Here is a 56,486-nt window from a genome sequence, read left to right as displayed (position 1 = left end):
CGAGCCAGGTGTCGTGGCCGATGGTGACCCGCCTCGCGCGGCGCTGAGCGAAGAACTCGCTTTCGTGCTCGGCATCGTCCCAATAATCCGACGCGCGATAGGTGAAGTGATGCAGCGTCGGCCGCGAGACCGGGTGGTTCGTGGCGTTGATGCGCACGCTCGCCGCGATATTGGAGAACTTGCCGATGGTGGCGCACCAGACGGCGCAATCCTGCATCATGTAGGAATAGTCGCCAAGCTCGCATTCGGCGACGCGGCTGCGCTCGGCGATTTCGGTCCAGCGGCCGAGGGTCGAGTTTTCAACCTGCGCCGTCGGATGGATCAGCGGCGCCTCCGAAAGTTTTTTGCTCATGCGGCGATCTTTCCGGCGGCGAAGGCGGTGACATCGATGACGCGATCGGCGACCGCGTCGCGTACGTCGAGGTCATGGAAGATGCCGAGCAGGGCGACGCCCGCCGCCTTCTTCGCTGCGATGAGCTCGACCACGACGTCGCGGTTCCTGGCGTCAAGCGAAGCGGTCGGCTCGTCGAGCAGCAGGATCGGATGCTCGGTGATGAAGCCGCGCGCGATGTTGACGCGCTGCTGCTCGCCGCCCGAGAAGGTCGCCGGCGGCAGCGCCCAGAGCTTTTCCGGCAGGTTCAGTTGCGCAAGCAAGGCGCGCGCTTTCTCACGCGCCGCATCCTTGTCCTCGCCGCGCTCGACGAGCGGTTCGGCGACGACGTCGAGCGCCGAGACGCGCGGCACGGTACGCAGGAACTGGCTGACATAGCCGATCGTGTGGCGGCGCACGGAAAGCACGGTGCGCGGGCTGGCGGAGGCGAGGTCGATCAACCCGCCGCCATGCTGGACGATGATCTGGCCTTCATCGACGGCATAGTTGCCGTAGAGCATCTTCAGGATCGAGCTTTTTCCCGCACCCGACGGGCCGCCGAGCACGGCGCATTCGCCGGCGCGGATCGAGAAGGAGACGCCCGCCACCACCGGCAGCGTGACGCCGTCGCGCAGATGCATGGTGAAGCTTTTGGCGACATCGGAGACAACGAGCGGCGTAGCCATCATCACACCTGCAAAATCGAAGACACGAGCAACTGCGTATACGGCGCGCGCGGATCGTCGAGCACGCGGTCGGTGAGGCCGCTTTCGACGACGCGGCCGTCCTTCATCACCATCATGCGCTGCGACAAAAGCCGCGCCACGGCGAGGTCGTGGGTGACGACAACCGCGGCCAGCCCGAGATCGGTGACCAGCCCGCGCAACAGATCGAGCAGACGCGCCTGCACCGAGACGTCGAGGCCGCCGGTAGGCTCGTCCATGAAGACGAGCCGCGGTCCTGTCACCAGGTTGCGGGCGATCTGCAGGCGCTGGCGCATGCCGCCGGAAAAGGCGCGGGGCTCGTCGTCGATCCGGTCCTCGTCGATCTCGACGCGCGACAGCCAGTCGACGGCGGTGGCGCGGATCCTGCCATAGTGGCGGTCGCCCACCGCCATCAGCCGCTCGCCGACATTGGCGCCGGCCGACACCGTCATGCGCAACCCGTCGGCCGGGTTCTGATGGACAAAACCCCAGTCGGTGCGCATCAGGAAGCGGCGCTCGGCCTCGCTCATGCGGTAGAGCTCGCGCCACTGGCCATCGCGCATGCGATAGCTGGCGGTGCCGGAGGAGGGCAGCAGCCTGGTCGACAGGCAGTTGAGCAGCGTCGTCTTGCCGGAACCGGATTCGCCGACAACAGCCAGCACCTCGCCCGGCCAGAGATCGAAGGTGACGTTCTCGCAGCCGACGCGCGAGCCGTAGAATTTGGAGAGCGCCGAGACGCGCAGCAGCGGTTCGTCGGTCATTCGGCCGGCTCCATTTTTCTAGAAGCAGAATGGGTCTCGGGGGCAAGGTGGCCATGATGCCCATCGGCGCGTCGCTTCTCACAGTGGTCGGTGTCGGAGCAGACGAACATGTGGCCGCCATGGTCGTCGAGGATGACCTCGTCGAGATAGACATTCTCGGCGCCGCAGAGCGCGCAGGGCTGGTCGAAGGTCTGCACCTCGAAGGGATGGTCCTCGAAGTCGAGGCTGACGACGTCGGTGAAAGGCGGCACCGCGTAGATGCGCTTTTCGCGGCCGGCGCCGAACAATTGCAAAGCCGGCGAACGATGCATCTTCGGATTGTCGAATTTCGGCGTCGGCGACGGGTCCATCACGTAACGGCCCTCGACCTTGACCGGATAGGCGTAAGTGGTGGCGATGCGGCCGTGCTTAGCGATGTCCTCGTAGAGCTTCACATGCATGAGGCCGTATTCCTCCAGCGCATGCATCTTGCGCGTTTCGGTCTCGCGCGGCTCGAGGAAGCGTAGCGGCTCGGGGATCGGCACCTGGAAGACCAGCACCTGTCCCGCGTTGAGCGGATGTTCCGGGATGCGGTGGCGGGTCTGGATGATCGTCGCCTTCGCGGTCTCTGTGGTGACGTCGACCTTGGCGACCTTCTTGAAGAAGGCGCGAATCGAGACGGCGTTGGTGGTGTCGTCGGCGCCCTGGTCGATGACTTTCAGCACGTCGTCGGGACCGATGATCGAGGCGGTGACCTGCACGCCGCCGGTACCCCAGCCGTAAGGCATCGGCATCTCGCGCGAGGCGAAAGGCACCTGGTAGCCGGGAATGGCGATACCCTTCAGGATCGCCCGGCGGATCATCCGCTTGGTCTGCTCGTCGAGATAGGCGAAGTTGTAGGTGGCGATGTCGGTCATGGCGATCACGCTGACTCTGTGGTAGGAGTTTGGCACCCAAGACTCGGGAGCAGGCCCACATGGACTCTACCGGTTGGTTGCATCTTGCAGTGCTGTTGCTGGTGTTCGCCGGCGTTGCGGCCTTTGCGATGCGGAAGATGTTTCTCCCTGCGCCAAAGGAGCCCCCGCACGGCGAGACCGTTGCCGGTGCCAGTGGTTACGGCTCGGGCGGCGGCTCGTTCGATAGCGGCGGCGGACATTCCGGTAGCGGGCACTGAACTCATTCCGCCGCCTCCCGCTTCTCCTCGGCGGCCCTGTCCTCGTTTTCCCGTGCTTCGTATTCTGCGCGCATGCAGCGGACAAGGCCGAGCTCGGCCTGGAAGTCGACATAGTGCGGCAGCTTCAGGTGCTCGACGAAGCCGGTCGCCTGGACATTGTCGGAATGTGAGATGACGAATTCCTCGTCCTGCGCGGCGGCGACGACATCCTCGCCGAGTTCGCTCGCGCGCAGGGCACGGTCGCAGAGCGCCATCGCCATCGCCTTGCGCTCGCTCTGGCCGAAGACCAGGCCGTAGCCGCGCGTGAACTGCGGGGGCGCCTTGGCCGAGCCTTTGAACTGGTTGACCATCTGGCATTCGGTCACGCGGATCGAGCCGAGCGGCACGGCGAAGGGCAGTTCCGGCACGTCGAGCTCGAGCTCGACCTCGCCGATGCGGATCTCCCCGACGAAGGGATGGTTGCGGGCGTAGCCGCGCTGCGTCGAATAGCCGAGCGCCAGCAGGAAGCCTTCGTCGCCGCGCGACAGTGCCTGGAGGCGGATGTCGCGCGCCATCGGGAACTGCAGCGGCTCGCGGGTGATGTCGCCGGACACATGGTCCAGCGGCATGTCGCCATCGGCCTCGATCAGGCCTTCATGGGCGAGGATCGCCGAAACGCGCGGCATGGCCTCCGGCTCGACCGGGCGCTGCGCCGGCGTCTCGACCTCGGCGCCGGCGGCAAGCTCCGGATCGAGCAGGCGGTGGGTGTAGTCGAAGGTCGGGCCGAGCACCTGGCCGCCCGGCAAGTCCTTGTAGGTGGCCGAGATACGACGCTCGACCTGCATGGCGCCGGTATCGACCGGATTGGTGTAGCCGAAGCGCGGCAGGGTGGTGCGGTAGGCACGCACCAGGAAGATCGCCTCGATCATGTCGCCGCGCGCCTGGACAACGGCGAGAGCCGCAAGCTCACGATCGTAGAGCGAGCCTTCGCTCATCACCCGGTCGACGCCGAGCGCCAGTTGCTCGACGATCTGGTCGAGGCGCAGCGCCGGCACCGCGCGGTCGCCGCGGCGGCGGTCGGCAAGCAGGCGGTGCGCGTTGGCAATGGCGGCTTCGCCGCCTTTCACCGCGACATACATGTCACGCCTCCATCGTCTTGATGCGAGTGGTGCGCGGCAGGCAGGCGAGGCTGCCCGGCGCTGCCAGGATGATGTCGACGCCGCGCGGGAAACGCTGGTTGTTCTGCTTCCACTGCTCGACGAAATGGCGCGGCATGCCCGGAGGCGCGATCATTGACGTCTTTTCAATGCCGGGTCCTTCGAGCAGCAGCGACGGGCCTGAGGCGAGGTCGTCAACCAGGAGGATCAGCGTCGTCGAGCGATCGGGATATTCCTGCGTGCCTTGCGCAAAACCGTCGAGCGCCGCCATCTCCTTCGGATTGGCGATCAGGGCGAAATGCGCGTCGGCCGGCGTGTTGGCCAAGGGCGCGCCGGTGTGGAAGCCGAGCCAGGCCTTGACCGAAGCTTCCGCCTGCAGCGGCGGGTCAAGCCAGAGCGGCGTGTCGTTGTCGCAGAGCGAGAGCGCCACGGCGCCGGCGGTCGCCGACAATGGCCCCGGCGGGCGGGCGAGCGGCGGCAGGTTCTGGATGGTGCCCGGGCGCGCCATCGCGTCCATGATGGCGCGGAACACGGTCTGGGCGTTGAAGACCGGCTCGGCGAAGCCGCCGTTGATCGATTGCGTGGCGATATCCATCAGTCCTCTCCGCGCACCATGGTGAAGAAATCCACTTTCGTTGCCGCCGTCTCGACACGTCGGGTCTCGCGCGCCGCGTCGAGCGCCGCGCGCAAAGGCGCGGCGAGCTTCGTCTCGACTGCTTCACGTTGCGCCGGGTCCTGCCACAGCGCGTCGGCGATCGCGGCGAGCCTGGCCTTGTCCTTGTCGCGGCCGAGCGCATAGGAGTGGCCGACCTGGCCGGACGGCAGCCGCACCGTGGCGCGGGTGACCGTTGCCTCGCCGACATTGAAGGGCGCGCCACCGCCGCCGATCCGCCCGCGCACCGTCACCAATCCGGTTTCGGGTCCGCGCAAGAGCTCGGCCTCGGAGGGCAGGCCCGCGTCGTTCCACAGGCGCGCGATCTCATCGGCTTCGGCATGCGCCAGCGTCGCCATCAAGGCGTTCCGCCCGGCCTGCTCGCGCGCTTCCTGTCCTCGCATGACATTGCTCCTTGCCTGCGTAGAATTTGTCTATTGATATAGACAACTATACAAATTATACTTATCTCGTAACGGGAGTCCATGACGGGTGGATGACAACCCGGGAAAAATGCTTGGGGGCGATGGGTGACCGGACTGGCGAGCAGCATCGAAAGGCGTAACGGCGTGTCGCTGTGGCGGCAGATCGCCGACCGGATCCTGCAGGGGATCGCGAGCGGCGATTTTGCTGAGAATGCGGCGCTGCCGCCGGAAATAGCACTGGCCGAGCGCTACGGCGTCAACCGCCATACGGTGCGCAGCGCCATTGCGGCACTTGTGCAGGAAGGCGTGCTCAGGGCCGAGCAGGGCCGCGGCACCTTCGTCCTGTCGCGCAAGCGGCTGTCCTATCCGATCGGCGCGCGCACGCGCTTCTCGACCGGGCTGCAGGGGCAGACGAGCGAGCGGCATATTGCGCTCCTGTCGTCGTCGACGGAGCCGGCCAGCCGGCGCATCGCCGAGGCGCTGGGCCTTGCCAAGGGCGCGGCCGTCATCCGCCTGGAGACGCGCGGCGAGGCCGATGGTCATGCGGTGTCACGCGCCACGACCTGGTTCGACGCCAAGCGCTTCGCCGGCATAGAGATGGCAATGGCGGAAACGGGGTCGATCACCGCCTCGCTGAAGCGCTTCGGCATCAATGACTATCTGCGGCATTCGACCGTGCTGTCGGCTCGCCACGCCGATGCCGACGATCTTGCCGATCTCGATCTGCAGCCCGGCGCCATCGTGCTGGTCACTGTCGCCGTCAACGTCACGCTCGACGGCCAGCCGATCCAGTTCGCGGAATCGAGGTTCCCGGCGGAACGAGTGGAACTGAGGCTGTCGGCCGGCGATTAGCTAGCCGCGCTCAGCCGACTTCGATCACCGCCTTGATCAGCCCCGACTTCTCATGCGTCCATCTGGCGAGGTCGAGCGGCGTCCCGGCAAGCGTGGTTCGATGGGTGACGAGCTTATCCAGCGGCACGGCGCCGTTGCGGATCGAAGCGGCGACATGCTCGAAATCGGCCTTCAGCGCGTTGCGGCTGCCGACCAGCGTCATCTCGCGCTTGTGGAATTCGGGGTCGGAGAAGGTGATGTCGTCCTTGACGACGCTGACCAGCACCAGCGTGCCGCCATGCGCGACATGGGCGAATGCCGACTGCACCGATGCCGTGTTGCCGGTCGCGTCGAAGACGAGGTCGAAGCCTTCGCCGCCGGTTGCCTGCCGCACCAGTTCGGCAGCCGATGCCTTCGAGGTGTCGAGCGGGGCAAAGCCGAGTTCCTTTTCAGCGAAGCCGAGGCGCTCGCTGCTCATGTCGAGCAGGCTGACATCGAGTCCGGCGATGCGCGCGAAGATCGCCGTGCCCAGCCCGATCGGGCCGGCGCCGATGACCAGCGTGCGCTGGCCCGGCGTTCCGAGCGATCGGCGCACGGCGTGCGCGCCGATCGCCAGGAATTCCACCGCAGCGGCATCGGCCAGCGACAGGCCGTTTGTCGGATAAAGATTCTGCGCCGGCACCAGGATCTCGTCGCACATGGCGCCGTCGCGATGAACGCCCAGCACCTCGATCTTCACGCAGCAATTCGGTTTGCTGTGCCGACAGGCGATGCATTTGCCGCATGAAAGATAGGGGTTGATGACGACCGGTTCGCCAACGGCAAGATCGACGCCTTCCCCCTTTTCGACGATGGTGCCGGAAACCTCATGGCCCATGATGCGCGGATAGGCGAGGAAGGGATGCTTGCCTTCGAAGATGTGGTAGTCGGTGCCGCAGATGCCGACATGGCTGACCGCGACGCGCGCCCAACCTGATGGTGGCGCGCCTGGATCGACGCGGTCTTCGAGGACAAGGTCGCCGGGCGAGCGGCAGACGACGGCTTTCATGGGCAATTCCAGTATTCAAAAAAGGCGCCGGTCCCTCGGTTGAGCGGACCGGCGTCAGGTCAGGGAGGATTCACTTGCCGCGACGGCGCAGGCCGTCGAAGTAGACGATGACGATGATCAGCAGGCCGGTGATGATGCGCTGCCAGAAGGCATTGACGTTGAGCAGGTTGGCGCCGTTGTTGATGGTGGCGAGGATGAAGGCGCCGAGCAGCGGCCCGTGCACCGAACCCACCGCGCCGAACAGCGAGGTGCCGCCGATCACCGACGAGGCGATCGCCTGGAGCTCCCAGCCCTCGGCCTGCGTCGGATTGCCGATGCCTATGCGCGAGGCGAGCAGCACCCCGACGAAGGCCGCGCACAGGCCGGACAGCGTATAGGCCATATAGATGGTGCGCTGCACGTTGACGCCGGACAGGCGCGAGGCCTCGGCATTGGAGCCGACCGAGAACAGATAGCGGCCCCAGCGGCTGTGATGCAGGAAGATGTAGGCCGGGATGCCGACCAGGATCACCATCCAGAACAGGTTGGGGATGCCGACGAAGGAGTTGCGCGAGAATTCCTGGAAGGCGTCGTTGTTGATCGAGATCGAATTGCCGTTAGTCATCAGCAGGCCGATGCCGCGCAGCGATGTCAGCGTCGCCAGCGTGATGATGAAGGGCGGCAGGCCCATCTTGACGATGCCAAAACCGTGGAACAGGCCGATGGCAACACCGACCAGCAGTGTGATCAGGATGGCGGCGAAGACCGGCACGCCGGCATTGATCAGCATGGCTGCGATGACCGTCGAGAAGCCGACGACCGCGCCGACGGAAAGATCGATGCCGCCGGTGATGATGACGAAGGTCTGGCCGACCGCCAGGATGGCGATCATCGAACCCTGACGCAAAAGGTTCGAGATGTTGTTGGCCGAGGCAAAGCTCGTCGTCGCCAGCGACAGGATCACCCACAGCAGGACTAGCAGCGCCAGCAGCGTCAGCCCGAACAGGGCGTTGTAATTTCGCTTCGGCCGTTCGGCGGCGATAGCCTCGGTGCTCATGTCTGACCTCCCTGTTTTTCTTGTTTCTCGGCGAGCGCCTGCGTGAGGATTTCCTCGTGATCGGCGGTGCGGAAGCCATGCGTGGCGACCAGCTTGCCGCGCCGGAACACATGCAGCGTGTCGGCAAGCTCGTAGACTTCCGGCAGATAGGACGAGATCAGAATGATGCCGGCGCCTTTCGACAGAAGCGCGCTGAACAGGCGGTAGATCTCGGCCTTGGTGCCGACGTCGACGCCGACCGTCGGCTCATCGAAGATGAACAGCTTGGCGCCATGCGCCAGCCATTTGCCGATGACGATCTTCTGCTGGTTGCCGCCGGACAGGCTGGAGGCGAGTGCGCTGCGCGTCGGCGTCTTGATGCGCAGGTCGGCGATCTGGCGGTCGGCCTCGGCCTTTTCCTTGGCGCCGGAGATCAGCATGTTGCTGGAGATGCGTTTGTAGATCGGCAGGTTCAGGTTCATGCCGACCGGCAGATTGAGGCACAGGCCCTGGTCGCGGCGGCTTTCCGGGGCCAGCGCCATGCCGAGGCGGATGGCGTCGTGCTCGGAATTTACCTGAACCTCCTTGCCCTCCCACAGGATCTGGCCGGCCGATTTCTTGTGGCGGCCGTAGAGCGTGGTGACGAACTCGCTGCGGCCGGCGCCGATCAGGCCGTAGAGGCCGACGATCTCGCCGGCGCGGACAGTCACCGAGACATTCTCGAAACCTTTGCCGGAGAGGTTCTTCGTCTCGACGATCGTGGCGCCGGGGGTGAAATGCTCCTTGTGGTAGATCTGCTCGATCGAGCGGTTGATCATCAGCTTGACCAGCTCCGGCTCGTTGGTCTCGGCGATGTTGCGGGTGCCCACCAGCGTGCCGTCGCGCAGCACAGAGACGCGGTCGGCGAGCTCGAATACTTCCTCCATGCGGTGGCTGATATAGATGATGGTGACGCCTTCGCCCTTCAGCCGGCGGATCAGCTTGAACAGCTGGTCTGCCTCCTTGCGGGTGAGGTAGGCGGTCGGCTCGTCGAAGATCAGGAATTTTGTGCCGCGCACGGTGGCTCTAGCTGCGGCGATCAGCTGCTGCTGGCCGATGGTGAGATCGCCGAGCACAACATGCGCCGGCAGGTCGAAGCCGAGGCCGTTGATGATCTTCTGCGCGTCCTTGACCATGGCGCGCTGCTGCAGGAGGCCGAAGCGGGACTCCTCCTCGCCGAGGAACATATTGGCGGCGACGGTGAGATGGCGGCACAGCACCACCTCCTGGTGCACGGCGTTGATGCCGAGCGCCATCGCCTCGTGCGGGGTAGCCAAAGCCACGGGCTGGCCTTCCCAGATGACCTCGCCCGAGGTGCGCGGCATGACGCCGGTCAGAAGCTTGATGAGGGTGGATTTGCCGGCGCCGTTCTCGCCGACGATGGCATGGATCTCACCCGCCTTGAAGGCAAGGTGCACGGGCTTCAGCGCATGCGTGCCGGGATAGCGCTTCTCCAACCCGTTGAGTTCGAGGATCGTCCTTCCCGGCTGCAGCGTTGGGGCCGGGTGCAGTTCCTGCGCCGTCGACGTCATGACAATCCTCCCAGATTGGTCTCGACCATTGGGTATGCGGCGATGCGTCTTCAGGTGCGCATCTTGATTGGCAAGGTAAGGCAAGTTCAGGCAATTCCGAACGGAAAATCGCTAGGCACTCTTCCTGGAAGTGCTTGGGCCGTCGAATTTCCAAGCCGCCCCGCCCAGGGGATGTTTCCGGGGCGAGACCGCCCCGGAAACGGATAAGTCACGATGCTCAGTTGAGCTTCGGATTGAGCAGGGCGTCGATCTTCGGGTCCTTCATGTTCGCCTTGGTGACGAGGTTCGCGCCGGTATCGACATTTGCTTCGACCTTCTCGCCCTTCGAAGCGGCCAGAGCGGTCTTGATGCCGTCATAGCCCATCCGGTACGGATCCTGGACGACGAGGCCGGAGATGACGCCGTCGTTGAGGAACTTGATCAGCTTCTCGTCGCTGTCGAAGCCGATCAGGCCCACCTTGCCGGCAAGGTTGTTCTCGGCGATCGCCTGACCGACGCCCTGGGCCATGATCAGGTTGGAGGCGAAGATGCCCTTGAGGTCCGGATTGGCGGTGATCAGGTCGGTGGCGATGTTGAGGCCGGTTGTGGCCTGGCCGTCGGCATATTTGTCGGCGACCAGCTCGAGGCCGGGATATTTGGCCTTGATCTGTTCGATGAAGCCCTGCTTGCGCTGCTCGAGCGAGCCGGCGCCGGGAAGGGCCGTGATCAGCGCGACCTTGCCTTCCACCTTGCCGCCATTGGCGGCACCGATGGCAGCGGCGAGACCGTCAGCGGCGACGCGGCCGCCCTGGACGTTGTCGGTGGTGAGGAAGGAGGTGAAGGCCTTGGAGTCGGCGCCGGAGTCGATGCCGATGACCTTGACCTTGGAAGCCGCCTCATCGATCGGCTTGCCGAGCGCCTTGAACTCGGTCGGCGAGATGACGACGGCGGCGGGGTTGCTGGCGACGGCGTTCTCGAGGATCGAGATCTGGCCGTTGACGTCGGTCTCGGCCTGGGCGCCGAGTTCCGGCACGTTGATGCCGAGGTCCTTGCCGGCCTTGCGGGCACCGGCCAGCACGATCTGCCAGTAGAAGGAGGTGGTGTCCTTGACGATGATCGGAATGGTCACGTCGGCCGCCGAGGCGGGCGCGGAATGCATCGCGCCGGCAAGCATCGACGCTGCGGCCAAGGCCACGAAAGCACGGCGGTTGAGAAGGCTGGTCACGAATTTCATTAGGTTCCTCCCTAAGTCGCCTGGTGAAGGTTTCGGAAGCTCCATCTGGATAGGCGCGGCCCAAACAGAACTTTATCAATAAAAAACAGATGCCGTTTTTTGATAGTGCATCGTCATGACCGATGCAAGCGGTCTCTGGTGCCTTTTGCGTGATGCGGGGTGAGATTTGTTCGGCCCCGCCGGTCCTCCCACGCAGCACAAGGATGCTTCCGTTCCTCCTTATCGGGATGGAACATTAATTTCATGCTTGTGTCAATATGGAATATCTATTCCATATTGAGGTTGCACCATTGCAAGGCCCGATTCCTCCCCGTCGACGGCGCTTCTGTTGCGATAGTGCGTGCGAACTAAAGCGTCGCGCCGAGATGCCAGGGCACGAATTCGTTGTCGCCGTAGCCGAACGCCTCGCTCTTGGTCTTGCGGCCGGACGCCGTCTCGATGATCAGCTCGAAGATCTCGCGGCCCATGCCGGCAATGGTCTTCTCGCCCGAGGCGATGACGCCGCAATTGACGTCCATGTCCTCCTCCATCTGGTGGTACATGGTCGAGTTGGTCGCGACCTTGATCGACGGCGTCGGCCGGCAGCCGAAGCAGGAGCCGCGGCCGGTGGTGAAGACGATGACATTGGCGCCGCCCGCCACCTGACCGGTGGCCGAGACCGGGTCGTAGCCGGGCGTGTCCATGAACACCAGGCCGTGGCCCGAAACCTTCTCGGCATAGCCGAAGACGCCATTGAGCGGCGTCTGGCCGCCCTTGGCGACTGCGCCCAGAGATTTTTCCAGGATCGTGGTCAGGCCGCCGCGCTTGTTGCCGGGCGAGGGGTTGTTGTCGATCGAGGCGCCGTGCTTGGCGGTATGCTCCTCCCACCACTTCACAAAGCCGTCGAGCTTGGCGGCGATCTCGGGCGAAGCGGCGCGGTAGGCGAGCAGATGCTCGGCGCCGTAGATCTCGGTTGTTTCCGACAGGATGCCGATGCCGCCGACACCGGCCAGGATGTCGACAGCCGCGCCCAATGCCGGGTTGGCGGTGATGCCCGACATGCCGTCCGAGCCACCGCATTGCAGGCCGACGACGATCTCGCTGACCGGGATGGGCTCGCGCTTGAGGTGGCCGACTTCCTCGGCGATCTCGGTGAGCACGCCCATCGCCTTCTCGACCGATTTGCGCGAGCCGCCGGCCTCCTGGATGTTGAAATGGCGTTTTCCGGCGGCCACGCCCTTCTGACCGTAGAGGGTGAGCTGGTTGACCTCGCAGCCGAGCCCCACCATCATCACGCCGCCGAAATTCGGATGGCGAGCATAGCCCGCCAGCGTGCGGTGCAGGACCATCATGCCGTCACCGGTGCCGCTCATGCCGCAGCCCTGGCCATGCACGATCGGAACGAAGCCGTCGATGCCGGGATATTTCGGCAGGATCGTGCGGTTGGCCTCGTCGGCAATGGCGTGGCAGACGGTGGCCGAACAATTGACGCTGGCGATGATGCCGATGAAGTTGCGCGTGCCGGCGCGCCCGTCGGCGCGGCGATAGCCCATGAAGGTGCGCTTGCGGTCGGCTTCGGTGGCGTGCTCGGCCTCGCTCGGAGGAACCACCGGCAGGCGGCCGCTCTCGAAGACCAGATTGTGCGAATGAACGTGCTCGCCGGGCGCGATATCCTGCGTGGCGCGGCCGATCGCCTGCGCGTATTTCACCACCGCTTCACCCGCCGCGATCGGCTTGATCGCAACCTTGTGCCCTGGCTCGATCACCGCGATCGCGGTGGCGCCGCCCGGCAGCGCCGTGCCGATCTCGATGCGGCCGTTGGCGACCGCGACATTGTCGGCGGGGGAAAGAAGAATGGTGTTTGCGGGGTTCACGAGCGGCTGTCCTGGGTCATCCTGGGAATGCGGGCGGATTGACATGCGCCCGTTTGGGGGTAATGTCTTTTATCGTGAAAAAACATTTTTGCGTCAATTGTTTTTTCATCAGCGGCGGCTGGCGCCCTTTGTTCGATGCGCAGCCGCCCGTTTGGCAAGCCGGCGAAAAACGATTCCGCTTTTCGGGGCCGTGCGCTAGGAGGCACCGATCATATCGCGCTTCCAGCCGTCCGCCGCAAGCGTTGGGGGTACAGGCATGTCGAAGAGCAACAACGTCTACAAGGACGCGTTCAACCGCTGCCTGCGGTTGCTCGACGAGACCCAAAGCCTGCCGTCGGAGCCGGAACTCGGCACGCTGCTCGGTGTCAGCCGCACCACCGTGCGCAGCATCCTTTCGCGCATGGAAGAGACCGGGCTGATCGCCTGGAACAAGCGCAACAAGACGGTGCTCAGGGCGCCGCGGCCGGAGGATTTCTTCCCCGAGGAAGAGACGGACTCGCTGGCCGAGATCATCGAGCGCTCCTTCATGCGCAGGCTGCTTGCCGGCGGAGCCGAGGCCGGCATGCAGATCAACGAGCTGGAGCTGGCGCGCGAGATCGGGGTGGGCACCACCAGCGTGCGCGAATTCCTGATCCGCTTCTCGCGCTTCGGGCTGATCGAGAAGCGGCGCAACAGCCATTGGGTGCTGAAGGGTTTCACGCGCGCCTTCGCGCTGGAGCTGACCGAAATCCGCGAGATGTTCGAGCTGCGTTCGGCGGCGGCCTTCGCCGCGCTGCCGCACGACAGCGCGGTGTGGGCCGATCTCGATCGGCTGGAGGTCGAACATCGCCAGCTCGCCAGCGATATCGCCACGCGCTTCAACGAGTTCTCCGAGCTAGACGAGCGTTTCCACCGGCTGATCCACCGCGCATCGCACAACCGTTTCATCGTCGACTTCTATGACGTGATCGCGATGATCTTCCACTACCATTATCAGTGGAATAAGGCCGAGGAGCGCCAGCGCAACGAAGTCGCGATCCAGGAGCATCTCGCCTATATCGCGGCGTTGAAGTCGCGCGATCCCGCCAAGGTGGACACCGCCTGCCGCAAGCACCTGAAGTCGGCGCGCCAGACGCTGCTGAGCTCGATTCCCGAAGGACGCCAGGCGCAGCCCGCCGCCGGCACGTTATCGGCCACATTTGTCCGGGCATGAACGGGTATGGCGCCGCGTTGCCGCAGCGCGGTTTTGCCGATTTTCCCGCCTTATCGTCCGTGTTACGGTCGATCGAATTTCCGGGAGAGGCTTTCCGTTGCATATCCGGCTGAGACGATGGAGCATGCCGGCCGCGTTCGTCGCGGCGCTGCTCCTGTTGCTTCAGTCGTCGCTCGGCGCCTTCGCCTTTGGCGCGCCGTCGCAGCTCGATGCCTTCGGCAACGTCATCTGCACGTATGAAGGGGCCGTAAAGCTACCCGGCGGCGATCCGGACCAGCAGCATATGCCGGCCTGCTGCTCGCTCGGCTGCAGCATGATTTCGCCGGCGCATCTGCCGCCGGACGCAGCCGCGCTGGCCGGAACCCGACTTTTCGAGGCGGTCGCCTTCCAGCTTCCGGCCTTCCGGCACCGGGATTTCGCCCGCGACCGTTCTCCGGCCAATCCGCGCGCGCCGCCGGCAATGGTCTGATCCGCGGAACCTTCCGCGGACCAATTCATCCAAAGATCAGACCGTTCGCGGCCGCAAAGGCGGCGTGATCCTCATATTCATGGAGCAACCATGTCCAATCTTCTTCCCAAGGCGCAAACCTCCGTCCTTCGCGGCGCGCCGTTCCATTTCCAGCAGCGCGTCGGCCTTGCCGTGCTCAGCCTTCTTCTTCTCCTGGCCTGCGTTCCCTTCGCCATCGCGCATGAATTCAAGATCGGCGATCTCGAGATCGAGCATCCCTGGTCGCGGGCGACGCCGCCAGGCGCCAAGGTGGCCGGCGGCTATTTCACCGTGGTCAATAAGGGCAGCGCGCCCGACCGGCTGCTGTCGATTTCCTCCGACATCTCCGACAAGGCCGAGCTGCATGAGATGGGCGTCAAGGATGGCGTCATGACCATGCGGCCGGTCGAGGGCGGGTTGGAGATCCCGGCCGGCGGCAAGGTCGCGCTGAAGCCTGGCGCCTACCACCTGATGTTCACCGGCCTGAAGCGGCAGCCGAAGCAGGGCGAGAAATTCCCGGCGACGCTGACCTTCGAGAAGGCCGGCAGCGTCAAAGTCGAGTTTGCCGTCGAAGGCATGGGCGAGACGGGCAGTGGCGATATGGACATGGATCACGCAGAGTGATCCGGGCATCGTTGAAGACATGAACCGGGCGTTGGCGCGCTCACTGCGTCATCGCTCCCTCGAAGTGATAGGATGAGCCCAATTCTCCTGCTGTCGACTGCTTCCCAGGACGGCTCTCGTACCAAACTGCTCGCGGGCGGCCTGGTCGGAATTTTCGTGCTGATCGCCGTGCTGATCCTGCCCGGCCGCGCCTTGGCGCATGCGGCTCTGGTCGCGACCGACCCGGCCGACGGTGCCGTGCTGGCGCAAAGTCCGGCGCAGTTTTCGCTGACCTTCAGCGAACCCGTCTCGCCGCTGGTCCTGACCCTTGTGCGGCCGGACGGCTCGCGGCTTGCGCTGACATCCTTTCGCCTCAACGACCGGACGGTCGAGATCGACAATCCCGAGGTGCTCAAATCGGGCACACATGTGCTGAGCTGGCGGGTGGTGTCGGTCGACGGCCATCCGGTCGGTGGTTCGGCGCTGTTTTCGATCGGTGCGCCAAGTGCGGCACCGATCGCGGGCGAAGCCGTGGACTGGACGCTGCGCGCGGCGATCTGGGCCGCCAGGCTGTTTTTCTATGCCGGCCTCTTCCTTGGCGGCGGCGGCGCGTTCGCGCTCGCCTGGCTGGCCGGGGACGGGCGCTTCGGCCAGCGCTTTGTCGCGGCGGCGCTGCTTTTGGGTCTCGTCGCGGCGCCGGTGTCGCTCGGCCTGCAGGGGCTGGATGGGCTTGGCGCGCCCCTTGCCTGGTTTACATCGCCGACCGTCTGGAGGACGGCGGTTGACACGAGCTTCGTCTGGACAGTGCTGATCGGCCTGATCGCGCTTGGTATCGCTCTGCTGTCGCTCGCCGGGCCGGCAGGTCTTCGCAAGCTGTCGGCAAGTGCGGCGCTGCTTGGTGTCGGCGCAGCCCTTGCCGCCAGCGGCCACGCCAGCGCCGCCGAACCGCAATGGCTGACGCGGCCGCTGGTGTTCCTGCATGGCACGGCAATCGCCTTCTGGGCCGGTTCGCTGGCGCCGCTCGGCCTGGCTTTGCGGCGAGAGCCGGCGGAAGCAAAAGTCTTCCTGCGGCGCTTCTCCCGCGCGATCCTGCCGGTCGTCATCGTGCTTGCCGCGAGCGGCATCGTGCTGGCGATCATCCAGATGCAGGAGCCGGCGGCGCTGATCAACACGTCCTATGGCCGGCTGCTGCTGTTGAAGCTGGCGCTGCTGCTTTTCGTGTTCACGCTTGCCGCGGTCAATCGCTGGACGCTGACGGCGCCAGCCCAGGCGGGCGACACGGAGGTGCAGCGACGGCTGGTGCGCTCGATCGGCATCGAGGTGGTGATCGTGCTTGCCATCTTCGGCGTCGCCGCCGGCTGGCGCTTCACCCCGCCGCCACGCGCGCTGGCGATCGCCGCCGCACAGCCGGTGTCGATCCACATCCACACGCTGGAAGCGATGGCCGATCTCAGCATCACGCCTGGACATGCCGGCGAGGTCGCCGCTTCAATGGTGATCATGACCGGCGATTTCGGACCGTTGGATGCCAAGCAGGTGACGCTGGTGCTGTCGAAGCCGGATTCCGGCATCGAGCCGATCAAGCGGCCGGCGACGAAACCCGGCGACGGCACCTGGCGCGTCGACAATCTCGTCATCCCAATTCCCGGTCGCTGGAACGCGAGGCTTGATATTCTCGTTTCCGACTTTGAGATGGTGATGATCGAGGCGCCAATCGACATCCGCGCGGACTAGGCTTTCACAGGATGGCTTCTTAACGAAGAATGGGTGGAGTCCTAGCGTGAATATACCAGATGGCTATGTTTTCGTTTTCTGCATAAGCTGCAGATCGCCTTGTACGGTTTGTTGGCTTTATTAATGCATTGAGATGTTGGGGATCGGGCAATGCTGCGGAACGGCGATAGGGGCTGTGTCCATGAAGGACAGGAAACTCCCGTGAAGATCGAGGCTTTCGCGTTCACACGCTGCAATGCACTCGACGACAAGGTGCTTCTATAGTGTCCAAAATTGTCCCTGACGATGCGCCACGGATTTCGTTCGCGGGCGGGGCCGCCGTATCAACCCGATCTATAGCGAAAGTGTGTTGCGGTCTTCTGGTCTTTTTTCTTGTCTGTGGATGCGATCTCACAGGCAAATCAAGCTTGATGCAGCCAAGTTTGACCCGCGAGCAGCGTCTGAAGTTTGCCAGAGACTCCTACTACAAAGACCAATGCAAAAAGCAGTGGGCGGTGCTTTGGCCCTTGGCGCGAGAAGGCGATGGCGAAGCCCTTTCAGAGCTGGCCTCCGAACTTGGGCAGAGCCTCGAGCTTCCTACCTCGGATAATGTCAAAGGTGAACCGGGAGATAGGTCATTTGCCAACGTGCTTGTCATGACGATCTACGCCGCGACAGCGTCAAAATATCCTGACAAGCGTAATCTCTACTACATCTTTGACCCTGCTGTGTGGAACAAGGGCGATGTAACGGTCGTGTCCATTCGCTCCGGCCGGATCAGTTATAGCTCAATCAAGGCTCCTCCGCCGGTTTCAATAACAAAGTTGGAAAATTGCCTTTCCCAGGCAAACACCTGGAATGCTGGTGACAGATGCGTCGCCCAGGCCTTCGAATTGAGGCTCATTCCACGCTTTTCCGAGTACAGCAAAGCCATGGACGCAGTCCTGGCCACGTACCGCCCGGAGAGCTGCATTCCTTGTCCCTGGTAAGAGGACGGTACCCAATGTCAGAACGTAATTTGACCGGCGGGGAAGTCGTGATGGGCCGCTCCGTCTAGGGAGATGCAATCGACTATGACAAAGTGCTTGTAACAGATGAAGTGCGGAATGGCCTTCCAGAACTCTTTGGGCTATTAGGCGACAGAAATCGACCACCGAAGCGTTGCGGTGATCCGCGACGACAGTGAGACGGTTGACGTGGCGCGAAAGGCCCGTCAATCATCCGCGCAAATCGCGGGCTCCAATCAACAAGCATGCGAAAGCAGGGAAGAAACGATGGAAAAAGCCGAAATCGGCCTGATCGGCCTTGGCACGATGGGTTCCAACCTGGCGCTCAACATCGCCGAGCACGGGCACCGCATCGCCGTCTTCAACCGCACGCCGTCGCGCACCGACGCGTTTGTCGAGAGCGCCGGTCCGCTGAAGGACAGGGTCGTTCCCTGCTACAGCCTGGAGGAGCTTGCTGCGGCGATCCGGCCGCCGCGGCCGATCATCATCATGGTGCTGGCCGGCAAGCCGGTCGACGAGCAGATCGCGGCGCTGCGTGGCGTGCTCTCCAATAACGACATCGTCATCGATGCCGGCAACGCCAATTTCCGCGACACGATGCGCCGTTTTTCCGAGCTTTCCAGCTCGGGCCTGACCTTCATCGGCATGGGTGTTTCGGGCGGCGAGGAGGGCGCGCGCCACGGGCCGTCGATCATGGTCGGCGGCACCGAGGAGTCCTGGAAGCGGGTCGAGAAGGTGCTGACCGCGATCTCGGCCAAATTCAAGGACGAGCCTTGCGCCGCCTGGCTCGGCACTGACGGCGCCGGGCATTTCGTCAAAACGATCCACAACGGCATCGAATATGCAGACATGCAGATGATCGCCGAGATCTACGGCATCCTGCGCGACGGGCTCCGCATGGCGCCCAAGGAGATCGGCAAGGTGTTCGAGGAATGGAACAAGGGCCGCCTCAATTCCTACCTGATCGAGATTACCGCCAAGGTTCTCGCCGCCGACGATCCCAAGACCGGCAAGCCGGTGGTCGATATCATCCTCGACCGCGCCGGACAGAAGGGCACCGGCAAATGGTCGGTGATCGAAGCGCAGCAGCTCGGTATTCCGGCCACCGCCATCGAAGCGGCGGTCGCGGCGCGGGTGTTGTCCTCGATCAAGGACGAGCGGCAGGCGGCGGAAAAGGCCTATGGCAATATCGGCGTCGAGAAGATTTCCGGCGATAAGGCCGCGCTGCTCAAGGATCTGGAGCTGGCGCTGTTTGCCGGCAAGATCGCGGCTTACGCGCAGGGTTTCGCGGTGATGAGCGGCGCCTCCAAGGAGTTCAACTGGAACCTGCCGATGCCGACCATTGCCAAGATCTGGCGCGCCGGCTGCATTATCCGCTCGCAGATGCTGGACACGATGGCCGAGGCCTTCGGTTCGGGCAGCGCGTCCACCAACCTTCTGATGGCGCCGGCCTTCATCGCCATGATGAAAGAGGCGCATCCCTCGCTCCGGCGCATCGTGGCGCGGGCGTCCGAGGCCGGCTCGCCGGTGCCGGCGCTGTCGTCGGCGCTCGCCTATTTCGACAGCTACCGTCAGGGACGCGGCACGTCGAACCTGATCCAGGCGCAGCGCGATTTCTTCGGCGCGCATGGTTTTGAACGGATCGGCGAAGAGGGCGCCTTCCACGGACCGTGGGGCAGCGGGGCAGGGCACTAACCCCGATAGGGCAGAACCTCGCTCGGCTTGCTCAGCGATTGCAGCGAGCCGGGTTCCTTGCCTGCAATCCAGCCAAGCACGGCACGGGCGAGCTCGTAGCCGGCCAGCCGGAAATCCTCGTTGACGACGAGCAGCTCCCGGCGGAACAAGTGCAGCACCTCCGAGGACTGTTTCGACACCACGTCGACATCGCGGCCGAGTTTCAGGCCGGCGTCCTCGATGCCGGCGACGACGGCGAGCGTTGCCGCGGCGGCGCTGCTGATGATGCCGTCCGGGCGGTCGTCCCGGCGCATGAGCTGGGCGGTGCGCATCCTGATCTGCTCGATCGTATGGTCGATCGAGACGGTGTTGAACGGCACCTCCGAGGCGCCGACCTCGCTCAGCGCATCGGCAAAGCCGTTCACCGTATAGCGGAAATAGGTGAGGCCAACCGGGGGCGTCACAAGCGCCAGCCGGTTGCGGCCTTTGGCGGCGAGCGCGCGGACGGCTTCGCCGGCAAAGGCGTAATTGTCGAAGTCGTGATAGGGATGCACCAGCCCCATGTCGGTGCGGCCATGCGTGGCGAAGGGAACGCCGTGCTCCAGCATATAGCGGGCCCGCGGGTCGTTGGGCTGGGTGCGCGAGATGATCACGCCATCGGCCGAGCCCGTCTCGACCAGATAGCGCACCGGATCGAGCGGATCCTGCGAGCGCGAATAGGGCGTGACGATCAGATGGTAGGGCGTGTCGGCGATCACCTCGGTGACGCCGTAGATGATGTCCGAGACGAAGCTCATCAGCTCGTGCTCGGTGTTCAGCACAAGCGAGATGACGTTGGTCTTGCCGGTCCTCAGGCGCACGCCGGCCCGGTTTGGGCGATAGCCGATCTGCTTGGCGACGAGCTGGACGCGGCGCCTGGTCTCGGCGCCGATCTCGGGTGCATCCTTCAGCGCACGCGACACCGTCGTGACACCAAGCCCGGTCATGAAGGCAAGCGTCTTCAGCGTCGGCCGCTCCTTGCCCGACGTGTCGTCGCCCTTCTTCGTTACCCGTCTATCCATTCGTCCCGCCCGTCAGGCGCATAGCAGCCGTAGGGCCGACCGGCAATCGTGCAGCGTTGACGATTGCGCGACTTCAGGCTGCGATCGGGTTCAATATACTGAAACGTTACAGGTTGCCAATATTCGTGATTGACCGCGGAGGCAGCCGACCCCTGCCTTGCCGATATGGAGTTGGGGTGAAAGTCGCTGGAATCACAAAGAAATGTCGGTCCGGGCCCATTTTGGGCATGGACCTGCCATTCAGGTTTCAGTTCAGCCACCCGAGCGGGAAGATTTTGTTCGTGCCTCGAAAAAATCTCAATGCGCTTTGAGACGAGGGGTTGCCTAGTCGGATCATTTGCCGTATCGAAAATCTGTAACGTTTCAGATTCTGGGAGGAAGCCGAAATGCGATATAAATTCCTGACCGCCGCCTTTGCCGCGACGGTAGCCCTCAACTTCGCCGGTCCGGCGGCCGCGACCGACCTGGAGGTCACCCATTGGTGGACTTCGGGCGGCGAAGCGGCGGCGGTGGCCGAGCTTGCCAAGGCATTCGACGCTACGGGCAATCACTGGGTCGACGGCGCCATCGCCGGCTCCGGCGGCACGGCGCGGCCGATCATGATCAGCCGCATCACCGGCGGCGACCCGATGGGCGCCACGCAGTTCAACCACGGTCGCCAGGCAGAGGAACTCGTGCAGGCCGGGCTGATGCGCGACCTCACCGATATCGCCACCAAGGACAAATGGACTGAGGTTGTGAGGCCGAAGAGCCTGCTCGACAGCTGCACGATCGACGGAAAGATCTATTGCGTGCCGGTCAACATCCATTCCTGGCAATGGCTATGGCTGTCGAACGAGGCCTTCCAGAAGGCCGGCGTGCCGATGCCGAAGGACTGGAATGAATTCGTGGCCGCCGCTCCGGCATTGGAGAAGGCCGGGATCATCCCGCTCGCGGTCGGCGGGCAGCCTTGGCAGGCGTCAGGCGCCTTCGACGTGCTGCTGGCCGCGGTCGGCGGCACCGACGCCTTCCTCAAGGTCTACAAGGACAAGGACGCCAAATTCGCCGGCGGCCCCGAGATCGCCAAGGTGTTCAAAGCGGCGGACGACGCCCGCAAGATGGCCAAGAACACCAACGTGCAGGACTGGAACCAGGCCACCAATCTGGTCATCACCGGCAAGGCCGGCGGCCAGATCATGGGCGACTGGGCGCAGGGCGAGTTCCAGGTCGCCGGCAAGACCGCCGGCAAGGACTATGCCTGCCTGCCTGGCCTCGGCCTGAACGAGGTCATCGCCACCGGCGGCGATGCCTTCTACTTCCCGCTGCTCAAGGACGCCGACAAGTCCAAGGCGCAGGAGGTGCTGGCCGAGACGCTGCTCGATCCCAAGACCCAGGTCGCCTTCAACCTCAAGAAGGGCTCGCTGCCGGTGCGCGGCGACGTCGACCTCAATGCGGCGAACGACTGCATGAAGAAGGGTCTTGCCATCCTCGCCAAGGGCGCCGTCATCCCGTGGACGGACCAATTGCTCTCGCAGGACAGCCAGAAGCAGAAGGAGGACCTGTTCTCCGAGTTCTTCGCCAAGCCCGACATGACGCTCGATGAGGCGCAGAAGCGCTTCGCCGAGATCATCGCTTCGGCCGACTGATCGACGGCGCCCCCGCCAACTCCCGTCCCCAGCCTATCCGGGGCCGGGAGCCTGACGTCTCATTGTCCGGCTGATTAGATGAGCAACAGCGAACGCCCCAACCAGCTTTTCCGCAACCTGAACGCCAAGATCGCGTCGATCCCGATGATCCTGACGGCTCTGGTGGTGTTCGTCGGCGGCACGGCCTGGACGGTGCTCTATTCCTTCACCAATTCGAAGCTGTTGCCGCGGCTCAACTTCGTCGGGCTCGACCAGTATCACCGACTCTGGTCGACATCGCGCTGGCTGGTCTCGATCGAGAACCTGTTGATCTATGGCGTGATCTCGCTGGTGTTCTCGCTGGTCATCGGCTTCCTGCTGGCGGCGCTTCTTGATCAGAAGATCCGCTTCGAGGACACGTTCCGCACCATCTTCCTCTATCCCTTCGCGCTGTCCTTCATCGTCACCGGGCTGGTCTGGCAATGGCTGCTCAATCCGGATTTCGGTGTGCAGCGCGTCGTGCGCGACCTCGGCTGGACGAGCTTCAGCTTCGACCCGCTCTATAATTCCAGCATCGTCATCTACGGCATTTCGATCGCGGCGCTCTGGCAGGGCACGGGGCTGATCATGTGCCTGATGCTCGCCGGCCTGCGCGGCATCGACGAGGATATCTGGAAGGCGGCGAGGGTGGACGGCATTCCCGCCTGGAAGACCTATCTCTTCATCATCATCCCGATGATGCGGCCGGTCTTCATCACTACGCTGGTGATCATCGCCGCCGGCATCGTCAAGGTCTACGACCTCGTCGTGGCGCAGACCAGCGGCGGCCCCGGCATCGCTTCCGAAGTGCCGGCGAAATATGTCTATGACTACATGTTCTTCGCCCAGAATCTCGGCCAGGGCTTCGCCGCCTCGACCATGATGCTGCTTTCGGTGGTGATCGTCATCGTGCCGTGGGCCTATCTCGAATTCGGAGGCAAGAAGCGTGGCTGACATCGCCTCCCGATCCCCCGGCGCTGAAGCGCTCAGGCGCGGTGCCACTGGCCCCAGCGGCCCGAAGCCGCGGCACGTGCTGTCGCGCCGCAACATCTTCCTCTACGGCACGCTGATCGTCGTGGCGCTCTATTATCTTTTGCCGCTCTACGTGATGATCGTCACCTCGCTGAAGGGCATGCCGGAAATCCGCCTCGGCAACATCTTCTCGCCGCCGGTGGAGATCACCTTCGAGCCCTGGGTGAAGGCTTGGGCCACCGCCTGCACCGGGCTCAATTGCGACGGGCTCTCGCGCGGCTTCTGGAATTCGGTGCGCATCACCGTGCCGTCGGTGTTGCTCTCGATCGCGATCGCCTCGGTTAACGGCTACGCGCTGGCCAACTGGCGCTTCAAGGGCGCCGACACCTTCTTCATCATCCTGATCGTCGGCGCCTTCATCCCCTATCAGGTGATGATCTACCCGATCGTCATCATCCTGCGCGAAATCGGCATCTACGGCTCGCTGACCGGCCTTGTGATCGTGCACTCGATCTTCGGCATGCCGATCCTGACGCTGCTCTTCCGCAACTATTTCACCTCGATGCCGGAGGAGCTGTTCCGCGCCGCGCGCGTCGACGGCGCCGGCTTCTGGGGCATCTATCTGCGCATCATGCTGCCAATGTCGCTGCCGATCTTCGTCGTCGCCATCATCCTGCAGGTGACAGGCATCTGGAACGACTTCCTGTTCGGCGTCGTCTATACCCGCCCCGACACCTATCCGATGACGGTGCAGCTCAACAACATTGTCAACTCGGTCCAGGGCGTGAAGGAATACAACGTCAACATGGCCGCGACCATCCTGACGGGCCTTGTTCCGCTGATCGTCTACTTCGTTTCCGGCAAGCTCTTCGTGCGCGGCATCGCCGCCGGCGCGGTGAAAGGATGATGATGGACATCGCCAATCCCAGCGTTTCGATCCAGGACCTGTCGCTCAATTTCGGCGCCGTCTCGGTGCTGCAGACGCTCAACCTGGATGTCGCCGAGGGCGAGTTCATCGTGCTGCTCGGCCCGTCCGGCTGCGGCAAGTCGACCTTGCTCAACTGCATAGCCGGCCTGCTCGACATTTCGGACGGCCGCATCTTCATCAAGGGCAAGAACGTCACCTGGGAAGAGCCGAAGGACCGCGGCATCGGCATGGTGTTCCAGTCCTACGCTCTCTATCCGCAGATGACGGTGGAGAAGAACCTTTCTTTCGGCCTGCGCGTCGCCGGCGTGCCGAAGGACGAGATCGCCAAGCGCATCGCGCGTGCCGCCGAGATCCTGCAGATCGAGCCGCTTTTGCAGAGGAAGCCCTCGGCGCTTTCGGGCGGCCAGCGCCAGCGTGTGGCGATCGGGCGAGCGCTGGTACGCGACGTTGATGTCTTCCTGTTCGACGAGCCGCTCTCCAATCTCGACGCCAAGCTGCGTTCGGAATTGCGCGTCGAGATCAAGCTGCTGCACCGGCGCTTGCAGAACACGATGATCTACGTCACCCACGACCAGATCGAGGCGATGACGCTGGCTGATCGCATCGCCGTCATGAGGGGCGGTGTCATCCAGCAGCTCGATGCGCCGCAGACCATCTACAACCGGCCGGTCAACCGCTTCGTCGCCGGCTTCCTCGGTTCGCCGGCGATGAATTTCCTCAAGGGCGAGTTGGAGGCGGGCGCCGTCCCCGTCTTCAAAGCGGACGGCATGTCGGTGCCGCTCGGCCGCTATCAATTTGACGGCGAGGGTGGCCGGGCCGCCAAGCCTTGCATCTTCGGCATCCGGCCTGAGCATATCGCCTTCGGCGACGCCGCCCAGGCAATGCCGTTCACCGCCGAGTCGACAGTCGAGATCGTCGATCCGATGGGCTCCGACACGCTGGTGTGGACCAAGCTCGGCGGCCAGATCATCTCCTTCCGTGTCGAAGCGGATAAGACGCTGCGCAACGGCGATGCGATCCGCATCGGTTTCGATCCGGCGCGCGCCTCGCTGTTCGACGCTCAAACCGACAATCGCCTCTAACTCCAAAAAAATCCCCCAAGCAGAACGGACAGGACAGATGAACTGGTCATTCCAACTCTACAGCGCCCGCAATTTCCAGCCATGGGACGGCGTGGTGAAGATGCTCGGCGAGCTCGGCTACGCCCAGGTCGAGGGCTTCGGCGGCGTCTATGACGACCCCAAAGCGTTCCGCGCCGAGCTCGACAAGAACGGACTTGCGATGCCGACCGGGCATTTCTCGATCGACGCGCTGGCAAATGATTTCGACGGTGTGCGCAAAATCGCCGATGCGTTGGGCATCACGCTGCTGGTCTGCCCCTATCTGATGCCCGACCAACGCCCGTCGGACGCCGCCGGCTGGCGCGGCTTCGGCGAACGTCTCGCCAAGGTGGGCGAGACCGCGAAGAAGGCCGGCTACGGCTTTGCCTGGCACAACCACGATTTCGAGTTCAAGGCGCTCGCCGACGGCACGCTGCCGCAGGACCACATCCTGTCCGCCGCACCCGATATCGGCTGGGAAATGGACGTCGCCTGGGTGGTGCGCGGTGGCGCCGACCCGCTGCCCTGGATCGAAAAATACGGCAAACGCATCGTCGCCGTCCATGTCAAGGACATCGCCAAGCCGGGCGAGGGGCTGGATGAGGATGGCTGGTCCGATGTCGGCCACGGCACGATCGATTGGGCGAGCCTTTTCAAGACATTGCGCGCCAAGAGCGCGGCGCAGTATTTCATCATGGAACAAGACAACCCCAACGACATCGAGCGTTATGCCCGGCGCTCGATCGCGGCAGCCAAGAGCTGGCAGGAGTAATCGAAATGGCAGACAAACTTGGCGTCGGCGTCATCGGCTGCGGCAACATATCGAAGGCGTATTTCTCACTGGCGCCGCTGTTCCGCGGCATCAAGATGCGCGCCTGCGCGGATATCAACATGGATGCGGCGAAAGCGCGGGCAAAGGAGTTCAAGCTGCGCGCCGAGACGGTCAACGACCTTCTCAAGGACGACGAGATCGACATCATCGTCAACCTGACGATCCCGGCCGTGCACTACGAAGTCTCGAAAGCTGTGCTCGACGCCGGCAAGCACGTCTATTCGGAAAAGCCGTTCGTGCTGTCGATCGAGGAAGGGCTCGACCTCAAGAAACGGGCCGAGAAGAAGGGCCTGCGCATCGGTTCGGCGCCGGACACGTTCCTCGGCGGCGCGCACCAGCTGGCGCGCGAGCTGATCGACAGCGGCAAGCTCGGCAAGATCACCAGCGGCACCTGCCATGTGATGGGCCACGGCATGGAGCACTGGCACCCCAATCCGGACTTCTTCTTCCAGCCGGGCGCCGGTCCGGTGCTGGACATCGGGCCATACTACGTCACCAACCTGATCCAGCTGATCGGACCGGTGAAACAGGTGGCGGCCTTCGCGACGACGCCGGCCAAGGAGCGGACGATCTCGTCGAAACCGCGGGCGGGCGAGAAGATCCCGGTGAACACGCCGACCACCATCCATGCGCTGCTCGAATTCGCCAATGGCGCGGTGATCACGCTCAACACCAGCTGGGACGTCTGGAGCCATGGCCACGCGCCAATGGAGCTCTATGGCGAGTTGGGCACCGTCTTCGTCCCGGATCCGAATTTCTTCGGCGGCGAAGTGCGCTTCACCGACGCGGCCAAGCCGGTGAAGAAACTGCCGAAATGGAACCATCCGTTCGGCGTGCCGAACGAGATGCACGGCCAGGGCATGATGGCCAATTACCGCACCGCCGGCCTCGCCGACATGGCGATCGCGATAGCGGAAGGGCGGCCGCATCGCTGCTCGATGGAGCTGGCGCTGCACGCCGTCGATGTCATGACCGGCATCCTACGTTCCGGCGAAAGCGGCAAATATGTCACCATGCAGACGAGCTGCGAGCGGCCGGCCGCGCTCGGCGTCAAGGACGCGAAGGCGTTGCTGGCGAAGAAAAACTAGGTGGCAACCCCTCTCCCCGTTTCGGCGGGGAGAGGGTAAGGGTTAGGGGCAAGCATCGGTTCAATTCATCGCCGCGACCGCCGCGCCGCTTCGATCCCGAGGATTCCCCCCATGCCCTATGTCGCCGCCGAAAACCGCTACGAGAAGATGATCTATAACCGCTGCGGCCGGTCCGGCTTGAAGCTGCCGGCGATCTCGCTCGGGCTTTGGCACAATTTCGGCAACGACACGCCGCACCGGACCAAGCAGGCGATCGTGCGCAAGGCCTTCGACCTCGGCATCACGCATTTCGACCTCGCCAACAATTACGGCCCGCCGCCCGGCTCGGCGGAAACCGCGTTTGGCGAGATCCTGCGCACCGATTTTGCCGCTTATCGCGACGAGATGATCATTTCGACCAAGGCGGGCTACGAGATGTGGGCTGGTCCCTATGGCGAATGGGGCAGCCGCAAATATGTGCTGGCCAGCCTCGACCAGAGCCTCAAGCGCATGGGGCTCGACTATGTCGACATCTTCTATTCGCACCGCTTCGATCCCGAGACGCCGCTGGAAGAGACGATGGGCGCGCTCGACCACGCGGTGCGCTCCGGCAAGGCGCTCTATGCCGGCATCTCGTCCTACAATTCGCAGCGCACGCGCGAGGCGGCCGACATTTTGCGGCAGCTCGGCACGCCATGCCTGATCCATCAGCCGAGCTATTCGATGCTCAACCGCTGGGTCGAGGAGGACGGGCTGCTCGACACGCTGGAGGGACTGGGCATCGGCTCGATCGTTTTCTCGCCGCTGGCGCAAGGCATGCTGACCGACAAGTATCTCGGCGGCATCCCCGAGGGCAGCCGCGCTGCCCAAGGCAAGTCGCTCAGGCCAGCCTTCATCAACGACAAGTCGATCGCCAACATCAAGGCACTCAACGAAATCGCCAAGAAGCGCGGCCAGACGCTGGCGCAGATGGCGCTGGCCTGGGTGCTGCGCAAGGGCCGCGTGACCACGGCGCTGATCGGCGCCAGCCGGCCGGAACAGGTCGAGGATTGCGTCGGCGCGCTCAAGGCGCTGGAATTCAGCGATGCCGAGCTTGCCGAGATCGATACTTATGCGCGCGAGTCCGACATCAACCTGTGGGCTGCTTCGGCCGAACGCAAAGGGCCGCCGCGCAAGTAGCGATCGGTCGCGGCCAACCTTCGCCGCGCAGCGTGCGCCAGGCGGTACGCGCTGCGGAAACAGTGGCAAAATCACTCGTTCGTCGCTATCTCAGGGGAAATTGAAGTCCTTGGCATGCGGTCGCGCGTGCAAGCGTCGATTGGGCGAACAAGATGACGGCAAGAGATGCGCTGACCAAGAACCAGCTCTGCGTGCTCGAGAAGCTCGAGGCGTCCAGCGGGCCACTCAGCGCCTATACGCTGCTCGACCAGCTGCGCGACCGCGGGTTCCGGGCGCCGCTGCAGGTCTATCGGGCGCTGGACACACTGGTGAAGTCGGGCTTCGTGCACCGTCTCGAAAGCCTCAACTCCTTCGTCGCCTGCGCCGAGCCGCATGATCACAGCCATTCGATGACGGCCTTCGCCATCTGCGACAATTGCGGCCAGGTGACCGAGATGTCCGACCATGATGTTGACCACCGGCTGGACGAATGGGTGCGCTCGACTGGATTCGCGGCCAAGAAGGCGGTGATTGAGTTTCGCGGCGTGTGTGCGAAGTGCAGGGCTGAGGCGGCGTAAGTACGCCGATATTCAGGTGAGGCCGGCTTGCAAATGGCGGCTTCCTGCGCTTCCGGTGCTCACGTACTTAAGTACGCTCCGCTTCGGTTCTCGGAACACACCATTTTCAGCTCGGCCTGACCTGAATCTCGACGCACTTACGGGCGCGGTGCGAGTTAATGCGCCTCGTCCCAATTGTTCGCCGCCCGCGCGTCGACATGCAGCGGCACCGACATCGAGACCGCCGGCATCGGCGCGTTCTCCATCACGCGACGCACGACGGGAATGGTCGCTTCGACTTCCGCTTCCACCGTCTCGAAGATCAGCTCGTCATGCACCTGCAGCAGCATGCGGGCGGAGAGCTTCGCCTTGTCCAGCGCTTCCTCCATATGCACCATCGCGCGGCGGATGATATCGGCCGCAGTGCCTTGGAGCCTGGCGTTGATCGAGGCGCGCTCGTTGAAGGCGCGGACCGACGGGTTGGAGGATCGTATCTCCGGATAATGGATGCGCCGGCCGAAGATGGTTTCCACAAAACCGTGCTCGCGCGCGTAAGCCTTGGTTTCCTCGATATAGTCGCGGATGCCGGGGAAGCGCTCGAAATAGCGCTTGATATAGGCGCCGGCCTCGTCGCGCGGGATCGACAACTGGTTGGCGAGGCCGAAGGCCGAGATGCCGTAGATGATGCCGAAATTGATCGCCTTGGCCCGCCGGCGCACCTCCGACGGCATGCCCTCGACCGGCACGTTGAACATCTCCGACGCGGTGATCGCGTGGATGTCGGCGCCGTCGGCGAAGGCCTGCTTGAGCTGCGGGATCTCGGCGACATGGGCAAGCACGCGCAGCTCGATCTGGCTGTAGTCAGCCGAAACCAGCTTGTGGCCCTTCTCCGCGATGAAGGCGGTCCTGATCTTGCGGCCCTCGGCGGTGCGCACCGGGATGTTCTGCAGGTTGGGATCGGAGGACGACAGCCGCCCGGTTGTGGTCGCGGCAAGCGCATAGGACGTATGCACGCGGTTGGTGCCGGGGTTGATGAAGCCGGGCAGGGCGTCGGTGTAGGTCGATTTCAGCTTGGTGAGCTGGCGCCAGTCGACGATCTTGCGCGGCAGCTCGTGGCCTTCGGCGGCAAGATCTTCCAGCAGCTGCGCCGAGGTCGACCACTGGCCGGTCTTGGTCTTCGAGCCGCCCGGCAGGCCCATCTTGCCGAACAAGATGTCACCGAGCTGCTTCGGCGAGCCGATGTTGATGCGCTCGCCGACGATGCCGTATATCTCTTCCTCGGCGCGGGCGGCGCCCTGCGCCAGCTCACCCGACAGCCGCGACAGGATCTGGCGGTCGACCGAGATGCCGCGCTGCTCCATGCGGGCGAGCACCGGCACCAGCGGCCGTTCCAGCCGCTCATAGACGGAAACCAGGCCCTTGGCGGCGAGCCTCGGCTTCAGCACCTGCCAAAGCTGCAGCGCAATATCGGCCTGTTCGGCGGCGTATTTCGTCGCGCGCTCGATATCGACCTGGTCGAAGCCGATGGCGCTCTTGCCCGAGCCGGCCAGTTCCTTTTTCGACGCCGGCGCGTGGCCCAGCCACTTTTCCGACAGCGAGGCGAGATCGTGGCCGCCTGAGGTGCCGGCGTCGAGCACGTAGGAGATCAGCATCGTGTCGTCGAACGGGCCGACCTCGATGCCGTGCCGGCTCATCACAACGATGTCGTATTTCATGTCCTGCACGATTTTCAGGACCGACCGGTCCTCGAGCAGCGGCTTGAGCAGCGCCAGCGCCTCGCGGACCGGAATCTGGTTCTCCAACTGGCCGCCGCCAAGCAGATCGCCGTTGCCGTTTCCGTGGGCAAGCGGCACATAGACGGCGCGACCGGGCGCGATCGCCATGGACAGGCCGATGAGATCGGCCTGCATCGGATCGGACGAGCTGGTCTCGGCGTCGAAGGCGAGGATGCCGGCGTCGCGGGCTTCGGCGATCCAGGCTTTCAGCGCGGCCGCGTCGCGGATGGCGCCATAGGCCGAAGGGTCGATCTTGCGTGCCGCCGCCTGTTCCAGCCGCAGCGCCGAAAGCAGCGATGGGGTGTCGCCCTGCGGTGGCGCATCCTCGCCCCTGACCGGCGCGGCGGGTTTTGCGTCGCCCTTTGATTGAGGTGCCGGCTGCCGCGGCGGCGCGCCGGCGCCGACATCGGGCCCGTGCGCGGCATCGGCCCGCTCGACGATGACGGCGGAAGCCTGGACGTCGCCGATCTCGGTGGCGGTCGCCTCGGCAACGCGTCGTGTCAGCGTGGTGAATTCCATGGTCTTCAGAAAGCCGATCAGCTTCGGTCCGTCCGGCGCGTGCAGCACCAGGTCGTCCAGCCCCTCTTTCAGCGGCACATCGTTCTTCAGCGTCACCAGCTCGCGCGAGATCCGAGCCTTGTCGGCATTGGCGATGATTGTCTCGCGCCGCTTGTCCTGCTTGATCTCGGAAGCACGCGCCAGCAGACCGTCAAGGTCGCCGAACTGTTCCAGCAGCTGCGCCGCGGTCTTCGGGCCGATGCCCGGCACGCCCGGCACGTTGTCGACCGAGTCGCCGGTCAGCGCCTGCAGGTCGATCATCTTTTCCGGCGGCACCCCCCATTTCTCGATCACCTCGGGAATGCCGATCTGGCGGTCCTTCATCGGGTCGTACATGCCGACGGTCGGTCCGACCAGCTGCATCAAGTCCTTGTCGGAGGAGATGATGGTGGTGTCGGCGCCGACCTCGCAAGCGAGCCGGCAATAGGTGGCGATGATGTCGTCCGCCTCGAAACCCTCCATCTCGATGCAGGCCAGGTTGAAGGCCACGGTCGCCTGGCGGATCAGCCCGAATTGCGGGATCAGATCCTCCGGCGGCGCCGAGCGGTTCGCCTTGTATTCGGGGTAGAGATCGCTGCGGAACGTCTTCGAGGAATAATCGAAAATGACGGCGAAATGCGTCGGCACGATGCCTACATTGGTGTTGCGGGCGTCTTGCATCAGCTTCCAAACCATGTTGCAGAAGCCGAGCACCGCACTGGTCGGCAGGCCGTCGGATTTGCGGTTGAGCGGCGGCAGCGCGTGGTAGGCGCGGAAAATGTAGCCGGAGCCGTCGACGAGGAAGAGGTGATCGCCTTTTTTCATGCCGGCAGGGATAGCGCGGCCAGCCTTCGCGGTCCATGCCAAAGGCGGAGGAACCCACCGGTTCGGGCAACACCCCTGACAGATCCTGTCCGGCCGGAAATTGGGCGCTCACGGGCATGTTACAAAAGTGTAATTTTCATGCCCTTGAATCGCCATGTTCAGAGACCCAAATACACGTCATCGGCAGTTTTCGCCGAAGTCCGGAGCAAGGCCCGTCCCCCGCCTATTCCGGGCAAACTGCGGCAGCCTATCCCCCCTCTCCGGGCTGCCGCAACGTTTCGAGTAGAGGCCGCCGTGGTTCCCCCTCCACCACGGCGGTCTTCTTTTTGTCCTCGGCGACGATTGCGTCTTGGTCTAACGATCGCGCCTTTTCGTTTTGGGCGTGGCCCTTTAGGGTCTGCCCAAAAATCGAAAGGCAAAAAGCATGTCCAGGATCTCCCCCGTCCTCGAACGTCTCGACCAGAATCTCGACCAGAGCCTGGAGCGGCTGTTCGGCCTGCTCGGCATCAAGTCGATCTCCACCGATCCGGCCTTTGCCGCCGACTGCCGCAAGGGGGCCGAATGGCTGGTCGCCGAGCTCAAGCTGATCGGCTTCGACGCGAGTGTGCGCGACACGCCCGGACATCCGATGGTGGTGGCGCATCACGAGGGACCGGCAGGCGCGCCGCATGTTTTGTTCTATGGCCATTACGACGTGCAGCCGGTCGATCCGATCGAATTGTGGGAAACCGATCCGTTCGCGCCTTCGATCAAGGAGATCGAACCCGGCCGCAAGGTGATCACCGGCCGCGGCTCGGCCGATGACAAGGGGCAGTTGATGACCTTCGTCGAGGCCTGCCGTGCCTGGAAGCAGGTGCATGGCAATCTGCCCTGCCGCGTCACCATCCTGTTCGAGGGCGAGGAGGAATCCGGCTCGCCGTCGCTGAAGCCGTTCCTGGAAGCCAACGCCGCCGAGCTGAAGGCGGATTTCGCGCTGGTCTGCGACACCAGCATGTGGAACCATGAGACGCCGTCGATCTGCGTGTCGCTGCGCGGCATGGTCGGCGAGGAGGTCACAGTCAAGGCCGCCAGCCGCGACCTGCATTCGGGCCTTTATGGCGGGCCGGCCGCCAATCCGATCCGCATCCTGGCCAAGGTGCTGGCGGACGTGCATGACGAGAATGGCCGCGTCACCATTCCGGGCTTCTATGACGGCGTCGAGGAGACGCCCAGCCAAGTGCTGAAATCCTGGGAAGGCCTTGGCGAGACAGCCGAGACCTTCCTCGGACCGGTCGGGCTTTCCATTCCGGCCGGTGAAAAGGGCCGCTCGGTGCTCGAAATGACCTGGGCGCGGCCGACGGCCGAGTTCAACGGCATCATCGGCGGCTACACCGGCAAAGGCTTCAAGACGGTGATCGCGGCGGAAGCCTCGGCGAAAGTGTCGTTCCGGCTCGTCCACAAGCAGGATCCGAAGACAATCCGCGCCGCCTTCCAGGCTTTCGTGCGCGAACGCATCCCCGGCGACTGCTCGGTCGAATTCCATCCGCATGGCGGCTCGCCGGCGATCCAGCTTTCCTACGACTCGCCGTTCCTGGCCAAGGCCAAGGACGCGCTGTCCGATGAATGGGAAAAGCAGGCGCTGACCATCGGTGGCGGCGGCTCCATTCCCGTGGTTGGCGACTTCCAGACCTATCTCGGCATGGAATCGCTGCTGGTCGGTTTCGGCCTCGACGACGACCGCATCCACTCGCCGAACGAGAAATACGAGCTGACCTCCTTCCACAAGGGGCAGCGGTCCTGGGCGCGTATCCTCGATGCGCTGACCCGCTGAGGCGAAAGTCACGAAAGACGTGAGATTCAACTTTCTGTTGATTTTTCGCCGGATCGCGGCGAGGACGAATTAGCTGGCGCGAAGCGCCGCGGCGTGCTGCGCATCCCAAGGATGCGCGGCGCCGCAGGTGCGATCCGGAGAAGAGAATGACCGATATCCGTTTCCATAAGAACGACCTGCCCGACCTCGCCCGCTACAATGTCGGGGCGGTGGCCATCGACACGGAAACGCTGGGCTTGAACCCGCATCGCGACCGGCTCTGCGTGGTGCAGATCTCGCCCGGCGACGGCAGCGCCGACGTCATCCAGATCGCGCTTGGGCAGAAGAAGGCGCCGAACCTCGTCAGCCTGCTCCGCAACCGCGCGGTCACCAAGCTGTTCCATTACGGCCGCTTCGACATCGCCGTGCTCTACAATGCCTTCGGCGTGATGGCGGAGCCGGTGTTCTGCACCAAGATCGCCTCGCGGCTCGTCCGCACCTACACCGACCGCCACGGGCTGAAGGATCTCTGCAATGAGCTGCTCGGCATCGGCCTGTCCAAGGCGCAGCAATCCTCGGACTGGGCAGCGGAAACGCTGTCGCCCGAGCAACTCGACTATGCCGCCTCCGACGTGCTTTACCTGCACCGCCTGCGCGAGATGCTGGCGGCGCGCCTGGCGCGCGAAAACCGCACCAAGGAGGCGGACGCCTGCTTCCGTTTCCTGCCGACGCGCGCCAAGCTCGACCTGATGGGCTGGGCCGAGGAAGACATCTTCGCGCATAGCTGAAGGAACCGGGCGCGTCGGCGGGCGTTCTTGCCGGTTCGGCCGGTTCACGGAGCGGGCCGGTTCGTGGAGGGAGTGAGATGGCAGAGCGCAAACCGATGGAAAGCGCCCCGAAGGACGGCTCGAAGGTCACCATCCTGTGGAGGGACGGCGACGGCGTCGTCAATGAATCCGTCGGCCAGTATCGCGACGGTGGCTGGTGGGTCTACACCGACAGCAACACGCAAAAGAAGGTCGATCCGACCAGCTGGCGTCCGGCATCGGGTGACGACGACGACCAGTAGGCGACCGCGGCCTGCCATGTCAAAGCAGGCGTGACTGTCGCAATGAGGGGACGCGAATGAGGCAGAACACGCTCTATCTCATCATCGGAGCACTGGTCGCGGTGATCATCGCGCTCGGCATCTATGTCTATCGCGAGCAGACCAGGCCGAAAGGCGTCGAGCTCAAGATCGACGACAAGGGCATTTCGATCCAGCAGAATTGAACGGCTTGCAGCCTGGCCCGGAAAGTCGGGCAATCACATCGATTTTCCGCACTTAACCCGCCTTTAAGCCATCACATCTACTCTGCAACCCGAACGCCATCGGCGCCGGACAGGCACGCAAGAGCCCATGGCGAACCGCAGGGACAGTCGCATCGAACCGAGCTTCGGGGGCGCACCGAGCGCGCATGCGGCAGCGACTTAAGGTCGGGGATCGCTCGGAATCGGTGGCCGGCAAGGCGCGGGAGCGCGTGATCTCGAAATGAAGTCCTCGACCGGAGAATACTATCCAGCGCTGGATCATATCCGTGGCCTGGCGGCCTTTCTGGTCTTCACCTTTCACTTCCTCCATGCATCTCCGGACGGGCCGGTCGCCTATGGCTTCGTGCCGGCTCTACCCTTGTTCAGCATCCTGGACGAAGGGCACACCGGCGTCTCGTTGTTCATGGCGCTTTCCGGCTACCTTTTTGCCAAGCTTCTTGACGGCAAGCAGGTCAGATATCTGCCGTTCTTCGCCAACAGGGCGCTCAGGCTGCTGCCCCTTTTGTTCGCCGTGATTTGCATCGAGGCTTGCCGCAGATATCTGGCAGGCGAGGACCTCGGCACGTATTTCACCGATGTCGGCAAGGGGGTGATTTTCCCCACGCTTCCCAATGGCGGCTGGTCGGTCACGGTCGAAGCTCATTTCTACCTGTTGCTGCCATTCCTGCTGATGGCGTCCAGGCGATTCCAGTTTGCCCCGTTGCTGTTCATTGCTGCAGCCATTTTGCTGAGGCTCGCTTTGTATGTGCGGTTCGGCGAGGTGCAGTGGGCAGCGTACTGGACAATCATAGGGCATGCGGACCAGTTCCTTGCCGGCATTCTTGCCTTCCACTTTCGCGCCTGTGCGAAGGGCAGGCACTGGCTGGCGCTGGCCGTTCTTGCGTCATTTTCGGGGTTCTTCTGGTGGTTCGACGCGGCGGGCGGGTTCTACCATCTGGGGCCCCGCTCGGCGCCGCCCTGGATATGGGTGATCCTGCCCACCCTGGAGGCTGCTGCCTACGCCTTCGGGATCGCCTACTATGACACGACCTTCGCCAGGGAGCGAACGAGCCTGCCCTTCAGGATCATGGAGAAGGCCGGATCATACAGTTATTCGATCTACCTGCTGCACCTGTTCTTCGTGCACCAGCTGGCCGCGTTCATCAACGACAACATCATGGACATCAGCAATTTCTATGTCGCATGCCTCTGGTCGCTGGCATGCTTCCTGGCAACCATCCCGATCGGTCATCTCAGCTATTCCTGCATCGAAGCGCCGTTCCTGCGCATGCGTCTTCGCTATGCCGTGCTGGCGAGCGCTGATCCGACCCCGGTCAGAGCCAGGCCCGCCGCGGCGGTTTCCCAGCCGGGCTGAAAGTGCGACTGAGGCAGCGGCAAGGCGAGGCTTCGCCCCGAGGCGGGCCTCTTTCATTTTGCCGGCAAGGCGATCGGCATCGCCGCGCCGCGCGGAACGACGAGCACGCCGAGTGGGCGTGCGCGGCCGCGGATGTCGATCTCGCGCGCCTCGGCGCCGGGGAGCTCCAGGCCCGAAAGCCGCACCGCCGCTTCTGAGACGACGATCTCCGCCTCGAATTCCTTCGCCGCGGCCTCCAGCCGGCTGCCGATGTTGACGGTGTCGCCGATCGCGGTCACGTTCATGGCCGCGCCGTAGCCCATCGAGCCGACGATCGCCTGGCCGACATGGATTCCGATCGCGACATTGATGGTGGCGCGCAGTTCCTCGGCGAGGTCGTCGCTGAGGGTGCGAACTCCCTCGACGATGGCGCTGGCGGCGGAAAGCGCGTTGCGGCACGCCTCGCCGGGCGTGGTCTCCAGCCCGAACAGCGCCATGGCGCCGTCGCCGACGAACTTGTCGAGGCGGCCGCCTGAGCTTTCGACGGCGCGGCCGATCACGCTGAAATAGCGGTTGAGCAGGAAGACCACGTCGAACGGCAGACGCTGGTCGGCCATCGCGGTGAAGCCGCGCATGTCGCAGAACATCACCGCCAGGACCTTCTCGTGGCCGGGATCGTTGGCGGTTGTGGCGTGCGGACTCTCCGCCGTGACCGGCGGCGACAGCAGCGGCGCGACGCGAAGATTGCCGCGCGGCCTGAGCTGGCAGGCGAGCCGCACGTCGCCGTCAGCCGCGATGCGGCGCAGGGTCGCCGCTTCGATCGGACCGGGCTCCGGCTGCTCGGAAAGGCCGTCAAGCACGCGAATGCGGCAGGTCGAGCAGCGCCCGCGCCCGCCGCACACGGCATAATGCGCGATGCCGGCCAGCCGGCTGGCATCGAGCACGCTGTAGCCGCGGGGAACGCGCACCTTGCGCCCGCCGGCATAGCGCACCTCAACCAGGTTGCGCCGCTCGATGCGGTCGCGAACAATGCGCGCCGCCAGCACCAGGACGATCAGTCCTGCAAAGCCGGCATAGATGCCGTTGTCGATGCGGTCCTTGGTTGCCAATGCCCGGTCGAGAAGGGTTGGCTCGATGGCCTGCGACTGCGGCGGTCCCATCGCCGAGACCTCCTTTCCGGCGCTGGCGAAGCCGAGCAGGGCCAGGACCGGAACCAGCACCGCCAGGACCAGCAGGGCCGAAGCGGTGCGAGGATACCACTGACGATAGCGCAGCCAGAAGTGGAGGCCGAGGCAGCCATGTGCCCAGATCACGACCACCGCGATCGCCTGCCGCACCCCGACCTGTGGGCTCAGGATCCATAGCGAGCGCACCACGAACTCGTAAGTGTCGTTGGCATCGTAAAGGGCGTGCATGGCACGCGTGCCGACCACGTGTTCCACAATCAGCACCGGAATGGCGAGCCCGAGCAGTATCTGCGCCCACTCCCGCACCGGCATGGCCAGCGTGCGGCGCTGGTAGAGCGCTAGCAGCGAAAGAGCAAGATGCGTGGCGACTGCGCCGTAAAGGAGCAGAGTGCCGGCCGGGTTGCGCCAGAGCAGCAGGAACGTCTCGCGTCCCCTATCCGCTGCTTCAAGCGAGATCAGGAGCAACACATGGTTCAGGAAATGCAGCGTCACGAACGCCATAAGCACAAGGCCCGACAGCAGTCGTGCGTTGCGCAGCCACGCGTCCGGCAGCCATCCTGGCGGCGCTGCTGGAACCTGCAATTGGCTCATTTCCGGTGCCTCGAACGATTCGCTGACCAAGACACGCCGGCAATAGCGCCTTCCGGTCAAGATTTGCCGGCGGCGACAATCAGTCAATCAGCCTTGGCGCCTGCCATTCCACGATGTGGTGATGCGTACGCGAAATCGGGTCCCGATCACGCCATCGCGGGGCATTTGATTTTCAATCGCTTCGATTTTTCCCCACTTAACGCGCCTTTAAACCGCCGCATCTACTCTTCAACCCGAACGCCATCGGTACCGGGGACAGACAGCTAGAGCGCATGGCGAACCGCAGAGACAGCCGCATCGAACCGAGCTTCGAGGAATCGCCGCGCGCGAAATCCTCCGAGGGCTTTTCGGTGAGCGAGGAGGATCGCGTCGTGCCGCGCACCCGCAAATCCGCTGCAAAGGGCAAATCCGCCAAGGCGAAATCACGCGGGCGTGGCCGCGACCGCAATCGGCGCGGGCTGCTCGGCATTGCTACCCGCCTGTTCTACTGGTGCTTCGTGCTCTGCATCTGGGGCGGTATCGCGGCGGCCGGCATCGTCGTCTATTACGGCGCCAAGATGCCGGCGGCGACGACATGGTCGGTCCCGGACCGCGCGCCGAACATCAAGATCGTCTCGGTCGATGGGCAGCTTATCGCCAATCGCGGCGCGTCGGGCGGCGAGGCCGTCGGCCTGCACGAGATGTCGCCCTATATCCCGGAGGCCGTCGTCGCCATCGAAGACCGCCGCTTCTATTCGCATTTCGGCATCGACCCGATCGGCCTGTCGCGCGCCATGGTCACCAACCTGCTTGGCCGGCATTTCTCACAGGGCGGCTCGACGCTGACGCAGCAGCTGGCGAAGAATCTGTTCCTGACACCGGACCGCACGTTGGAGCGCAAGGTCCAGGAAGTGCTGCTGGCGCTCTGGCTCGAGCACAAGCACACGAAAGACCAGATCCTCGAAATGTATCTCAACCGGGTCTATTTCGGCTCGGGCGCCTATGGCGTCGAGGCAGCCTCACGGCGCTATTTCGGCAAGAGCGCGCGCGACGTGTCGCTTTCGGAGGCAGCCCTGCTGGCAGGCCTGCTCAAGGCGCCGTCGAAACTTTCGCCGGCGCGCGACCCGAAGGCGGCCGAGGAGCGGGCGCAACTGGTGCTCGCAGCCATGCGCCAGGAAGGCAAGATCAGCGACAAGGAATACAAGACCGCGCTCAGCGCCCCGGCGACGCGCGCGCCGTCCTACTGGACCGGCTCGGAAAACTATGTCGCCGATACGGTGATGGACGAGCTTCCGGACCTCATCGGCGACGTGCGCGGCGACATAGTCATCGACACCACCGTCGACCTCAACCTGCAGAAGCTTGCCGAACAGTCGATCCGCCGGCTGATCGACGAGAGCGGCAAGAAGCTCAACGTCACCCAGGGCGCGCTGGTGTCGATTGACGATTCCGGCGCGGTGCGCGCCATGGTCGGCGGCTATGATTATTCGACCAGCCAGTTCGACCGCGCCTCGGAGGCGCGCCGGCAGCCAGGCTCGGCCTTCAAGCCCTTCGTCTATATGGCGGCGCTGGAGGCCGGCCGCACGCCGGACAGCATCCGCAACGACGCGCCGATCAAAATCGGCAAATGGACACCCGACAATTACGGCGGCAAATATTACGGCAAGGTCACGCTGGCGACCGCGCTTGCCAAGTCGCTCAACTCGGTGGCGGCGCAGCTCACCATGGAAGTCGGCCCCGACGCCGTGGTCGAGGCCGCGCATCGCATGGGCATCCAGTCGGACCTGCAGGCCAACACCTCGATCGCGCTCGGCACCTCGGAAGTGACGCCGCTGGAGTTGACCTCGGCCTATGTGCCTTTCGCCAATGGCGGCTACAAGCCGGACATCCACTTCATCCAGCGCATCACGACGGCAAACGGCAAAGTGCTCTACGAGGGAACCACCGGCAGCGCGCCGCGCGTCATCAAGGCCGATATTGTCGGCATGATGAACTCGATGATGACCGGCACGGTCGAGGTCGGCACCGCCAAGAAGGCGGCTTTCAACTGGCCCTCGGCCGGCAAGACCGGCACCAGCCAGAACTCGCGCGATGCCTGGTTCGTCGGCTACACCGCCAATCTCACCACGGGCGTGTGGTTCGGCAATGACGACGGCAGCCCGATGAAGAAGGTCACCGGCGGCGCGCTCCCGGCGCAGGCCTGGCACGAATTCATGGTGGCGGCGCATGAGGGCGTGCCCGTGCGGCCGCTGCCCGGCACCTGGAAGTCGACGCCGTCCGATACGATCGTGCCGGACGAGATCCCGTCGGCTGACGCTTCGCAGCCGCCCGCGCCGCCCGCGGCTGTCGGCCAGTCGCAGCCTGCGGCTCAATCGCAGCCCGTTGCCCAGGCGCCCGCGCGCCAGCCGCGTCCAGCCCAGACGGTCGATGCCGAGGGCTTCGACATGCCCAGCGACAGCGGATCGACCGCCTCGATCAAGCATCCGGTGCCGCCCGGCGATGTCGGCGGACCGAAGAAAAGGCGGCAGACCTCGATCCTCGATATCCTCGGCGGGGGTTGAGGCGGCAACTTCGCCTCTCGCAATGACCGCCGCCTTCGGCTACATGTCCGGCCGGAGACAAGACCATGGCCGACACCGACAGCAGAAAAACCATCGTGCTCACCGGCGCCAGCCGGGGGATCGGCCATGCGACGGTGAAGCGCTTTTCGCGCGAAGGCTGGCGGGTCATCACCTGTTCGCGCCAGGCCTTTGCCGAGGATTGCCCTTGGCCGGCCGGTCCCGAGGATCACATCAAGGTCGATCTCGCCGACCAGGAGGACGTCGGCATCGCCATCTCGGAAATACGCCATCGTCTCGAGGCGCATGGCGGGCAGCTGCACGCGCTGGTCAACAATGCCGGCATCTCGCCGAAGCTGAAGGACGGCAGCCGGATGAACTCGATCGAGACGCCGATGCATGTCTGGCGCGACGTCTTCCAGGTCAATTTCTTCGCGCCGATCATGCTGGCGAGAGGCCTGTTCAAGGAGCTGGCCGCCGCCAAGGGCTCGATCGTCAACGTCACCTCGATTGCCGGCACGAGGGTGCACCCGTTCGCCGGCACCGCCTATGCCACATCGAAGGCGGCGCTCGGCTCGCTGACGCGCGAGATGGCGCATGATTTCGGCCCGCACGGCATCCGCGTCAACGCCATCGCGCCGGGCGAGATCGACACCGCGATCCTCTCGCCAGGCACCGACAGAATAGTCGAGACGATCCCGCTGAGAAGGCTGGGCGCCACCTCGGAAGTGGCCGATATCATCTACTTCCTGTGCTCCGGCCAGTCGTCCTACGTGACCGGCTCGGAAATCCACATCAATGGCGGCCAGCACGTTTAAGCCGGTTCACCTGGCCACCGTGAGAACAGCCTTGCCGCTGAAGCTGCGCTGCCGCAGCGCATCCAGGGCTTGGCCGATCTCCGTCCACGGCACGGTCATGGCCACGCGGGTTTCCAGCCTGCCGGCGGCGACGAGATCGAGCAGGGCGGCTATGTCGGCGCCGATGGCTGAGCCGGATGTGTAATAGGCGAAGGTCTGAAGCCGCGCGCCTTCGTGGCCTGGAACGAACTGGCGGAATCCAACCGGCGAGAGCTCGCCGCTGCTCGAGCCGAACATGACGATCGTGCCGCCTGGAGCGACGCGTTCAATGGCATGCGTCAGGCTTTCGCCGCCCACGGATTCAGTGATCAGCGAAAACAGCCCCTCGGCCTGCTCGATCGACCCGACGACCTGCTCGGCTCCAAGCTCGCGAAGATCCTCGGCATGCCTGGCGGCGGCGACCGCCGTCACCGAAGCGCCTTGCCCGCGGGCGATCTGGATCTGGAAGCGGCCGACCGCGCCGCTGGCGCCGGTGATCAGGACCCGCTGGCCGGCGAGATCGCCGCCATGGCGCAAGGTCCGGAGCGCCGTCGTGCCCGCGACCGGAAGCGTGGCGGCGGAAGCGAAGCTGACACTGTCAGGTATGACGGCGAGACGGTCGGTTGGAACGGCGACACGTTCAGCCCAACCGGCCTGGTCGACCAAGGCCGCAACACGCGTGCCCGCGGCCGGGCCTGACCCGTCGACCGCCGCGCCTTCGACAATGCCGACGATGTCCTGGCCCGGTATCCAGCCGTCGGGACGAATGCCGAGCAGGCGCAGCTCACCACGGTTCAACGATGTTGCATGAACAGCCACCAATGCTTCATTCGCGTTGCAGTTTGGCTCGTCGACCTTGGCGAGCTTCAGCCGGTTGGAACTGTCGGCAGAAATACAGAGTGCGAGCATTGGCCACCTTTGAAATGACGTCTGGAAGACGAGATCGACTGCGAGATATCGGCTGACCCTATCGACTTTTGCGGTCGAAAAATTTAGAGATAAAGCCAAATGATCGCTAAAAGACGTCAAGCATGAGACAGCCACTCCGCTGGCCCTGGCAGGATTTCGACGTCGATGACGTGGCCGCGCCGGCGATCGCTGTTGGGGTCGATGTCACCGAGACGAGGGCCGAGGTGCGCGAGCATTGGCACCGCAAAGGTCAGCTCGTCTTCGCGCTCGGCGGCGGTGTCACCTGCCGGGTTCCCGGCGGGCTTTGGATGGTGCCACCGCATTGCGGGGTCTGGGTCCCGAGCCGCATGGAGCACAGCAACATCGCGACGGCCAATGCACTGATTTTCTTCGTCTATATCGAACCGGGCGCCGCCGACCTGCCGGACCGCTGCTGCACGCTTTCGATCTCGCCGCTGCTGCGCGAGCTGATCATCGAGCTGTCGGAATGCGCGCCGGATGATGCGCGGTGCGATTTCCTCGGAAAGGTCCTGCTTGCCGAACTGCCGCTTATGCCTGTGCAGCAACTGCATTTGCCGATCTCGGCCGAGCCGCGGATAAGACGGATCGCGGAGGCGCTGGCCGACGACCCTGCAGACCGCAGCACGCTGGCCGAGTGGGCGGATCGTGTGGCGCTCAGCGAAAGCAGTCTGGCGCGACTCGTCGTGAAGGAGACGGGCCTGAGTTTCGGCCGCTGGCGCCAGCAGCTGCATCTGATCGTAGCACTGCGGGAACTGTCCGCCGGCGCCAGCGTGCAGCACGTGTCGGGCGATCTCGGCTATCAATCCGTCACCGCCTTCATCACCATGTTCAAGAAGGCGCTGGGCAAGCCGCCGGCGAAATATCTCAGCGACATCGCGCAGAATGGTGGTTCCGCGTTCATGGCCTGACAGGCATCAAGCAAGCCGCGGGTTGATCTCCATGGCGGGCTCGGCCGGATCGGTCGGTTTGCCGGTCACCACCTCGACAATCCCCCGCGCGATCTCGCGCTCGCCCATGATCACGGTGTCGGCGCCGAGGCCTTTCAGATGCTCGACCTCCGCATCGGAGTGCGCGCGGGCGATGATGTTGATCGCAGGATTGGCGGCGCGGGCTCGAAGCACGATCTGGCCGGACTCGAAGGCATTGGGGATGGCGAGGATCAGCCGCTTCGCGCCTTCCGGATTGGCGGCCGCGAAGACATCCGCATTGGCGGCATTGCCGGCCACCGTCTCGATGCCGTCATCGCGCAGCTTGGCCAGCGTCTTGTCGGCGTCCTCGATCACCAGGAAGGGCAGGGCGGCTTCCTTCAGCGCCGCGCCCACAAGGCTGCCGACGCGGCCATAACCGATCAGGATGGAATGGCCGGCAAGCGCGGTCATGGGCGGCGGGCCGTCTTCTTTTCCTGACGTTGCCTGGACCGAAGCGACCTGGCCGGGCTCGGTCGCCGGGCCGATCGGCTTTGCTTCCTCGGGAGTGGCCGTCTTGCCGGCCCGCTTTTCCAGCCACGGCTTCATCCAGTCGACAAGGAGGAACATCAGCGGATTGAGCAGGATCGATAGGATGGCGCCCGCCAGGATCAGGTCGCGGCCCTGTTCGGGCAGCAGTTTCAGACCGACTCCGAGCTCGGCCAGGATGAAGGAAAATTCGCCGATCTGGGCAAGGCTCGCCGAAATCATCAGCGCGGTCGCGATCGGATAGCGGAAGGCGATGACGATGACGAAAGCGGCGAGCGACTTGCCGACGACGATGATGGCCAAGGTGGCGAGGATCGGCAGGCCGTTGCTGATCAGGCTGAGCGGGTCGAACAGCATGCCGACCGAGACGAAGAACAGCACCGAGAAGGCGTCGCGCAGCGGCAGCGATTCTTCCGCCGCTCGGTGGCTGAGCTCGGACTCGCTCATGATCATGCCGGCGAAGAAGGCGCCGAGCGCCAGCGAGACGCCGAACAGCTTCGCCGCGCCGAAGGCGACGCCGAGCGCAATCGCCAGCACCGAGAGCCGGAACAGTTCGCGCGAGCCGGTATGGGCGACGTAGTGCAGGATCCACGGGATGACCCTGCGGCCGACCACCAGCATGACGACGACGAAGGCGGCGACCTTGGCCAGCGTGATGCCGACCACGCCCCATATGCCGTAGCTGGCGGGCAGCGAGAGCAGGCTCGTATGATCATCGACCTGCGGCTGGCCGCCAAGCACGCCGGCCAGCGCCGGCAAAAGCACCAGCGCCAGCACCATGGCGAGGTCCTCGACGATCAGCCAGCCGACGGCGATGCGGCCACGCTCGGTCTCGATCAGCCGCCGCTCCTGCAGCGCGCGCAAAAGCACCACGGTCGAGGCAACGGAAAGCGCCAGGCCGAAGACGAGACCGGCACCGAGCGACCAGCCGAGCAGCCAGGCAAGCCCGACGCCAAGCAAGGTGGCAAAGCCGATCTGCACGATGGCGCCCGGCACGGCGATGGCGCGGACGGACAGAAGGTCCTTCAGCGAAAAATGCAGGCCGACGCCGAACATCAAAAGGATGACGCCGATCTCAGCGAGCTCGTTGGCCAGGCTGGCGTCGGCGACGAAGCCTGGCGTGTTCGGCCCGACCAGGACGCCGGCGACGAGATAGCCGACAAGCGGCGGAATACGGAAACGGTTGGCTAAGGCCCCGAAGACGAAAGCCAGCCCCAGACCGGCGACGATGGTGGCGATAAGGGGCGTGTCATGCGGCATTGTCTTTCGCGCGCCTTTCGAAAATCACGATGTCGGATGGGCGCCCGCCGAGGCTGCCGCCTTCGGCAATATGGTGGACGGAGCGGCGATGACGCAACCGCCGCCGGGCGGAAATCGACGCCGAGGCAGGGCGCGCCGCGCAAAATCAGCGCCGCGCCGTCAAAGAGGCGGCTTCTAGGCCCTTTTCGGCCTTGAACCCGTTGTCTTCGGCCGCTTTATGCGGCCTGCAGCAGGCTCTCGATATCCGAAATCGTATGGTTGGTCAGCGTCTTCGGGATTTCGGCCTGCACCTTCTCGCTGACTTCCTTGTGCAGTTTCTGGCGCATCTCGCCAAGCACCTGCGGCGGCGCGATCAGCACGACCGCGTCGAACGCGCCACGATGCGCGAGCTTGTAGAGCCGGTCGGCAATGTCGATGGCGAAGCGTTCCTTGTTCAGGCGGTGCCAATCGGTCTCCTCGACGGCGCTGCGAGGTCCCTCGTTGCCATACCGGCCCGGCTTGTCCGTGCCTTGCTCGCGCGTCGCGGGATTCTCCTGTTCCATCTCCTGCACCACCTCCAGATTCGGGAACTTGCTGTCGCCCTGGTTGCGCAGGAAGAGCGCCTTTTCACCATCGGCCACGACGACCCACAATCCGTGCTTCAGCTTGATGTTCATGGCGTTCCTCCTTTGCTTGCGGGTTGCCGACCGGTCGAGCCCAGATCGACAGAATGGATGCTAGCCAAACGAGCCGCGAAGCAGGATTGTTCCGCTTGATGGCGATGCCTAGATCGCTCGCCGCAGATCAGGGCCGAGCGCCGATCCGGTGAGGTCGGCTTTAATCTACTAAGTTAGTAGAATTTAGAAAAAACTGTTTTGCCGCTTTCCCGAGCCGGTGCTAAAAATCGCGGCGGATCAAGGTGGTTTCTCACGCCGTTCTGGCCGTCTCATTCTCAAAGTAGAATTTTTTTCTCTTGCTCTTCGCGGCTGCGAAAAAGCGATTGCCTGCCGTTCGGCGATGCGCGAGTGCTTGCCTTCTGGTTTTTGGGCAGCCCGCGTAAAACTGCCAAACTGTTTCAATATTGCTCGTCGCCATGTCGCCAGCCAACGTCAAACTCAATGCCTTTCCCGTGTTCGTGCGGGTCGACGGCCAAGCCGTAGCCATCGTCGGCAATGGCGAGGAAGCGCTTGCCAAGGCCAGGCTGGTTTCGCAGTCGAGCGCCGTGCTGCGCATCGTCGCCGACAATGCCAGTGGCGGGTTGCTGGATTTCATCGCATCGACCGGCGCCGTTCACATCAACGCAGCCTATGAGGCCGCGCATCTGCAGGGTGCTGCCCTGGTGTTCGCTGCGAGCGGTGACGAGGCCCTCGATCGCCGCGTCGTTGACGACGCGCGCCGGTTGGGCATTCCGGTCAATGCGGTAGACCAGCCGGAAATGTGCGATTTCTTCACTCCGGCGCTGGTCAACCGCGCGCCGGTGGCGATCGCCATCGGCACCGAAGGCGCCGGACCGGTTTTGGCGCAGATGCTGCGTGGGCGCATCGACCGCATGCTGTCGCCGTCGCTCGGCCGGCTGGCGGCACTTGCCGCCTCGTTCCGGGTCGCGGCCGAGAAGCTGCCGAAGGGCAATTGCCGCCGCCGCTTCTGGAGCGATTTCTTCGCCGGCGCGCCGGCCAAGGCCATCGAAGCCGGCGAGTTTGCCCAAGCGCATGGCGCGGCGGTCGAGCTTTTGGCTCAGGACGCTCCGGTCGGCGGACACATCGCGCTGGTTGGCGCTGGTCCGGGCGCGGAAGACCTTTTGACTTTGCGCGCGCACCGCCTGCTGATGGAAGCCGACGCCGTTGTCTACGACGCGCTGGTGCCGGAGGCGATCGTCGCCATGGGCCGCCGGGATGCCGAACGCCTGCCGGTCGGCAAGCGCAAGGGCTGCCATTCCAAGAGCCAGGAAGAGATCAATGCGCTACTCATCGAACTCGGCCGTGCCGGCAAGCGCGTGGTGCGGCTGAAGTCCGGCGATCCGCTTGTGTTCGGCCGCGCCGGCGAAGAGATGGCTGCGCTGCGTGACGCAGGGATCGCCTATGAGGTGGTTCCGGGCGTTACCGCCGCCTTCGCCGCCGCCGCCGATTTCGAGCTGCCGCTGACGCTGCGCGGCGTTTCGTCCTCGATGGTGTTCACCACCGGCCACGATCTCAAGGGCAACTCGCTGCCCGACTGGGCCAAGCTCGCCATTTCCGGCGCCACGGTCGCTGTCTATATGGGCCGCTCGGTCGCGGCGGAGGTCGCCGGCAGGCTGATTGAAGCAGGGTTGTCGCCGGACACGGCCGTCGCCGTCGTTGAGAATGCCAGCCTTGGCAATCGCCGCCGTTTCCACGGCACGCTCGCCGACCTGCCGTCGCTGGAGCAGCGCGCCGACCTCACCGGTCCGGTGATGACGATCATCGGCGATGCGGTCGCGGGCGCCAATTTTGAACGATCCGAGCCGCTCGCGGCACATAAGCATGAGGGCGCGGCTTCGGCCGTCGCCGAAGGAGTTCAACCATGAAGGTTCTGACCGCGAACAGGCTCTCCGACGGCATCGCCGTCTGGTACGCCGATGGCGGCTGGGCGGAGACGGTCGGCCATGCGGAGATCGCGCATGACAAGGCGGCGGAGGACCGGTTGGAAGCGATCGGCGCCGCAGCCTACGCCAACAATGAGGTGGTCGACGTCAATCTGATCGATGTGGAAGTGGTCGATGGTCTGGTCGAGCCGGTGCGGCTGCGCGAAAAGATCCGCGCCGCGGGTCCGACCATCCGCACCGATCTCGGCAAGCAGGCAAGCCTGGAAGCGACCCAGGCGGCTTAAGATTTGAAGTAAAGAGCGGGCGGACGCGTCCGGAAAGACGAAGCATGTACCGTTACGATGAGTTCGACCAGGATTTCGTGCACGCCCGTGTCGCCGAGTTCAGCGACCAGGTGCAGCGCCGGCTTGCCGGCGAGATCACAGAGGACCAGTTCCGGCCGCTCCGGCTGATGAACGGCGTCTATCTGCAGCTGCATGCCTATATGCTGCGCATCGCCGTGCCCTACGGCACGCTGAACAGCAGGCAATTGCGCATGCTCGGCCACATCGCGCGCAAATACGACAAGGGCTACGGTCACTTCACCACGCGCCAGAACATCCAGTTCAACTGGCCGGCGCTGTCGGACATTCCGGCGATCCTTGCCGATCTCGCCAGCGTGGAGATGCACGCCATCCAGACCAGCGGCAATTGCATCCGCAACGTCACCGCCGATCATTTCGCGGGTGCCGCCGCCGACGAGGTTGCGGATCCGCGTCCCTATGCGGAAATCCTGCGTCAATGGTCTTCGGTGCATCCGGAGTTTTCGTTCCTGCCGCGCAAGTTCAAGATCGCGGTGACCGGTGCGGAGCGCGATCGCGCCGCCATCCAGACGCATGACATCGGCCTGCACCTGAAGAAGAACGCTGCCGGTGAGCTCGGCTTCGCCGTCTATGTCGGTGGCGGCCAGGGCCGCACGCCGATGGTGGCCAAGAAGATCCGCGACTTCCTGCCGGAAGCCGATCTTCTGTCCTACTGCACGGCGATCCTGCGCGTTTACAATCTCTACGGCCGCCGCGACAACAAGTACAAGGCGCGCATCAAGATCCTGGTGCACGAGACCGGCGTCGAGGAGATCACCCGCCAGATCGAAGCCGAATGGCAGGAGCTGAAGGACGCCGAGCTGAAGCTGCCGGAAGCCGACATCCAGGCCATCAACGCCTATTTCGCGCCGCCGGCGCTAACGGATAGGCCTGAAGGCGATGCGCTGGTGAAGCAGGCCAGGCTCGACTCCAAGAGCTTCTCGGAATGGCTCGACCAGAATGTCGTGACCCATCGCCATCCCGACTATGCGGCGGTCACCATCTCGCTCAAGGGCATCGGCGAGGTGCCGGGCGATGCCACCGACAGCCAGATGGAGGCGGTGGCCGACATCGCCGAGAAATACGCCTTCGACGAGTTGCGGGTCAGCCATGAGCAGAACCTCATCCTGCCGCATGTGGCGCGCGCCGATCTCAAGGCGGTCTATGATGCGCTGGTCGAGATCGGCCTCGCGACCGCCAATTCCAATTTGATCAGCGACATCATCTCCTGCCCGGGCCTGGATTATTGCGCGCTGGCCACGGCGCGCTCGATCCCGATCGCGCAGGAAATCTCGCAGCGCTTCGCCTCGCTGGAGCGGCAGCGCGAGATCGGCGAATTGAAGCTGAAGATCTCCGGCTGCATCAACGCCTGCGGCCACCACCATGTCGGCCATATCGGCATTCTCGGCGTCGAGAAGAAGGGCTCCGAACTCTACCAGGTGACGCTCGGCGGCTCGGCCGACGAGAACACGTCCGTGGGCGAGATCATCGGCCGCGGCTTTTCATCGGAAGAGATCACCGATGCCATCGAGCAGATCGTCGATACCTATCTCGGCCTTCGGCTCAATCCCGACGAACGTTTTATCGACGCCTACCGCCGTGTCGGTCCCGCGCCGTTCAAGGAGGCGCTCTATGCTGGCGAAACCAAGGCCGCTTGACCGTATTGTCGACGTCGAGGCCGGCATCGCCGCCGAAGCGGCGGGGCTCGACGCACTGCTCGGCCATCTGAAGCCGATCGAGATCATCCAGCGCGCGGCGCGCGAATCCTTCCGCGGCGAGATCGCAGCCGTGTCCTCCTTCGGCGCGGATTCGGCGGTGCTGCTGCACATGATCTCGGAGATCGACCGCTCGATGCCGGTGATCTTCCTCGACACCGGCAAGCATTTCGAGGAGACGCTCGGCTATCGCGACGCGCTGGTCGCCGATTTCGGCCTGACGGATATAAGGGTGATCAAGCCGGACGAGGCGGCGCTCGAACGCGTCGATCCGACCGGCCAGCTCAACGAGACCGACACGGACGCCTGCTGCAATGTGCGCAAGGTCGAGCCGCTGGCGCGCGGCGTCGAGCCGTTCCGTGCCTGGTTCACCGGGCGCAAGCGCTTCCAGGCTTCGACGCGCGCGGCTCTGCCCGTCTTCGAGGCCGTCGGCTCGCGCATCCGCATCAATCCGCTGGCGCATTGGACGACGTCTGATCAGGCCGACTACATGCGCGCGCATGCGCTGCGCGAAAATCCGCTGGTCGCCTATGGCTACCTCTCGATCGGCTGCTTCCCTTGCACGCAGCCCGTGCAGCCCGGTGAGGACGCGCGCAGCGGCCGCTGGGCCGGCCACGCCAAGACCGAGTGCGGCATCCACTTGTCGGGCCTGGAGAAGTCGCTGACCGACGCCTCGCTTTAAGGATACGCCGATATTCAGGTGAGGCCGGCCTGCAAATGGCGACTTCCTGCGCTTCCGGTGCTCACGTACTTCAAGTACGCTCCGCTCCGGTTCTCGGAAGCCACCATTTTCGGCTCGGCCTGACCTGAATCTCGGCAATCCTTGGAATCTTTTGGACTTTAGGATTTTTGATGACTGGATCGACTATAGCGGGGACCCGCCTCTGGACCCCGGACGGTTTTCGCGAGGACGAGTGGACGCACGCCGAAAGCGCCGAGGCGCTTGCCGGCAATGGCCGTTTCATCCTGCCGCTGCTGGTTTTTCTCGGGCTGGATGAAGAAATCCGCAAGTCAGCCAAGGAGCGCATTGGGGTGTTGCTGCAGCCCGGCGACGAACTCGACAAGATAACCGGCCTGCTCGACCAGCTGTCGCTGGTGGTGCTCGCCTTCCCGGCCTTCAATGACGGCCGCTCCTTCTCCAAGGGCGAATTGCTGCGCGCCCGGCATCATTTCAAGGGCCCGGTGCGCGCCACTGGCCAGGTGCTGGTCGACCAGCTGCCACACATGCTGCGGCTCGGTTTCGACGAGTTCGAGGTCTCCAATCCAGTGCTGCTGAAGCGGCTGGAGGAAGGGCGCACCGGCGGGCTGCCGGTCTATTACCAGCCGGCCGTGGAGCCTGAGCCCAAGGGCCCGAAATATTCATGGCGGCGCAAGCGCGCTGGATCAGAATGACGTCTGGTTGACCGTCATCCTGATCCAGTCCTTGTCGGAGCATGATCTTTTCCGAACCCTCGGTTCGGGATCGTGCCTTTGGCTGACGCAGCGGCATCTTTACAAGCAGCGCAAGCAAGCATTCTCTCCAGGCAACGGACGGAAAGATCCGCCGGGAGGGAACCATGCGCTACGACTATGTGATTGCCGGCGGCGGCTCCGCCGGCTCGACGCTTGCCGCGAGACTTTCCGAGGACCCGTCGAAGACGGTGTGCCTGCTCGAGGCGGGCGGCGCCGGCAAGGATCTCTTGATCCGCGCGCCAGCCGGCATCATCGCGCTGCTGCCCGGTCGGCCGAAGATCAACAATTGGGGCTTCCAGACAATACCGCAGGAGGGTCTCAACGGCCGCAGGGGCTATCAGCCGCGCGGCAAGGCGTTGGGCGGCTCAAGCGCCATCAACGCCATGCTCTACACGCGAGGCAACCGCCGCGACTATGACGAATGGGCCGAGCTCGGCTGCGACGGCTGGTCGTGGGACGAGGTGCTGCCCTACTTCCGGCGCGCCGAAGGCAACCAACGCGGGGCCGACGCGCTGCATGGGGGCGACGGACCGCTCAGGGTCTGCGAGCAGCAGGAGCCGCGCGCGATCTCCAGGGCCTTCGTCGAGGCCTGCGGTGAAAACCAGATCAGGCTGAACGACGATTTCAATGGGCCGGAGCAGGAAGGTGCCGGTCTCTATCAGGTGACGCAGTTCTGGGGCGAGCGCCGCAATGGCGAGCGCTGCTCGGCCGCCGCCGCCTATCTGCATCCGGCGATGAACCGGTCGAACCTGACCGTGGTCACCGGCGCGCATGCGACGGGCGTCGTTCTCAACGGCAAGCGCGCCAAGGGCGTGCGCTATCGTATCGGTAAAAGGGAAGACGTGGCGGAGGCCAGGCGCGAAGTCATCCTTTGCGGCGGGGCGTTCGGCTCGCCACAGCTGCTCCTGCTCTCGGGCGTCGGGCCGGCGGTCGAGCTCGCGGCGCATGGCATCCCGCTCGTCCACGAATTACCGGGCGTCGGCAGGAACCTGCAGGACCATCTCGATTTCATCCTCGCCTGGAAGTCCAGGCAGACGGATTTGATGGGCATCGGCCTCCGTGGCATGCCGGGCCTGATCAGGCATATGCTGCGCTGGCGCAAGGACGGCGGCGGCATGATCGCAACGCCCTATGCCGAGGGCGGCGCTTTCCTGAAATCCAATCCGGCGATCGAGCGTCCCGACCTGCAACTGCATTTCTGCATCGCCATCGTCGACGACCACGGCCGCAAGCTGCATCTAGGCTATGGCTTTTCCTGCCATGTCTGTGTGCTTCGGCCGCATTCGCGCGGCGAGGTGGGTTTGAACAGCGCCGATCCGCTGGCGCCGCCGCGTATCGATCCGCGTTTTCTCGAGGACGAGCGCGACGGCGAGCTTCTGCTCAAGGGCGTGCGGATGATGCGTGCCATATTGGAGGCGCCGGCGCTGGCGAAATATCGCGCCAGGGAAATCTACACCGCCGGCGCGTCCAGCGATGCCGAACTGATGGCGCATATCAGGGCGCGCGCCGACACGATCTATCACCCGGCTGGCACCTGTAAGATGGGCGTCGACGACATGGCCGTGGTTGACCCGCAGCTCAAGGTGCGCGGGCTGGAAGGGTTGCGCGTCGTCGACGCCTCGGTGATGCCGACCCTTGTCGGCGGCAACACCAATGCGCCGACGATCATGATCGCCGAGAAGGCCGCGGATATGATCCGGGCCGCAGCCTGATCGCCGGTCTTGGTCGGACCAGCTTCTTCGGTTCTGTCAGGATGACGTCGCCTTTGCCCGCCTGCCGAGGAGATCGAATCCATCTGGTCAGACCAATTCGGCGATTTGCGCTTCCCCTTTTGCCGTCTTCACCTTAGGATAGGGTTATTATTTTGCGCTCCGAAATAAATAGCCGGCTAAGGGAGGAAACGGCATGGCAGGCAAGAAGATATTGATGCTCGTTGGCGAGTTCAGCGAGGAGTACGAGATTTTCGTCTTTGAACAGGCCATGCACGCGGTGGGCCATACAGTCCATGTCGTCTGCCCCGACAAGAAGGCGGGCGACGTGCTGAAGACCTCATTGCACGACTTCGAGGGCCATCAGACCTATACCGAAAAGCTCGGCCACGATTATATCCTCAACAAGACCTTCGCCGAGGTGAACCCGGCCGAGTATGATGCGGTTTACGCCGCCGGCGGGCGCGGGCCGGAATATATCCGCATCGACAAGCGCGTGCAGGCGCTGGTCAGGCATTTCCATGAGACCGGCAAACCGATCTTCACCATTTGCCACGGTGTGCAGATCCTCATCGCGGTCGATGGCGTGGTGCGCGGCAAGGAAGTGGCGGCGCTGCATTATTGCGAGCCGGAAGTGACGCTTGCCGGCGGCACCTATATCGATGTCGCGCCGACCGGCGCGCATGTCGACGGCAATCTGGTTTCGGCCAAGGGCTGGCCTGGCCTTGCCGCTTTCATGCGGGAATGCCTGAAGGTGCTCGGCACCGAGATCCGCCACGGCGAAGCGCTGATGCGTGAGGACCGAAAGGCGGCCTGAACTTGTTCTTTGCGCAATTCCGGACGGAAAACCGCTACACACTTTTCCTGGAATTGCTCTGACCGCGGCGCGCGGCTATTGACGCCGCTCGCCGCCTGCTTTCCTGGCATCCACGCCGTCCAGGCGGTCAAGCAGGTCGCTCAGCCGCCGGGGCACCTCCTTTTCCAGGCGAAATGCCGGCAAGGTGCGCAGAAAGCGCTTTGTCGCTTCGCTGCCTGCCTGCCGCCTGATATCGTTAGCCAATTCGGCGCGCCGGTTGCCATTGTTGCCGTTCATCGTCCCAAAATCCTATATCGGCTTCGAAACTCCTCCAGCCCGTTTATGGTTCCCGCAACGGCATCCGAGGGCAAGCAAAGCTGCGTGATACGGTAAAATTTGAATTAATTTGGAATGATGGCTCGACATCCGCCGCGAGCGCTTACCCCTTGATTTTTGGCCTCCAAACCTCGATATCGGGCGCAAATCCAGACCAATCCGAATGACGGGAAACGGCGATGAGCGACCAGGCAAAAGACGAACGCACGCCCGAAGATATGGAAGCCACCCAGGCTTCCGGCGAGCGTGCGGAAGGTGGCGTCGACGGCGACTATGAAGCGCTTGTGCGGCTGCTGAAGGAAAACGAGGAACTGAAGGACCGCGCGCTGCGCGTCGCGGCCGAAATGGAGAATTTGCGGCGGCGCACCGCGCGCGACGTGCATGACGCGCGCACTTACGCGGTGGCCAATTTCGCGCGCGACATGCTGTCGGTGTCCGACAATCTGCGCCGCGCGCTCGATGCCATTCCGGCCGAGGCCAAGGCCTCCGGCGATGCCGGCTTCAAGGCGCTGATCGAGGGCGTCGACCTCACCGAGCGCGCCATGCTGTCGGCGCTGGAGCGCCATGGCGTGAAGAAACTCGCGCCTGAGGGCGAGAAGTTTGATCCGAACTTCCACCAGGCGATGTTCGAAGTGCCCAACCCGGAGGTCCCGGCCGGCACCGTCGTCCAGGTGGTGCAGCCTGGCTATTCGATCGGCGAGCGCGTGCTGCGGCCGGCGATGGTCGGCGTCGCCAAGGGTGGCCCGAAGGCAGCCGCCGAGGCGAAGGCCGAGCCCGGTCCGGTGAACGAGCAGGCCGAGAAGGATGCTTGATAGTGAGTAGCGAATAGGGAGTAGTGAGTAGTGAGTAGTGAGTAGGGGACTGATAATCGTCTGCGGCTTCGTGCTATTCCCTACTCACTATTCGCTACGCACTACTCGCTCACCCATGAATCCCATCGCCTTGCTCGACTATGCCGGCGTCGCCGTCTTCGCGGCGACGGGGGCGCTTGCGGCATCGCGCAAGCAGCTCGACATTATCGGCTTCCTGTTCCTGGCCAGCGTCACCGGCATCGGCGGCGGGACGCTGCGCGACGTCATCCTCAACCTGCCCGTATTCTGGGTCGCCAACAGCGGCTATGTGCTGATCTGCGCGGTCGTCGCGGTGCTGGTCTTCTTCAGCGCCCATCGCTTCGAATCCCGCTACAAGCTGCTGCTTTGGCTGGATGCCGTCGGCCTTGCGGCGTTCTCGGTGATGGGCGCGGCCAAGGGGCTGGCGATCACCGGCTCGCCGGTCGTTTCGGTCATCATGGGCGTGCTGACGGCGACCTTCGGCGGCATCTTGCGCGACCTGCTTGCCGGCGAGCCCTCGGTGCTGCTCAGGCCTGAAATCTATGTCACCGCCGCCCTTGCCGGCGCCGCCATCTTCACACTTGGCGATCTTGCCGGCCTGCCGGCGCTGGCGTCCAGCCTGCTCGGCTTCGCGGCCGCGTTCGTGGTGCGCGGCGGAGCGCTTAAATTCGGCTGGTCGTTTGCGGCCTATAAGAGCCGGCCAGGGCGAAGGCCGGAAGATATTCCGTAACGGAGCGAATAGCGAATAGGGAGTAGCGAATAGAGATAACCCGAGATAGCGTTCTATTCGCTATTCGCTATTCGCTATTCGCTATTCGCTATTCGCTATTCGCTATGCCGCGAAGCGCTGTCCCTCGCCGCCATAATAATTGACGTAGCGGGCGCCGATCTCCTTGACCGGCATGACGACGAACACGTCGACGGTCGAGAATTCGTGGTCGATCACGCAGCCGTCGCCGATGCGGGCGCCGACGCGCAAGTAACCCTTGACCAGCGGCGGCATGGCGGCGATCGCCGCCTTGGCGTTCACCGCCTCGATCGGCATCAGGTCCATCGAGCAGTAGCGTCCCGGAACCGCGCGGACATCCCAGGCGGAGTTGGTGCGGCAATGATGGGCGAGATAGGTCAGCGCCTCGGCATGCGCCGCCGGCACGATGCCGTGGAAAGAGGCGCAGCCGGTCATCACGCCGATGTTGTAGTGGTTGATGTAGGCCCAGATGCCTTGCCAGAGCGCCTCGATGGTGCGCTTGGAGCGGTATTCGGGCAGAACGCAGGAGCGGCCGAGCTCGAGGAAGCGCTGGCCGGGATGCCGCGCGATCAGCTTGGTGAGCTCGAACTCGCCCTCGGAATAGAAGCCGCCGGCAGTCGCGGCTATCTCCTGCCGCAGCAGGCGGTAGGTGCCGACGATGCGGCGATGCTCGGGACCTGGAAGGGACGTGTCCAACACGAGAAGGTGATCGCAGAGCGGGTCGAACCGATCGGCATCGCGCCGGTCCTGCGCCTGGAACAGGTCCTTCCTCGCGCCAAGCTCGTCATAAAATACCCGATAGCGGACTTCCTGGGCGGCGGCGATCTCAGCCTCGTTGCGGGCGAGCCGCACCTCGAGGTTGCCGATCCGGCCCAGCGGAGCACCGCTTGCGACGGCGTCGGCGGTACGGGCGGCGAGCAGGGCGCCGC

At 64.2% G+C, this 56,486-nt stretch carries 53 protein-coding genes (2 of these 53 only partly in view); 33 read left to right on the top strand and 20 right to left on the bottom strand.

Going from position 1 to position 56,486, the window contains the following annotated elements; genetic code table 11:
- The 4 genes in view from EN852_RS03470 to EN852_RS03455 are tightly spaced (at most 2 nt apart) and all read right to left on the bottom strand, a layout consistent with a single transcriptional unit that may run on beyond the window.
- Positions 1 to 352 carry the 5' portion of a DapH/DapD/GlmU-related protein gene (locus EN852_RS03470; protein WP_127874909.1) on the bottom strand. It extends 263 nt beyond the left edge of the window, so the window shows 352 of its 615 coding nt (coding positions 1–352); the start codon lies at positions 350 to 352; its stop codon lies off the left edge, out of view.
- Positions 349 to 1,056, bottom strand: coding sequence for a phosphonate C-P lyase system protein PhnL (phnL, locus tag EN852_RS03465; RefSeq protein ID WP_127874908.1), 708 nt, complete (start codon positions 1,054 to 1,056; stop codon positions 349 to 351). The genes EN852_RS03470 and phnL overlap by 4 nt, the downstream gene beginning before the upstream one ends.
- A gap of 2 nt (positions 1,057 to 1,058) precedes the next feature.
- The gene (gene phnK / locus EN852_RS03460; protein WP_127868328.1) at positions 1,059 to 1,835 is read right to left on the bottom strand and encodes a phosphonate C-P lyase system protein PhnK; all 777 of its coding nucleotides are present in this window, start codon (positions 1,833 to 1,835) and stop codon (positions 1,059 to 1,061) included.
- Positions 1,832 to 2,731, bottom strand: coding sequence for an alpha-D-ribose 1-methylphosphonate 5-phosphate C-P-lyase PhnJ (locus EN852_RS03455; protein WP_127874907.1), 900 nt, complete (start codon positions 2,729 to 2,731; stop codon positions 1,832 to 1,834). Before EN852_RS03455 ends, phnK begins: the two co-directional genes overlap by 4 nt.
- Positions 2,732 to 2,790: 59 nt before the next feature.
- Here EN852_RS03455 and EN852_RS03450 point away from each other — a divergent pair, with 59 nt between their 5' ends.
- Entirely contained in the window at positions 2,791 to 2,988 is a 198-nt protein-coding gene (locus EN852_RS03450) for a hypothetical protein (protein ID WP_127874906.1), read from the top strand.
- A 2-nt stretch (positions 2,989 to 2,990) separates the two neighbouring features.
- Here EN852_RS03450 and EN852_RS03445 read toward each other — a convergent pair whose 3' ends face one another.
- From EN852_RS03445 to phnG, 3 genes are read right to left on the bottom strand one after another with little or no spacing between them, the layout of a single operon-like run.
- Positions 2,991 to 4,106: a carbon-phosphorus lyase complex subunit PhnI gene (locus EN852_RS03445; RefSeq protein ID WP_127874905.1), complete on the bottom strand. Its 1,116-nt coding sequence runs from the start codon at positions 4,104 to 4,106 to the stop codon at positions 2,991 to 2,993.
- A gap of 1 nt (position 4,107) precedes the next feature.
- Positions 4,108 to 4,719, bottom strand: coding sequence for a phosphonate C-P lyase system protein PhnH (gene phnH / locus EN852_RS03440; protein ID WP_127874904.1), 612 nt, complete (start codon positions 4,717 to 4,719; stop codon positions 4,108 to 4,110).
- Positions 4,719 to 5,180: a phosphonate C-P lyase system protein PhnG gene (phnG, locus tag EN852_RS03435; protein ID WP_127874903.1), complete on the bottom strand. Its 462-nt coding sequence runs from the start codon at positions 5,178 to 5,180 to the stop codon at positions 4,719 to 4,721. The genes phnH and phnG overlap by 1 nt, the downstream gene beginning before the upstream one ends.
- Positions 5,181 to 5,315: 135 nt before the next feature.
- Here phnG and phnF point away from each other — a divergent pair, with 135 nt between their 5' ends.
- Complete coding sequence (phnF, locus tag EN852_RS03430; RefSeq protein ID WP_189545691.1) at positions 5,316 to 6,053, top strand: phosphonate metabolism transcriptional regulator PhnF; 738 nt, start codon at positions 5,316 to 5,318, stop codon at positions 6,051 to 6,053.
- Between the two features lie 10 nt (positions 6,054 to 6,063).
- Here phnF and EN852_RS03425 read toward each other — a convergent pair whose 3' ends face one another.
- The 5 genes from EN852_RS03425 to EN852_RS03405 all read right to left on the bottom strand — a co-directional run bounded on the left by EN852_RS03425 (position 6,064) and on the right by EN852_RS03405 (position 12,732).
- The gene (locus EN852_RS03425; protein WP_127874901.1) at positions 6,064 to 7,080 is read right to left on the bottom strand and encodes a zinc-binding alcohol dehydrogenase family protein; all 1,017 of its coding nucleotides are present in this window, start codon (positions 7,078 to 7,080) and stop codon (positions 6,064 to 6,066) included.
- 70 nt (positions 7,081 to 7,150) lie between these two features.
- Positions 7,151 to 8,116: an ABC transporter permease gene (locus EN852_RS03420; RefSeq protein WP_112126321.1), complete on the bottom strand. Its 966-nt coding sequence runs from the start codon at positions 8,114 to 8,116 to the stop codon at positions 7,151 to 7,153.
- Entirely contained in the window at positions 8,113 to 9,666 is a 1,554-nt protein-coding gene (locus tag EN852_RS03415) for a sugar ABC transporter ATP-binding protein (RefSeq protein WP_127874900.1), read from the bottom strand. The genes EN852_RS03420 and EN852_RS03415 overlap by 4 nt, the downstream gene beginning before the upstream one ends.
- A 217-nt stretch (positions 9,667 to 9,883) precedes the next feature.
- Positions 9,884 to 10,879: an ABC transporter substrate-binding protein gene (locus EN852_RS03410; RefSeq protein ID WP_095819433.1), complete on the bottom strand. Its 996-nt coding sequence runs from the start codon at positions 10,877 to 10,879 to the stop codon at positions 9,884 to 9,886.
- 347 nt (positions 10,880 to 11,226) lie between these two features.
- Positions 11,227 to 12,732 carry an altronate dehydratase family protein gene (locus EN852_RS03405; RefSeq protein WP_127874899.1) on the bottom strand — a complete coding sequence of 502 codons (1,506 nt, stop codon included), beginning with the start codon at positions 12,730 to 12,732 and terminating at the stop codon, positions 11,227 to 11,229.
- 256 nt (positions 12,733 to 12,988) lie between these two features.
- Here EN852_RS03405 and EN852_RS03400 point away from each other — a divergent pair, with 256 nt between their 5' ends.
- The 6 genes from EN852_RS03400 to gndA all read left to right on the top strand — a co-directional run bounded on the left by EN852_RS03400 (position 12,989) and on the right by gndA (position 19,429).
- The gene (locus EN852_RS03400) at positions 12,989 to 13,924 is read left to right on the top strand and encodes a GntR family transcriptional regulator (protein ID WP_127874898.1); all 936 of its coding nucleotides are present in this window, start codon (positions 12,989 to 12,991) and stop codon (positions 13,922 to 13,924) included.
- A gap of 124 nt (positions 13,925 to 14,048) precedes the next feature.
- On the top strand, positions 14,049 to 14,393 hold the full coding sequence (locus tag EN852_RS03395) for a hypothetical protein (RefSeq protein WP_127874897.1): 345 nt from the start codon (positions 14,049 to 14,051) through the stop codon (positions 14,391 to 14,393).
- 90 nt (positions 14,394 to 14,483) lie between these two features.
- Positions 14,484 to 15,035, top strand: coding sequence for a copper chaperone PCu(A)C (locus EN852_RS03390; RefSeq protein ID WP_127868340.1), 552 nt, complete (start codon positions 14,484 to 14,486; stop codon positions 15,033 to 15,035).
- Positions 15,036 to 15,107: 72 nt separating this feature from the next.
- A complete protein-coding gene (locus tag EN852_RS03385; RefSeq protein ID WP_127874896.1) occupies positions 15,108 to 16,748 on the top strand; it encodes a copper resistance CopC/CopD family protein in 1,641 nt (546 codons plus the stop codon).
- Between the two features lie 422 nt (positions 16,749 to 17,170).
- Positions 17,171 to 17,716 carry a hypothetical protein gene (locus EN852_RS03380; RefSeq protein ID WP_135879533.1) on the top strand — a complete coding sequence of 182 codons (546 nt, stop codon included), beginning with the start codon at positions 17,171 to 17,173 and terminating at the stop codon, positions 17,714 to 17,716.
- 285 nt (positions 17,717 to 18,001) lie between these two features.
- Positions 18,002 to 19,429, top strand: a complete 1,428-nt coding sequence (gene gndA, locus EN852_RS03375; RefSeq protein ID WP_127874894.1) for an NADP-dependent phosphogluconate dehydrogenase — start codon at positions 18,002 to 18,004, stop codon at positions 19,427 to 19,429.
- Here gndA and EN852_RS03370 read toward each other — a convergent pair.
- The gene (locus EN852_RS03370; RefSeq protein ID WP_127874893.1) at positions 19,426 to 20,469 is read right to left on the bottom strand and encodes a LacI family transcriptional regulator; all 1,044 of its coding nucleotides are present in this window, start codon (positions 20,467 to 20,469) and stop codon (positions 19,426 to 19,428) included. The two genes, gndA and EN852_RS03370, sit on opposite strands and share 4 nt — an antisense overlap.
- Positions 20,470 to 20,855: 386 nt before the next feature.
- Here EN852_RS03370 and EN852_RS03365 point away from each other — a divergent pair, with 386 nt between their 5' ends.
- The 8 genes from EN852_RS03365 to EN852_RS03330 all read left to right on the top strand — a co-directional run bounded on the left by EN852_RS03365 (position 20,856) and on the right by EN852_RS03330 (position 28,747).
- Complete coding sequence (locus tag EN852_RS03365) at positions 20,856 to 22,094, top strand: ABC transporter substrate-binding protein (protein WP_127874892.1); 1,239 nt, start codon at positions 20,856 to 20,858, stop codon at positions 22,092 to 22,094.
- 78 nt (positions 22,095 to 22,172) lie between these two features.
- A complete protein-coding gene (locus EN852_RS03360; protein WP_127868345.1) occupies positions 22,173 to 23,066 on the top strand; it encodes a sugar ABC transporter permease in 894 nt (297 codons plus the stop codon).
- The gene (locus EN852_RS03355; protein WP_127874891.1) at positions 23,059 to 23,991 is read left to right on the top strand and encodes a carbohydrate ABC transporter permease; all 933 of its coding nucleotides are present in this window, start codon (positions 23,059 to 23,061) and stop codon (positions 23,989 to 23,991) included. The genes EN852_RS03360 and EN852_RS03355 overlap by 8 nt, the downstream gene beginning before the upstream one ends.
- A complete protein-coding gene (locus EN852_RS03350) occupies positions 23,991 to 25,094 on the top strand; it encodes an ABC transporter ATP-binding protein (RefSeq protein ID WP_127874955.1) in 1,104 nt (367 codons plus the stop codon). The genes EN852_RS03355 and EN852_RS03350 overlap by 1 nt, the downstream gene beginning before the upstream one ends.
- 37 nt (positions 25,095 to 25,131) lie before the next feature.
- Positions 25,132 to 25,884, top strand: coding sequence for a sugar phosphate isomerase/epimerase (locus EN852_RS03345; protein WP_127874890.1), 753 nt, complete (start codon positions 25,132 to 25,134; stop codon positions 25,882 to 25,884).
- A 5-nt stretch (positions 25,885 to 25,889) separates the two neighbouring features.
- Entirely contained in the window at positions 25,890 to 27,032 is a 1,143-nt protein-coding gene (locus EN852_RS03340; protein ID WP_127874889.1) for a Gfo/Idh/MocA family oxidoreductase, read from the top strand.
- Positions 27,033 to 27,143: 111 nt separating this feature from the next.
- Positions 27,144 to 28,190 (top strand): L-glyceraldehyde 3-phosphate reductase, encoded by a 1,047-nt coding sequence (gene mgrA, locus EN852_RS03335; RefSeq protein ID WP_127874888.1) that lies wholly within the window; start codon positions 27,144 to 27,146, stop codon positions 28,188 to 28,190.
- A 152-nt stretch (positions 28,191 to 28,342) separates the two neighbouring features.
- Complete coding sequence (locus EN852_RS03330; RefSeq protein ID WP_127874887.1) at positions 28,343 to 28,747, top strand: Fur family transcriptional regulator; 405 nt, start codon at positions 28,343 to 28,345, stop codon at positions 28,745 to 28,747.
- Positions 28,748 to 28,902: 155 nt separating this feature from the next.
- Here the strand turns inward: EN852_RS03330 and polA are convergent, their stop codons facing one another.
- Positions 28,903 to 31,863, bottom strand: a complete 2,961-nt coding sequence (gene polA / locus EN852_RS03325) for a DNA polymerase I (RefSeq protein ID WP_189545679.1) — start codon at positions 31,861 to 31,863, stop codon at positions 28,903 to 28,905.
- Between the two features lie 424 nt (positions 31,864 to 32,287).
- Here polA and EN852_RS03320 point away from each other — a divergent pair, with 424 nt between their 5' ends.
- The 5 genes from EN852_RS03320 (at position 32,288) to EN852_RS03300 (ending at position 36,317) form a co-directional block, all read left to right on the top strand.
- The gene (locus EN852_RS03320; protein WP_127874885.1) at positions 32,288 to 33,673 is read left to right on the top strand and encodes a M20/M25/M40 family metallo-hydrolase; all 1,386 of its coding nucleotides are present in this window, start codon (positions 32,288 to 32,290) and stop codon (positions 33,671 to 33,673) included.
- Between the two features lie 146 nt (positions 33,674 to 33,819).
- Positions 33,820 to 34,440, top strand: coding sequence for a ribonuclease D (locus EN852_RS03315; RefSeq protein WP_127874884.1), 621 nt, complete (start codon positions 33,820 to 33,822; stop codon positions 34,438 to 34,440).
- A 77-nt stretch (positions 34,441 to 34,517) separates the two neighbouring features.
- A complete protein-coding gene (locus tag EN852_RS03310) occupies positions 34,518 to 34,721 on the top strand; it encodes a hypothetical protein (RefSeq protein ID WP_127874883.1) in 204 nt (67 codons plus the stop codon).
- A 56-nt stretch (positions 34,722 to 34,777) separates the two neighbouring features.
- Positions 34,778 to 34,924: a hypothetical protein gene (locus EN852_RS03305; protein WP_127868354.1), complete on the top strand. Its 147-nt coding sequence runs from the start codon at positions 34,778 to 34,780 to the stop codon at positions 34,922 to 34,924.
- A gap of 259 nt (positions 34,925 to 35,183) precedes the next feature.
- Entirely contained in the window at positions 35,184 to 36,317 is a 1,134-nt protein-coding gene (locus tag EN852_RS03300) for an acyltransferase (RefSeq protein ID WP_127874882.1), read from the top strand.
- A gap of 53 nt (positions 36,318 to 36,370) precedes the next feature.
- On the opposite strand, the gene EN852_RS03295 is transcribed toward EN852_RS03300, so the two are convergent.
- Entirely contained in the window at positions 36,371 to 38,074 is a 1,704-nt protein-coding gene (locus EN852_RS03295) for an adenylate/guanylate cyclase domain-containing protein (RefSeq protein ID WP_127868356.1), read from the bottom strand.
- Between the two features lie 272 nt (positions 38,075 to 38,346).
- Between EN852_RS03295 and EN852_RS03290 the strand changes: the two genes are divergently transcribed.
- Together EN852_RS03290 and EN852_RS03285 are read left to right on the top strand one after the other, a co-directional pair.
- Positions 38,347 to 40,614, top strand: coding sequence for a transglycosylase domain-containing protein (locus EN852_RS03290; RefSeq protein ID WP_127868357.1), 2,268 nt, complete (start codon positions 38,347 to 38,349; stop codon positions 40,612 to 40,614).
- Positions 40,615 to 40,679: 65 nt separating this feature from the next.
- Positions 40,680 to 41,429, top strand: coding sequence for an SDR family oxidoreductase (locus EN852_RS03285; RefSeq protein ID WP_127868358.1), 750 nt, complete (start codon positions 40,680 to 40,682; stop codon positions 41,427 to 41,429).
- Positions 41,430 to 41,435: 6 nt separating this feature from the next.
- Here EN852_RS03285 and EN852_RS03280 read toward each other — a convergent pair whose 3' ends face one another.
- Positions 41,436 to 42,356 (bottom strand): zinc-binding dehydrogenase, encoded by a 921-nt coding sequence (locus EN852_RS03280; protein ID WP_127874881.1) that lies wholly within the window; start codon positions 42,354 to 42,356, stop codon positions 41,436 to 41,438.
- A 122-nt stretch (positions 42,357 to 42,478) separates the two neighbouring features.
- On the opposite strand from EN852_RS03280, the gene EN852_RS03275 reads away from it, so the two are divergent.
- Positions 42,479 to 43,285, top strand: a complete 807-nt coding sequence (locus EN852_RS03275) for a helix-turn-helix transcriptional regulator (RefSeq protein WP_127868360.1) — start codon at positions 42,479 to 42,481, stop codon at positions 43,283 to 43,285.
- Positions 43,286 to 43,291: 6 nt separating this feature from the next.
- Here EN852_RS03275 and ybaL read toward each other — a convergent pair whose 3' ends face one another.
- Both ybaL and EN852_RS03265 read right to left on the bottom strand, forming a co-directional pair.
- Positions 43,292 to 45,091 carry a YbaL family putative K(+) efflux transporter gene (gene ybaL, locus EN852_RS03270; RefSeq protein ID WP_127868361.1) on the bottom strand — a complete coding sequence of 600 codons (1,800 nt, stop codon included), beginning with the start codon at positions 45,089 to 45,091 and terminating at the stop codon, positions 43,292 to 43,294.
- 215 nt (positions 45,092 to 45,306) lie between these two features.
- On the bottom strand, positions 45,307 to 45,747 hold the full coding sequence (locus EN852_RS03265; protein ID WP_127868362.1) for a host attachment family protein: 441 nt from the start codon (positions 45,745 to 45,747) through the stop codon (positions 45,307 to 45,309).
- A 416-nt stretch (positions 45,748 to 46,163) separates the two neighbouring features.
- On the opposite strand from EN852_RS03265, the gene cysG reads away from it, so the two are divergent.
- From cysG to EN852_RS03230, 7 genes are all read left to right on the top strand, one after another.
- Positions 46,164 to 47,612, top strand: a complete 1,449-nt coding sequence (cysG, locus tag EN852_RS03260; RefSeq protein ID WP_127868363.1) for a siroheme synthase CysG — start codon at positions 46,164 to 46,166, stop codon at positions 47,610 to 47,612.
- The gene (locus EN852_RS03255; RefSeq protein ID WP_127868364.1) at positions 47,609 to 47,914 is read left to right on the top strand and encodes a DUF2849 domain-containing protein; all 306 of its coding nucleotides are present in this window, start codon (positions 47,609 to 47,611) and stop codon (positions 47,912 to 47,914) included. Before cysG ends, EN852_RS03255 begins: the two co-directional genes overlap by 4 nt.
- Before the next feature lie 44 nt (positions 47,915 to 47,958).
- Positions 47,959 to 49,629, top strand: a complete 1,671-nt coding sequence (locus EN852_RS03250; RefSeq protein ID WP_127874880.1) for a nitrite/sulfite reductase — start codon at positions 47,959 to 47,961, stop codon at positions 49,627 to 49,629.
- A complete protein-coding gene (locus EN852_RS03245; protein ID WP_127868366.1) occupies positions 49,604 to 50,368 on the top strand; it encodes a phosphoadenylyl-sulfate reductase in 765 nt (254 codons plus the stop codon). Before EN852_RS03250 ends, EN852_RS03245 begins: the two co-directional genes overlap by 26 nt.
- 170 nt (positions 50,369 to 50,538) lie before the next feature.
- Positions 50,539 to 51,078 carry a DUF934 domain-containing protein gene (locus EN852_RS03240; RefSeq protein ID WP_127874879.1) on the top strand — a complete coding sequence of 180 codons (540 nt, stop codon included), beginning with the start codon at positions 50,539 to 50,541 and terminating at the stop codon, positions 51,076 to 51,078.
- Positions 51,079 to 51,242: 164 nt separating this feature from the next.
- Complete coding sequence (locus EN852_RS03235; RefSeq protein WP_127874878.1) at positions 51,243 to 52,850, top strand: GMC family oxidoreductase N-terminal domain-containing protein; 1,608 nt, start codon at positions 51,243 to 51,245, stop codon at positions 52,848 to 52,850.
- Positions 52,851 to 53,043: 193 nt separating this feature from the next.
- Complete coding sequence (locus EN852_RS03230; RefSeq protein ID WP_127874877.1) at positions 53,044 to 53,664, top strand: DJ-1/PfpI family protein; 621 nt, start codon at positions 53,044 to 53,046, stop codon at positions 53,662 to 53,664.
- Between the two features lie 75 nt (positions 53,665 to 53,739).
- Here the strand turns inward: EN852_RS03230 and EN852_RS03225 are convergent, their stop codons facing one another.
- Complete coding sequence (locus EN852_RS03225) at positions 53,740 to 53,940, bottom strand: hypothetical protein (protein ID WP_095819467.1); 201 nt, start codon at positions 53,938 to 53,940, stop codon at positions 53,740 to 53,742.
- A 218-nt stretch (positions 53,941 to 54,158) separates the two neighbouring features.
- Between EN852_RS03225 and grpE the strand changes: the two genes are divergently transcribed.
- The gene (gene grpE / locus EN852_RS03220) at positions 54,159 to 54,791 is read left to right on the top strand and encodes a nucleotide exchange factor GrpE (RefSeq protein WP_127868371.1); all 633 of its coding nucleotides are present in this window, start codon (positions 54,159 to 54,161) and stop codon (positions 54,789 to 54,791) included.
- A gap of 115 nt (positions 54,792 to 54,906) precedes the next feature.
- Entirely contained in the window at positions 54,907 to 55,539 is a 633-nt protein-coding gene (locus EN852_RS03215; protein ID WP_127874876.1) for a trimeric intracellular cation channel family protein, read from the top strand.
- Positions 55,540 to 55,641: 102 nt separating this feature from the next.
- On the opposite strand, the gene EN852_RS03210 is transcribed toward EN852_RS03215, so the two are convergent.
- Positions 55,642 to 56,486, bottom strand: partial view of a GNAT family N-acetyltransferase gene (locus tag EN852_RS03210; protein ID WP_246693040.1) — the 3' portion only. Its footprint extends 31 nt past the window's final position; the window shows 845 of its 876 coding nt (coding positions 32–876); the start codon falls outside the window, past its right edge; the stop codon is at positions 55,642 to 55,644.

This window comes from Mesorhizobium sp. M2E.F.Ca.ET.209.01.1.1, from assembly GCF_004010375.2.
In the GTDB taxonomy this organism is placed as follows: Bacteria; Pseudomonadota; Alphaproteobacteria; order Rhizobiales; family Rhizobiaceae; genus Mesorhizobium.
The sequence above is the reverse complement of the archived record's forward strand: the minus strand, read 5'-3'. Positions and strand labels throughout refer to the sequence as shown.

Coding starts and splice junctions, on each gene's coding strand:
- phnL (WP_127874908.1), bottom strand. CDS start 1,056: ATGGCTACGCCGCTCGTTGTCTCCGATGTCGCCAAAAGCTTCACCATG.
- phnK (WP_127868328.1), bottom strand. CDS start 1,835: ATGACCGACGAACCGCTGCTGCGCGTCTCGGCGCTCTCCAAATTCTAC.
- EN852_RS03455 (WP_127874907.1), bottom strand. CDS start 2,731: ATGACCGACATCGCCACCTACAACTTCGCCTATCTCGACGAGCAGACC.
- EN852_RS03450 (WP_127874906.1), top strand. CDS start 2,791: ATGGACTCTACCGGTTGGTTGCATCTTGCAGTGCTGTTGCTGGTGTTC.
- EN852_RS03445 (WP_127874905.1), bottom strand. CDS start 4,106: ATGTATGTCGCGGTGAAAGGCGGCGAAGCCGCCATTGCCAACGCGCAC.
- phnH (WP_127874904.1), bottom strand. CDS start 4,719: ATGGATATCGCCACGCAATCGATCAACGGCGGCTTCGCCGAGCCGGTC.
- phnG (WP_127874903.1), bottom strand. CDS start 5,180: ATGCGAGGACAGGAAGCGCGCGAGCAGGCCGGGCGGAACGCCTTGATG.
- EN852_RS03425 (WP_127874901.1), bottom strand. CDS start 7,080: ATGAAAGCCGTCGTCTGCCGCTCGCCCGGCGACCTTGTCCTCGAAGAC.
- EN852_RS03420 (WP_112126321.1), bottom strand. CDS start 8,116: ATGAGCACCGAGGCTATCGCCGCCGAACGGCCGAAGCGAAATTACAAC.
- EN852_RS03415 (WP_127874900.1), bottom strand. CDS start 9,666: ATGACGTCGACGGCGCAGGAACTGCACCCGGCCCCAACGCTGCAGCCG.
- EN852_RS03410 (WP_095819433.1), bottom strand. CDS start 10,879: ATGAAATTCGTGACCAGCCTTCTCAACCGCCGTGCTTTCGTGGCCTTG.
- EN852_RS03400 (WP_127874898.1), top strand. CDS start 12,989: ATGTCGAAGAGCAACAACGTCTACAAGGACGCGTTCAACCGCTGCCTG.
- EN852_RS03395 (WP_127874897.1), top strand. CDS start 14,049: ATGCCGGCCGCGTTCGTCGCGGCGCTGCTCCTGTTGCTTCAGTCGTCG.
- EN852_RS03390 (WP_127868340.1), top strand. CDS start 14,484: ATGTCCAATCTTCTTCCCAAGGCGCAAACCTCCGTCCTTCGCGGCGCG.
- EN852_RS03385 (WP_127874896.1), top strand. CDS start 15,108: ATGAGCCCAATTCTCCTGCTGTCGACTGCTTCCCAGGACGGCTCTCGT.
- gndA (WP_127874894.1), top strand. CDS start 18,002: ATGGAAAAAGCCGAAATCGGCCTGATCGGCCTTGGCACGATGGGTTCC.
- EN852_RS03370 (WP_127874893.1), bottom strand. CDS start 20,469: ATGGATAGACGGGTAACGAAGAAGGGCGACGACACGTCGGGCAAGGAG.
- EN852_RS03365 (WP_127874892.1), top strand. CDS start 20,856: ATGCGATATAAATTCCTGACCGCCGCCTTTGCCGCGACGGTAGCCCTC.
- EN852_RS03360 (WP_127868345.1), top strand. CDS start 22,173: ATGAGCAACAGCGAACGCCCCAACCAGCTTTTCCGCAACCTGAACGCC.
- EN852_RS03350 (WP_127874955.1), top strand. CDS start 23,991: ATGATGGACATCGCCAATCCCAGCGTTTCGATCCAGGACCTGTCGCTC.
- EN852_RS03345 (WP_127874890.1), top strand. CDS start 25,132: ATGAACTGGTCATTCCAACTCTACAGCGCCCGCAATTTCCAGCCATGG.
- EN852_RS03340 (WP_127874889.1), top strand. CDS start 25,890: ATGGCAGACAAACTTGGCGTCGGCGTCATCGGCTGCGGCAACATATCG.
- mgrA (WP_127874888.1), top strand. CDS start 27,144: ATGCCCTATGTCGCCGCCGAAAACCGCTACGAGAAGATGATCTATAAC.
- EN852_RS03330 (WP_127874887.1), top strand. CDS start 28,343: ATGACGGCAAGAGATGCGCTGACCAAGAACCAGCTCTGCGTGCTCGAG.
- polA (WP_189545679.1), bottom strand. CDS start 31,863: ATGAAAAAAGGCGATCACCTCTTCCTCGTCGACGGCTCCGGCTACATT.
- EN852_RS03320 (WP_127874885.1), top strand. CDS start 32,288: ATGTCCAGGATCTCCCCCGTCCTCGAACGTCTCGACCAGAATCTCGAC.
- EN852_RS03315 (WP_127874884.1), top strand. CDS start 33,820: ATGACCGATATCCGTTTCCATAAGAACGACCTGCCCGACCTCGCCCGC.
- EN852_RS03310 (WP_127874883.1), top strand. CDS start 34,518: ATGGCAGAGCGCAAACCGATGGAAAGCGCCCCGAAGGACGGCTCGAAG.
- EN852_RS03305 (WP_127868354.1), top strand. CDS start 34,778: ATGAGGCAGAACACGCTCTATCTCATCATCGGAGCACTGGTCGCGGTG.
- EN852_RS03300 (WP_127874882.1), top strand. CDS start 35,184: ATGAAGTCCTCGACCGGAGAATACTATCCAGCGCTGGATCATATCCGT.
- EN852_RS03295 (WP_127868356.1), bottom strand. CDS start 38,074: ATGAGCCAATTGCAGGTTCCAGCAGCGCCGCCAGGATGGCTGCCGGAC.
- EN852_RS03290 (WP_127868357.1), top strand. CDS start 38,347: ATGGCGAACCGCAGAGACAGCCGCATCGAACCGAGCTTCGAGGAATCG.
- EN852_RS03285 (WP_127868358.1), top strand. CDS start 40,680: ATGGCCGACACCGACAGCAGAAAAACCATCGTGCTCACCGGCGCCAGC.
- EN852_RS03280 (WP_127874881.1), bottom strand. CDS start 42,356: ATGCTCGCACTCTGTATTTCTGCCGACAGTTCCAACCGGCTGAAGCTC.
- EN852_RS03275 (WP_127868360.1), top strand. CDS start 42,479: ATGAGACAGCCACTCCGCTGGCCCTGGCAGGATTTCGACGTCGATGAC.
- ybaL (WP_127868361.1), bottom strand. CDS start 45,091: ATGCCGCATGACACGCCCCTTATCGCCACCATCGTCGCCGGTCTGGGG.
- EN852_RS03265 (WP_127868362.1), bottom strand. CDS start 45,747: ATGAACATCAAGCTGAAGCACGGATTGTGGGTCGTCGTGGCCGATGGT.
- cysG (WP_127868363.1), top strand. CDS start 46,164: ATGTCGCCAGCCAACGTCAAACTCAATGCCTTTCCCGTGTTCGTGCGG.
- EN852_RS03255 (WP_127868364.1), top strand. CDS start 47,609: ATGAAGGTTCTGACCGCGAACAGGCTCTCCGACGGCATCGCCGTCTGG.
- EN852_RS03250 (WP_127874880.1), top strand. CDS start 47,959: ATGTACCGTTACGATGAGTTCGACCAGGATTTCGTGCACGCCCGTGTC.
- EN852_RS03245 (WP_127868366.1), top strand. CDS start 49,604: ATGCTGGCGAAACCAAGGCCGCTTGACCGTATTGTCGACGTCGAGGCC.
- EN852_RS03240 (WP_127874879.1), top strand. CDS start 50,539: ATGACTGGATCGACTATAGCGGGGACCCGCCTCTGGACCCCGGACGGT.
- EN852_RS03235 (WP_127874878.1), top strand. CDS start 51,243: ATGCGCTACGACTATGTGATTGCCGGCGGCGGCTCCGCCGGCTCGACG.
- EN852_RS03230 (WP_127874877.1), top strand. CDS start 53,044: ATGGCAGGCAAGAAGATATTGATGCTCGTTGGCGAGTTCAGCGAGGAG.
- EN852_RS03225 (WP_095819467.1), bottom strand. CDS start 53,940: ATGAACGGCAACAATGGCAACCGGCGCGCCGAATTGGCTAACGATATC.
- grpE (WP_127868371.1), top strand. CDS start 54,159: ATGAGCGACCAGGCAAAAGACGAACGCACGCCCGAAGATATGGAAGCC.
- EN852_RS03215 (WP_127874876.1), top strand. CDS start 54,907: ATGAATCCCATCGCCTTGCTCGACTATGCCGGCGTCGCCGTCTTCGCG.